The 57,671-nt window shown below is 39.5% G+C and carries 58 protein-coding genes and 10 pseudogenes (1 of these 68 running past the window's edge); 20 read left to right on the forward strand and 48 right to left on the reverse strand.

The genetic code is table 11. The features are described 5' to 3' along the window. From JCM10596_RS23705 to JCM10596_RS23710, 4 genes and pseudogenes are all read right to left on the reverse strand, one after another. Nucleotides 1–621: pseudogene (locus tag JCM10596_RS23705) on the reverse strand (ArsA family ATPase); the annotation flags it as partial. A gap of 9 nt (nt 622–630) precedes the next feature. Continuing rightward, nucleotides 631–858: a cory-CC-star protein gene (locus tag JCM10596_RS03975; protein ID WP_439644801.1), complete on the reverse strand. Its 228-nt coding sequence runs from the start codon at nt 856–858 to the stop codon at nt 631–633. Nucleotides 859–890: 32 nt separating this feature from the next. Further along, entirely contained in the window at nt 891–2,627 is a 1,737-nt protein-coding gene (locus tag JCM10596_RS03980; protein ID WP_025026029.1) for a carbon starvation CstA family protein, read from the reverse strand. Nucleotides 2,628–2,864: 237 nt separating this feature from the next. Continuing rightward, a pseudogene (locus JCM10596_RS23710) lies at nt 2,865–4,030 on the reverse strand (THUMP domain-containing class I SAM-dependent RNA methyltransferase). Nucleotides 4,031–4,164: 134 nt separating this feature from the next. Between JCM10596_RS23710 and JCM10596_RS03990 the strand changes: the two are divergent. Then, the gene (locus JCM10596_RS03990) at nt 4,165–4,830 is read left to right on the forward strand and encodes a TerC family protein (RefSeq protein WP_025026030.1); all 666 of its coding nucleotides are present in this window, start codon (nt 4,165–4,167) and stop codon (nt 4,828–4,830) included. Between the two features lie 62 nt (nt 4,831–4,892). On the opposite strand, the gene JCM10596_RS29995 is transcribed toward JCM10596_RS03990, so the two are convergent. From JCM10596_RS29995 to JCM10596_RS23715, 7 genes and pseudogenes are all read right to left on the reverse strand, one after another. After that, complete coding sequence (locus JCM10596_RS29995) at nt 4,893–5,546, reverse strand: methyl-accepting chemotaxis protein (RefSeq protein ID WP_025026031.1); 654 nt, start codon at nt 5,544–5,546, stop codon at nt 4,893–4,895. Beyond that, a complete protein-coding gene (locus JCM10596_RS04000) occupies nt 5,515–6,006 on the reverse strand; it encodes a methyl-accepting chemotaxis protein (protein WP_148302505.1) in 492 nt (163 codons plus the stop codon). The genes JCM10596_RS29995 and JCM10596_RS04000 overlap by 32 nt, the downstream gene beginning before the upstream one ends. An 83-nt stretch (nt 6,007–6,089) precedes the next feature. Then, nucleotides 6,090–6,380: a DUF2921 domain-containing protein gene (locus tag JCM10596_RS04005; protein ID WP_025026033.1), complete on the reverse strand. Its 291-nt coding sequence runs from the start codon at nt 6,378–6,380 to the stop codon at nt 6,090–6,092. A 221-nt stretch (nt 6,381–6,601) separates the two neighbouring features. Further along, complete coding sequence (locus tag JCM10596_RS04010) at nt 6,602–7,429, reverse strand: ABC transporter ATP-binding protein (RefSeq protein ID WP_025026034.1); 828 nt, start codon at nt 7,427–7,429, stop codon at nt 6,602–6,604. Between the two features lie 104 nt (nt 7,430–7,533). Then, a complete protein-coding gene (locus JCM10596_RS04015; protein WP_025026035.1) occupies nt 7,534–8,784 on the reverse strand; it encodes an ATP-binding protein in 1,251 nt (416 codons plus the stop codon). Between the two features lie 172 nt (nt 8,785–8,956). Next, nucleotides 8,957–9,403: a Dps family protein gene (locus tag JCM10596_RS04020; protein WP_025026036.1), complete on the reverse strand. Its 447-nt coding sequence runs from the start codon at nt 9,401–9,403 to the stop codon at nt 8,957–8,959. Nucleotides 9,404–9,584: 181 nt separating this feature from the next. Further along, nucleotides 9,585–11,038: pseudogene (locus JCM10596_RS23715) on the reverse strand (alanine/glycine:cation symporter family protein). A 206-nt stretch (nt 11,039–11,244) separates the two neighbouring features. On the opposite strand from JCM10596_RS23715, the pseudogene JCM10596_RS23720 reads away from it, so the two are divergent. The 7 genes and pseudogenes from JCM10596_RS23720 (at nt 11,245) to JCM10596_RS23730 (ending at nt 22,258) form a co-directional block, all read left to right on the forward strand. Then, nucleotides 11,245–14,714, forward strand: a pseudogene (locus JCM10596_RS23720) (BadF/BadG/BcrA/BcrD ATPase family protein). Nucleotides 14,715–14,763: 49 nt separating this feature from the next. Beyond that, complete coding sequence (locus tag JCM10596_RS04035; RefSeq protein ID WP_025026037.1) at nt 14,764–16,365, forward strand: 2-hydroxyglutaryl-CoA dehydratase; 1,602 nt, start codon at nt 14,764–14,766, stop codon at nt 16,363–16,365. 205 nt (nt 16,366–16,570) lie between these two features. Then, nucleotides 16,571–18,328, forward strand: a complete 1,758-nt coding sequence (locus JCM10596_RS04045; protein ID WP_025026038.1) for an ABC transporter substrate-binding protein — start codon at nt 16,571–16,573, stop codon at nt 18,326–18,328. Nucleotides 18,329–18,401: 73 nt separating this feature from the next. After that, a pseudogene (locus JCM10596_RS23725) lies at nt 18,402–19,363 on the forward strand (ABC transporter permease). 11 nt (nt 19,364–19,374) lie between these two features. Beyond that, the gene (gene opp4C, locus JCM10596_RS04055) at nt 19,375–20,298 is read left to right on the forward strand and encodes an oligopeptide ABC transporter permease (RefSeq protein ID WP_025026039.1); all 924 of its coding nucleotides are present in this window, start codon (nt 19,375–19,377) and stop codon (nt 20,296–20,298) included. A 12-nt stretch (nt 20,299–20,310) separates the two neighbouring features. Continuing rightward, the gene (locus JCM10596_RS04060; RefSeq protein ID WP_025026040.1) at nt 20,311–21,297 is read left to right on the forward strand and encodes an ABC transporter ATP-binding protein; all 987 of its coding nucleotides are present in this window, start codon (nt 20,311–20,313) and stop codon (nt 21,295–21,297) included. Further along, a pseudogene (locus JCM10596_RS23730) lies at nt 21,294–22,258 on the forward strand (ABC transporter ATP-binding protein). The gene JCM10596_RS04060 and the pseudogene JCM10596_RS23730 overlap by 4 nt, the downstream one beginning before the upstream one ends. 101 nt (nt 22,259–22,359) lie before the next feature. On the opposite strand, the gene JCM10596_RS04070 reads toward JCM10596_RS23730, so the two are convergent. The 4 genes from JCM10596_RS04070 to htpG all read right to left on the reverse strand — a co-directional run bounded on the left by JCM10596_RS04070 (nt 22,360) and on the right by htpG (nt 26,572). Further along, the gene (locus tag JCM10596_RS04070) at nt 22,360–22,926 is read right to left on the reverse strand and encodes a DUF4256 domain-containing protein (protein WP_025026041.1); all 567 of its coding nucleotides are present in this window, start codon (nt 22,924–22,926) and stop codon (nt 22,360–22,362) included. 42 nt (nt 22,927–22,968) lie between these two features. After that, complete coding sequence (locus tag JCM10596_RS04075; RefSeq protein WP_025026042.1) at nt 22,969–23,565, reverse strand: DUF4126 domain-containing protein; 597 nt, start codon at nt 23,563–23,565, stop codon at nt 22,969–22,971. A 67-nt stretch (nt 23,566–23,632) separates the two neighbouring features. Continuing rightward, nucleotides 23,633–24,538 (reverse strand): aminoglycoside phosphotransferase family protein, encoded by a 906-nt coding sequence (locus JCM10596_RS04080; protein ID WP_025026043.1) that lies wholly within the window; start codon nt 24,536–24,538, stop codon nt 23,633–23,635. Nucleotides 24,539–24,688: 150 nt separating this feature from the next. Next, the gene (gene htpG, locus JCM10596_RS04085) at nt 24,689–26,572 is read right to left on the reverse strand and encodes a molecular chaperone HtpG (RefSeq protein ID WP_025026044.1); all 1,884 of its coding nucleotides are present in this window, start codon (nt 26,570–26,572) and stop codon (nt 24,689–24,691) included. A 281-nt stretch (nt 26,573–26,853) separates the two neighbouring features. Here htpG and JCM10596_RS04090 point away from each other — a divergent pair, with 281 nt between their 5' ends. After that, the gene (locus JCM10596_RS04090; protein ID WP_025026045.1) at nt 26,854–27,063 is read left to right on the forward strand and encodes a DUF4083 family protein; all 210 of its coding nucleotides are present in this window, start codon (nt 26,854–26,856) and stop codon (nt 27,061–27,063) included. Between the two features lie 121 nt (nt 27,064–27,184). On the opposite strand, the gene JCM10596_RS04095 is transcribed toward JCM10596_RS04090, so the two are convergent. Continuing rightward, entirely contained in the window at nt 27,185–27,619 is a 435-nt protein-coding gene (locus JCM10596_RS04095) for a VOC family protein (protein WP_025026046.1), read from the reverse strand. A gap of 201 nt (nt 27,620–27,820) precedes the next feature. On the opposite strand from JCM10596_RS04095, the gene JCM10596_RS29420 reads away from it, so the two are divergent. Further along, a complete protein-coding gene (locus JCM10596_RS29420; protein WP_159102307.1) occupies nt 27,821–27,991 on the forward strand; it encodes a hypothetical protein in 171 nt (56 codons plus the stop codon). Nucleotides 27,992–28,353: 362 nt separating this feature from the next. On the opposite strand, the gene JCM10596_RS04105 is transcribed toward JCM10596_RS29420, so the two are convergent. From JCM10596_RS04105 to JCM10596_RS04160, 10 genes and pseudogenes are all read right to left on the reverse strand, one after another. Further along, nucleotides 28,354–29,007: an FMN-dependent NADH-azoreductase gene (locus tag JCM10596_RS04105; protein WP_025026047.1), complete on the reverse strand. Its 654-nt coding sequence runs from the start codon at nt 29,005–29,007 to the stop codon at nt 28,354–28,356. Between the two features lie 150 nt (nt 29,008–29,157). Next, nucleotides 29,158–30,242: pseudogene (locus tag JCM10596_RS31160) on the reverse strand (DUF3810 domain-containing protein). Between the two features lie 29 nt (nt 30,243–30,271). Then, entirely contained in the window at nt 30,272–30,847 is a 576-nt protein-coding gene (locus JCM10596_RS04115) for an NAD(P)H-dependent oxidoreductase (protein ID WP_025026048.1), read from the reverse strand. Nucleotides 30,848–30,971: 124 nt separating this feature from the next. Continuing rightward, nucleotides 30,972–31,319 (reverse strand): ArsR/SmtB family transcription factor, encoded by a 348-nt coding sequence (locus JCM10596_RS04125; RefSeq protein ID WP_025026049.1) that lies wholly within the window; start codon nt 31,317–31,319, stop codon nt 30,972–30,974. 133 nt (nt 31,320–31,452) lie between these two features. After that, nucleotides 31,453–31,965, reverse strand: coding sequence for a hypothetical protein (locus JCM10596_RS04130; RefSeq protein ID WP_025026050.1), 513 nt, complete (start codon nt 31,963–31,965; stop codon nt 31,453–31,455). Between the two features lie 180 nt (nt 31,966–32,145). Beyond that, nucleotides 32,146–32,997 carry a lipoate--protein ligase family protein gene (locus JCM10596_RS23740; RefSeq protein ID WP_025026051.1) on the reverse strand — a complete coding sequence of 284 codons (852 nt, stop codon included), beginning with the start codon at nt 32,995–32,997 and terminating at the stop codon, nt 32,146–32,148. Nucleotides 32,998–33,115: 118 nt separating this feature from the next. Beyond that, complete coding sequence (locus JCM10596_RS31165; protein ID WP_025026052.1) at nt 33,116–33,601, reverse strand: SMI1/KNR4 family protein; 486 nt, start codon at nt 33,599–33,601, stop codon at nt 33,116–33,118. A gap of 29 nt (nt 33,602–33,630) precedes the next feature. Then, the gene (locus tag JCM10596_RS04150) at nt 33,631–33,987 is read right to left on the reverse strand and encodes a DUF7716 domain-containing protein (protein WP_025026053.1); all 357 of its coding nucleotides are present in this window, start codon (nt 33,985–33,987) and stop codon (nt 33,631–33,633) included. An 11-nt stretch (nt 33,988–33,998) separates the two neighbouring features. Continuing rightward, on the reverse strand, nt 33,999–34,565 hold the full coding sequence (locus JCM10596_RS04155) for an imm11 family protein (RefSeq protein WP_025026054.1): 567 nt from the start codon (nt 34,563–34,565) through the stop codon (nt 33,999–34,001). Nucleotides 34,566–34,631: 66 nt separating this feature from the next. Continuing rightward, nucleotides 34,632–35,201 carry a DUF4303 domain-containing protein gene (locus JCM10596_RS04160; RefSeq protein ID WP_025026055.1) on the reverse strand — a complete coding sequence of 190 codons (570 nt, stop codon included), beginning with the start codon at nt 35,199–35,201 and terminating at the stop codon, nt 34,632–34,634. A gap of 232 nt (nt 35,202–35,433) precedes the next feature. Between JCM10596_RS04160 and JCM10596_RS23745 the strand changes: the two genes are divergently transcribed. Together JCM10596_RS23745 and JCM10596_RS30000 are read left to right on the forward strand one after the other, a co-directional pair. Beyond that, nucleotides 35,434–36,513, forward strand: coding sequence for an ATP-binding protein (locus JCM10596_RS23745; protein ID WP_234410395.1), 1,080 nt, complete (start codon nt 35,434–35,436; stop codon nt 36,511–36,513). Between the two features lie 2 nt (nt 36,514–36,515). Then, the gene (locus JCM10596_RS30000; protein WP_234410396.1) at nt 36,516–36,887 is read left to right on the forward strand and encodes a DUF4143 domain-containing protein; all 372 of its coding nucleotides are present in this window, start codon (nt 36,516–36,518) and stop codon (nt 36,885–36,887) included. 18 nt (nt 36,888–36,905) lie between these two features. Here the strand turns inward: JCM10596_RS30000 and JCM10596_RS04170 are convergent, their stop codons facing one another. From JCM10596_RS04170 to JCM10596_RS04230, 13 genes and pseudogenes are all read right to left on the reverse strand, one after another. Further along, nucleotides 36,906–37,109 (reverse strand): hypothetical protein, encoded by a 204-nt coding sequence (locus JCM10596_RS04170; protein ID WP_025026056.1) that lies wholly within the window; start codon nt 37,107–37,109, stop codon nt 36,906–36,908. A 128-nt stretch (nt 37,110–37,237) separates the two neighbouring features. Further along, nucleotides 37,238–38,032, reverse strand: a complete 795-nt coding sequence (locus JCM10596_RS04175; RefSeq protein WP_025026057.1) for a hypothetical protein — start codon at nt 38,030–38,032, stop codon at nt 37,238–37,240. 28 nt (nt 38,033–38,060) lie between these two features. Next, a pseudogene (locus tag JCM10596_RS31170) lies at nt 38,061–38,156 on the reverse strand (hypothetical protein); the annotation flags it as partial. A 56-nt stretch (nt 38,157–38,212) separates the two neighbouring features. Then, entirely contained in the window at nt 38,213–38,518 is a 306-nt protein-coding gene (locus JCM10596_RS23750; RefSeq protein WP_199900110.1) for a hypothetical protein, read from the reverse strand. 18 nt (nt 38,519–38,536) lie between these two features. After that, nucleotides 38,537–39,160: a DUF1963 domain-containing protein gene (locus tag JCM10596_RS04190; RefSeq protein ID WP_025026058.1), complete on the reverse strand. Its 624-nt coding sequence runs from the start codon at nt 39,158–39,160 to the stop codon at nt 38,537–38,539. Nucleotides 39,161–39,541: 381 nt separating this feature from the next. Continuing rightward, a complete protein-coding gene (locus tag JCM10596_RS04195) occupies nt 39,542–39,814 on the reverse strand; it encodes a hypothetical protein (RefSeq protein WP_025026059.1) in 273 nt (90 codons plus the stop codon). Nucleotides 39,815–39,828: 14 nt separating this feature from the next. Continuing rightward, nucleotides 39,829–40,419: a hypothetical protein gene (locus tag JCM10596_RS04200; RefSeq protein ID WP_025026060.1), complete on the reverse strand. Its 591-nt coding sequence runs from the start codon at nt 40,417–40,419 to the stop codon at nt 39,829–39,831. Nucleotides 40,420–40,730: 311 nt separating this feature from the next. Next, on the reverse strand, nt 40,731–41,186 hold the full coding sequence (locus tag JCM10596_RS23755; RefSeq protein ID WP_369345595.1) for a hypothetical protein: 456 nt from the start codon (nt 41,184–41,186) through the stop codon (nt 40,731–40,733). 3 nt (nt 41,187–41,189) lie between these two features. Next, entirely contained in the window at nt 41,190–41,822 is a 633-nt protein-coding gene (locus JCM10596_RS04210) for an SCO family protein (RefSeq protein WP_025026061.1), read from the reverse strand. 15 nt (nt 41,823–41,837) lie between these two features. After that, a complete protein-coding gene (locus JCM10596_RS04215) occupies nt 41,838–43,517 on the reverse strand; it encodes a cbb3-type cytochrome c oxidase subunit I (protein WP_025026062.1) in 1,680 nt (559 codons plus the stop codon). Nucleotides 43,518–43,530: 13 nt separating this feature from the next. Beyond that, nucleotides 43,531–43,998 carry a cytochrome c oxidase subunit II gene (locus JCM10596_RS04220; protein WP_025026063.1) on the reverse strand — a complete coding sequence of 156 codons (468 nt, stop codon included), beginning with the start codon at nt 43,996–43,998 and terminating at the stop codon, nt 43,531–43,533. Nucleotides 43,999–44,010: 12 nt separating this feature from the next. Next, nucleotides 44,011–44,172, reverse strand: a complete 162-nt coding sequence (locus JCM10596_RS29425; RefSeq protein ID WP_159102308.1) for a hypothetical protein — start codon at nt 44,170–44,172, stop codon at nt 44,011–44,013. A 175-nt stretch (nt 44,173–44,347) separates the two neighbouring features. Next, nucleotides 44,348–44,527, reverse strand: a complete 180-nt coding sequence (locus JCM10596_RS04230) for a hypothetical protein (RefSeq protein ID WP_025026064.1) — start codon at nt 44,525–44,527, stop codon at nt 44,348–44,350. Nucleotides 44,528–44,611: 84 nt separating this feature from the next. On the opposite strand from JCM10596_RS04230, the gene JCM10596_RS23760 reads away from it, so the two are divergent. After that, nucleotides 44,612–45,226 carry a hypothetical protein gene (locus JCM10596_RS23760; protein WP_025026065.1) on the forward strand — a complete coding sequence of 205 codons (615 nt, stop codon included), beginning with the start codon at nt 44,612–44,614 and terminating at the stop codon, nt 45,224–45,226. A gap of 123 nt (nt 45,227–45,349) precedes the next feature. On the opposite strand, the gene JCM10596_RS04240 is transcribed toward JCM10596_RS23760, so the two are convergent. Genes JCM10596_RS04240 through JCM10596_RS04250 form a run of 3 tightly spaced genes read right to left on the reverse strand, consistent with a single transcriptional unit; the run spans nt 45,350 to nt 46,936 of the window. Continuing rightward, a complete protein-coding gene (locus JCM10596_RS04240; protein WP_025026066.1) occupies nt 45,350–45,919 on the reverse strand; it encodes a DUF4825 domain-containing protein in 570 nt (189 codons plus the stop codon). A 1-nt stretch (nt 45,920) separates the two neighbouring features. Then, on the reverse strand, nt 45,921–46,589 hold the full coding sequence (locus tag JCM10596_RS04245; protein ID WP_025026067.1) for a permease prefix domain 1-containing protein: 669 nt from the start codon (nt 46,587–46,589) through the stop codon (nt 45,921–45,923). 2 nt (nt 46,590–46,591) lie between these two features. Further along, complete coding sequence (locus JCM10596_RS04250) at nt 46,592–46,936, reverse strand: PadR family transcriptional regulator (protein ID WP_025026068.1); 345 nt, start codon at nt 46,934–46,936, stop codon at nt 46,592–46,594. Nucleotides 46,937–47,172: 236 nt separating this feature from the next. Here JCM10596_RS04250 and blaOXA point away from each other — a divergent pair, with 236 nt between their 5' ends. The 3 genes from blaOXA (at nt 47,173) to JCM10596_RS23765 (ending at nt 48,823) form a co-directional block, all read left to right on the forward strand. Further along, entirely contained in the window at nt 47,173–48,042 is an 870-nt protein-coding gene (gene blaOXA, locus JCM10596_RS04255; protein ID WP_025026069.1) for a class D beta-lactamase, read from the forward strand. 80 nt (nt 48,043–48,122) lie between these two features. Continuing rightward, nucleotides 48,123–48,287, forward strand: coding sequence for a hypothetical protein (locus tag JCM10596_RS29430; protein WP_159102309.1), 165 nt, complete (start codon nt 48,123–48,125; stop codon nt 48,285–48,287). 5 nt (nt 48,288–48,292) lie between these two features. After that, entirely contained in the window at nt 48,293–48,823 is a 531-nt protein-coding gene (locus JCM10596_RS23765) for a winged helix-turn-helix domain-containing protein (protein WP_159102312.1), read from the forward strand. Nucleotides 48,824–48,910: 87 nt separating this feature from the next. Here JCM10596_RS23765 and JCM10596_RS04265 read toward each other — a convergent pair whose 3' ends face one another. The 6 genes and pseudogenes from JCM10596_RS04265 to JCM10596_RS04280 all read right to left on the reverse strand — a co-directional run bounded on the left by JCM10596_RS04265 (nt 48,911) and on the right by JCM10596_RS04280 (nt 54,740). Then, entirely contained in the window at nt 48,911–49,810 is a 900-nt protein-coding gene (locus JCM10596_RS04265; protein WP_025026070.1) for a macrolide 2'-phosphotransferase, read from the reverse strand. Nucleotides 49,811–50,183: 373 nt separating this feature from the next. Further along, nucleotides 50,184–51,056, reverse strand: a complete 873-nt coding sequence (locus JCM10596_RS04270) for a GNAT family N-acetyltransferase (RefSeq protein ID WP_051541165.1) — start codon at nt 51,054–51,056, stop codon at nt 50,184–50,186. An 89-nt stretch (nt 51,057–51,145) separates the two neighbouring features. Then, complete coding sequence (locus JCM10596_RS30750) at nt 51,146–52,231, reverse strand: AAA domain-containing protein (RefSeq protein ID WP_267879673.1); 1,086 nt, start codon at nt 52,229–52,231, stop codon at nt 51,146–51,148. 93 nt (nt 52,232–52,324) lie between these two features. Next, nucleotides 52,325–53,338 (reverse strand): annotated as a pseudogene (locus tag JCM10596_RS30755) (AAA domain-containing protein); the annotation flags it as partial. An 11-nt stretch (nt 53,339–53,349) separates the two neighbouring features. Beyond that, nucleotides 53,350–53,892 (reverse strand): hypothetical protein, encoded by a 543-nt coding sequence (locus tag JCM10596_RS27480; protein ID WP_051541167.1) that lies wholly within the window; start codon nt 53,890–53,892, stop codon nt 53,350–53,352. Nucleotides 53,893–53,921: 29 nt separating this feature from the next. Beyond that, a complete protein-coding gene (locus JCM10596_RS04280; RefSeq protein WP_025026072.1) occupies nt 53,922–54,740 on the reverse strand; it encodes a MerR family transcriptional regulator in 819 nt (272 codons plus the stop codon). Between the two features lie 105 nt (nt 54,741–54,845). On the opposite strand from JCM10596_RS04280, the gene JCM10596_RS23775 reads away from it, so the two are divergent. The 4 genes and pseudogenes from JCM10596_RS23775 to JCM10596_RS04295 all read left to right on the forward strand — a co-directional run. After that, the gene (locus tag JCM10596_RS23775; protein WP_234410398.1) at nt 54,846–55,820 is read left to right on the forward strand and encodes an MATE family efflux transporter; all 975 of its coding nucleotides are present in this window, start codon (nt 54,846–54,848) and stop codon (nt 55,818–55,820) included. Continuing rightward, nucleotides 55,817–56,173 carry an MATE family efflux transporter gene (locus JCM10596_RS30005; RefSeq protein ID WP_234410399.1) on the forward strand — a complete coding sequence of 119 codons (357 nt, stop codon included), beginning with the start codon at nt 55,817–55,819 and terminating at the stop codon, nt 56,171–56,173. The genes JCM10596_RS23775 and JCM10596_RS30005 overlap by 4 nt, the downstream gene beginning before the upstream one ends. Before the next feature lie 125 nt (nt 56,174–56,298). Further along, nucleotides 56,299–57,443, forward strand: a pseudogene (locus JCM10596_RS23780) (iron-containing alcohol dehydrogenase). Between the two features lie 11 nt (nt 57,444–57,454). After that, nucleotides 57,455–57,671, forward strand: partial view of a GAF domain-containing sensor histidine kinase gene (locus JCM10596_RS04295; protein ID WP_369345596.1) — the 5' end (the start) only. Its footprint extends 1,436 nt past the window's final position; the window shows 217 of its 1,653 coding nt (coding positions 1–217); it begins with the start codon at nt 57,455–57,457; its stop codon lies beyond the right edge, outside the window.

The following is a 57,671-nucleotide window of genomic DNA, read 5'->3' on the forward strand; positions in this document are numbered from 1 at the left end:
CAAGAGCAAACTTATTTTTCCTACGCATCAGAATCTGGTAGATAGAATCTTGTTGATAATCTTCCTCCTCTCCCACCCACATCCGATGCAGCTCATTCGCCTTCTCTCTTCTCTGTAACATGCCCTCTATCCAGACGCCCATTAATTCTGGAAGGGACAATAACCGCAGCGTGTGACCCGTAGGAGCCGTGTCAAAAATAATCAGATCATAGTTGTTCAATCCTTGCTCTATAATATCAACCATTCGATCGAACATCGCAGCTTCATCCGCCCCTGGAGAAGCATGGGCAATATCAATTTGCTTTTCAATCTCTTGCATCATTTGTGGTCGAGTGATTCCTCTGAGGTTTTCCTTCACTCGCTGAATATAGAGTCTTGATTCATAAGCGGGATCAATCTCCTGTGCGTACAAATAAGGAGTCAGCTTCTTTTCCTCCCGTCCGATCTGCTGATTAAATAAATGCCCTGTGTTATGAGCAGGATCAGTAGATACAAGAAGCGTTTTTTACCCAGAGAGGAAGCAAAGAGAGCCGTAGCTGACGCCGTTGTGCTTTTTCCTACTCCACCTTTTCCTCCAAAGAACAAGAGTCGTTTTTGTAGTAATTCCTTGATCTCTCTCACCTCTTTTTCTTAACAACAGCGTATTCCTTCAATAGGGGATTGCTCCATGCCCATTCTCACATGCCACTCATGGAAACGTTCATAAATCACTGGGTATAATTCTAGAGTGTAATAAGAAACGGGATTAGGGATGCCTAGCATTTCACAGTAGCATAGCAATAAAAATAAATCTTCTTCATCCCGATGTGCTTTTTGAATCCCCCTGCGATACGTTACATAAAACAGTTCCTCATACATTTCCCAAAAGCTTTTCCACTTATCTGCTATGTTCATCCGCTTATATCCTCATTGATTGGCGGGTCCTTACGGTAAAATGCCGCGAACGCTTCTAATAGAATCCATAGCGCAAACCCTAAAATCATCGCCCCCAGAACAAAGAGAATCATTTTGTCCTCGACTCCCATCCATTGGAAGAAGATCTGCTGGGTCATTGCCCATATCGTCATAAATAGAATGAAGATCATCGGGATTAGCGTAGGAAGATAGTTTCGCCCTAATCTTTTTAGCCACACGGAGATAATGAGAAGCGTAATCCCCGCCAACAGTTGATTCGATGTACCAAACAAAGGCCATAGATGATAGCCTCCTCCTCCAAATCCTTGCGCTGTCCCAGGCATAAGCACCAATAAGGTACTTGTTCCGATTGCCAGCATGGTCGCTCCATGAGTACCTGTAATCGCCTTGAGCTTGTATTCCTTGCCGAGCTCAGCAATGATATAACGCATTAAACGTATCGATGTATCCAGACTTGTTGCAGCAAAGCTGATAACAATCACCGCTACAATGGTTCTTCCTATATCGCTCGGAATCCATAAACCAGTAGCTAACTGCGCTGCACCATTGACAAATGTCCCTAAGCCTGAACTACTGGCAGCAGCAAAGCTATGATATGTATCTAAAAAAGCACCTGTAGTGGCAAAAGCAGTAATCACCGCAATAATAGAGATTAAAGCAAGAGTCCCTTCCCCTACAGCCCCCAAATAGCCGACAAAACGAGCATCAGTTTCTCTGTCTAGCTGTTTGGAGGTCGTCCCTGAAGAAACAAGTCCATGAAAGCCTGAGATGGCTCCACAGGCTATAGTGATAAATAAAAGAGGAAACCAAGAAACATCCGTCGCTGCCATGTTAAAGGCAGGTGCCGTTACCTCTGGACGTAAAAAGAATAGTCCAGCATAAAGCACAAGGAGTCCAAGAATAAGCTGATGTGAATTGATATAATCTCGAGGCTGTAGGAGCTTCCACACTGGCAAAATAGATGCCACATAGCCATAGGCAAATAAAACAGCAATCCAAATAAGAAAGGCACTTTCCTTAGAGGTTAAACCAAATAAACCAGCTGCCTCAGCTCCGCCAAAATAGCGAACAAGATCGATTTGAAGCAGCTCTACTTTAGCCGTAATGACAGCCAATCCGTACATGACCACCAAGGCAACAATGGAGGGAAGGAGAATACTTCGGCTTTTCTTATACACGATATATCCAATCCATAGAGCAAGAGGTATTTCAATCATGACAGGGATCACACTGGCTGGGAAATTAATAAATAGATTGGCAATGACCCATGCAAACACGGCATTCACCATTAAGACGAGAATCAGAATGATAAAAAGAAATAAATTTTTCGCTCTCTTGCCAATGATTCGGCTTGCTAGCGTCCCCATTGAATTTCCTTTATGTCGATTGGAAATCACAATAGCACCGAAATCGTGAACTCCTGCGGCAAAAACCGTTCCAAGTAACACCCAGATGATCGCTGGTAACCATCCCCAATACACTGCAATAGCAGGACCTAATATGGGAGCAGCACCTGCGACGGAAGTAAAATGATGCCCCCATAAAATTTCTTTTCGTGTAGGGACAAAATCGACTCCATCATTAAACTGATGCGCAGGCGTTTTGAAGGTCGGGTCTAGTCGGTAAATTCTTTCTGCGATAAACGAAGAATAATAACGATAACCTAAAGCAAAAACAATCATTCCTGTAAGTGCTAATAGAACAGCGGTCAAATAAATTCCTCCTCTACGCCATTGTTAACGCTTTCGTTTCAGATGACAAATCCTACATGATCCTCCTTTCAACTAGATTAATTTACACATTTTACTATAATCTATCTTACTGAAAAAATAAATAGATTATTCTATATTTTCAATGAATAAAAAAGGTATGAACTAAAAAAGGCGTGTTACAGGAGTCTTCTCCTGCTAACACACCTTGGCTCACTATGTATTCTGGGTTTTAGCTTTTCATTCACTCGATTCTTCCGTGCCAACCTGTTGAGGTTTTGGAGGTCGTGGACCAAAATATTGATAGAAGTCGCAACGAATATTTCCACTAAATAATTTTCTTTTCTTCGTTGCCTTCTTGCCAAATAAGGTTTCAAACTCTTCATGCGCTGTAAAAATATAGTAAGACCATGTTGGAAGAGATTGAAAAATACGCCCCATTTTTCGGTACAATGCCTCAATCTCTTTCTTTTCTCCTAATCTTTCTCCATACGGAGGGTTACAGATGAGAGTTCCGTATTCTTCTTTCGAATCCAATTGGGCAATATCTCGGTGACGGAAGGTGATTTCATGACCAACTCCAGCTTCCTGAGCATTATGCTTAGATAATTCGCTCGCTTCCTTATCAATATCTGAGCCAATAATGGATAGCTTCTGATCGTATTTCGCCTTATCCTCTGCTTCCTCTAATGCCATCTCCCAAGCTTTTTTCGGGATCACTCCCCACTCCTCAGCGGCAAAGGAACGATTAAATCCAGGCGCTATATTTTGACCAATCAGGCAGCTTCAATTGGGATCGTTCCAGAACCACAGAACGGATCGATGAAGGGACGTTCTGGCTTCCATTTGCTGAGGAGAATTAATCCCGCTGCCATGGTTTCTTTCATTGGGGCTTCATTATGCAGACGGCGATATCCACGCTTATGCAATCCGGAACCACTGGTATCAATCGTCAACGTAGCTACATCGTTTAATAGAGCCACTTCAATTGTATATTGCGGACCATCTTCTGAGAACCATTGTACATGATAAGCGCTCTTAAGCTTCTCCACCACAGCTTTCTTCACGATCGCCTGACAATCGGAGATACTGAATAGCTTCGATTTCACCGATCTGCCAAGCACCGGAAATTGAGCGTTTTTCGGTAAAATATCCTGCCAGGGTAACGCCTTGGTTTGTTCAAATAAGGAGTCAAAGGTCAATGCCTTAAACTCACCAATTTTCCACTTGACTCGATCAGCCGCTCTTAGCCATAAATTGGATCTAGGAATCCCTGACCAATCTGTTGTATATGTTATTTTTCCGTTTTCAACCTTAATATCATCATAGCCTAGCTGTAGAACCTCTTCTTTTACTACGGATTCTAACCCAAAGGTAGATGTGGCAATTAACTCAATCTTCGACATGATTTGTCCCCTTACTTCTTCCTAAAATTTATCCCTTTCATTATATACAATTCACCCCTGATGATGCAAAAGGATGACTAAATGGGACAGGTCTTGCATATAGATTACTATCGTGAGAGAGGAGGCAACACTTCATGGAATGGTGGATCTTTGCTTTTATTAAAATTATAATTATTAATATCATTCTCAGTGGGGATAATGCAATTATTATTGCCATGGCAAGCAAAAACTTACCCGAGCATCAGAGGAAGCTGGCTATTTTTTGGGGAGCTTCTGGGGCTATACTACTAAGAATCCTCCTTACCCTTGTGGCTATCTATCTATTAAAAATCCCCTTCCTAATGACGGTCGGCGCCATTCTGCTACTCTGGATTGCTGTTAAACTAATGATTGCTGAAGAGGATCATTCAAGCATTGAGGCCCATCACCATCTTGGCAATGCAGTTATGACCATTATTATTGCTGATTTTGTCATGAGCCTAGATAATGTCATTGCGATTACAGCCGTAGCAAATGGAGATTTTTTTCTGATCAGTATTGGACTTCTCCTTAGTATTCCACTCATTATATGGGGAAGCACACTTATTCTAAGGTTGATCAATAAATTCCCCTCGCTTATCTACATTGGTGCAGCCATTCTAGGATTCACAGCAGGTGAAATGCTGCTCCATGACCCTAAATTGTCAACGATCTTATCCATTCTTAACAATGCCATTCACTATCTCCCATACATGGCTGCCCTGTTTGTCGTTGCGATTGGCTGGGGAGTCAATCAACTAAAAAGAGAAAACTCATTCTAGACAACTCGGAATGGTTTTCTCTCTGGAAAAATGGATGATACCTTTTCTTCTAACTATTTTCGTTAGGCACGATCACGATGATACAAGTCCACAATTTTTCTAACACTTTGATCGGTTCCTTGAATATTAGACACTAGTTGATCATATTGACTCGACTGTGTTTCTACAGTAGCAGTCAGTTCTTCAATCGTGCCTGTCATTTCCTCGATAACAGAAACAAAGCTATTTACTTCTTCCTCAATGTTCTTAGCAGATAGACGGATAAACTCGATTCTTTCATTTGCAGCCGAAACTTCATCTGACAGAATGTGCATGTTTTCATCGATTCGAGTGAACACTTCCTTGGTATCCTTGGTCATTCCTACACTGCGATCCATTTGCAGTACATTCTCTGTCATTTTTTCTTTCGTTGCATACGTCTTTTCATTTACAGCCTTCAGCTTTCCTTCTATTTTGTTCGCTGTGCTTGATGTTAAGTCAGCTAGCTTTCGAATCTCCTCAGCTACAACAGCAAATCCTCTTCCTGACTCTCCTGCTCTTGCCGCTTCAATTCCTGCATTTAAAGCTAATAGATTCGTTTGCGAGGCAATCTCTTGAATTGATTGGTTAAAGCTAGAGATCTCACTCACTTGATTTGTCAGATCATGAATTTCATCTGACATAGTAGCCATACTTTGTTGGAACTCATCCATGATTTTCAATAGTTGAATTACCATGTTCCACCTGCTGTGTCACCTGGCTTGCTTCTTCCGTTTTCTTTTCTAATAATTGCATAGAATCATCCATTAGCATCACTTTTTCTCCTGTTTCCTCAACGGATCTGCTGATGCTTGTAATCGATTCTGATTGATTCTCCATTCCAGTTGCAATTCCTTGAAATGCACGACTCATCTGATCTAAGGATTCCTTATTTTCTTCACTGCTCTCCCTAATATTATTCATATTATCTGAGATCATTTGAGTCTGTTCAATAAGGTTATCCTTCCTCTGCTTTTCTTGAGCCAGGAATTCGTGAGTTTGTTTTGAATTTTTTTCAAAAGCATCTAACAGATTGGACGCTATTTTTTGTTGGGCAAATAAGATAATACAAATTAGAACAAATACTAGAATACTTAATCCATACGTACTAGGTTCAATTTCTAGAACAGGACCATATTGAACAAAGAAAAAAGTCATAAGAGACGCACTTGTAAGGGTACCTGTTACTAAAATCGTTCTATTCATATAGAGCGCAGAAGTGACAAGCAGATAATACGTCATTAATACGGTAGCAAAAGTAGCGCTGCCATCATAAAACCAAGGATCAAGATCGTTAATCCGACAAAGGCTACATAAGGAACAATATTCGTTCCCTTGCGTAGATAATGAAGGACTCCAATTGTCCCCGTTGTGAGCGTTCCCATAATAACTGTTAGCAAGACGTTAATCAAAGGTCGCCCAAGTACAAGCTGAATAAGAAACGCAACAATGACTGAAAATACAAAGACTTTGAAAATGAGAGCATTTTGTTGATGTTTTACCTCATCCTTAACACTTACTGATGTCGTCATAATATTCCTCCTATGTAGAATCCATGACCCATGATGAAGACATAGATGACGAATTCTAGTTGCCTGTCAGATACATTATATTGAAAAATAAACCGTTATTCACCATTCAATTATTACCAATTATTCTTTTCTCTTGAAACTAATATTTAGAGTCAACAAACACAAAAAAACCACCCTGACCATACATGGTCCGGTGGTTTGATTTAATATGATAAAGGTATTTATACACCTACTACTTGAGCTTGTCGAACACTTTGACCAACCCTTTTCCCTTTTCCATATGGCACACAAAGAGGTGTTCCAAATAAAGGATCAGAGATAACATCACAAGGTAGGCCAAACACATTTTTCATTAAAGAAGGCGTAATTGTGTCCTCTGGTCGTCCTTCAGCCACAATCTTCCCACTCTTAATAGATACGATATAATCGGCATAACGGCAGGCTAGATTGATGTCGTGCAGAACCATGACAATGGTTCTCTGCTCCTCCTGATTCAAATCATATAATAAATCAAGAATCTCTATTTGGTGAGCTAGATCAAGATATGTTGTTGGTTCATCTAGAAGAATGGTATCTGAGCCCTGAGCCAACGTCAACGCAATCCAAGCTCGTTGCCTTTGACCGCCTGAGAGTGAATCGACTGGTCTCTCCATCAACTCCGTCATCTTGGTAAGTCGAAGCGCCTTCATAACCATCTCTTCATCTTTTTCTGACCATTGATTCAGCCAATTTTGATAAGGATATCTGCCCTGCTTCACCAATTGCAGGACGGTTAATCCTTCAGGGGCAACGGGACCTTGTGGAAGGATCGCTAATCTCTTCGCTAATTCTTTTGTTGGCCACTTAGATATCAATTGACCTTCGATATCAATTTGACCTTTTTCAGGTTTCAATAATCGTGCCAACGAGCGGAGTAAAGTCGATTTTCCAGATCCATTACTTCCAATAAAGACGGTTATTTTACCCTTCGGTATCGTCAGACTAAGTTCCTCTATTATAGGTTTTTCTCCGTAGGAGATGACTAAATCCTTCGTCTTTATCGCTTGCATTGCCTTCCCTCCATTAAACTACAAGATGAAGATAATGATATTCATTATCATTTGATCCCTTCTAGTTTATCACCTATGGGCTCCAGCGTCAAATACGAATTGCATTATTCTGTATATAATGGCAGAGTAATTCTTACCTCTGTCCCCTTCTCCGGTTCACTTCGATACCCTACCTTTCCTTTCATCGCTTCAATAATTCGAATCGATACAGCCGTCCCTAACCCCGTTCCTTTATCTCGCGTTGTATAAAAAAACGTTCCTATCTTCTTAAGCTGTTCCTTCGTCATTCCCTTACCCGTATCTTCAATCACTATTTCTACACATTTTCGGTTGGCTCTTGATGTGATCCTAACTTGTCCCCCCTCATCTGTCGCCTCTATTCCATTCTTGATGATATTGATTAAGGCTTGTTGTAAATGATTTCGATCTACTTGTATTTTCACATTTTCTTCAAGCTCCTTCTCCAAACGAACGCCGTACCTTGTCGCAATGGGTTCAAGTAGGAGGTGAATATCAGTAAGCAATTCCTTCGAGTCAAGTACCTCTGGCTTTGTAATCTGGGGTTTGGCAAAGTGTAAATAATCATTAATAATCGTTTCTGCTCGTGCCAGTTCACTTAAAGCAAGAGAGTAATAATAATCATTTTGTTCTTTTGGATTTTGTTGAAGAAGCTGTAGAAAGCCTTTAACCACTGTTAAGGGATTACGCACTTCATGAGCAATAGAAGCAGCCAGTTCTCCTAACGTATTCAATTTTTCAGCCTGTTGAATCTCTTGTTTCATCACCTGTCGTTCAATAGAAACCTCCTCAAGCATCGCAGCCAGACCAATACTGACAAAATGAATCGTCAGAAAGAGAGAAATATAGACCACAGAATCACTTTGTATATCAATTGTATTTCCCATAGATAAGTAAACAAACAAAATAGAAAAGGAAATAAAAGATGGCCATATCCCTACAAGAATCGCCACACTAATCCTTTTTAATGGAGGATAGGTGAGAAAACGCTTGGCAAAGAGAAAAGGAACTATAGATGCTAAGATACAACTAAAATATCCAAAATAGAGCGCATCCCCTCCCATATAGACTCGAGTCGCTAGGATGGTGATACAAACGATTACTCCAGCAATGGGCCCCCCATACAAAAAGGCTAACACCAAAGGAACATATCGCAAGTCCCAGTACAAGCCGAAACTGTAATAGGAAAAAACCATACTGAGAAATGCAGCTACTCCTTGGATTAAACCAATCACAACGGGGGAATACCCCATTTTCGATCGGTCATAGAAAAAACTATAGATAAATACGGGAATAAGGATAATTAAAACATGTAAGAGCAGCTTTTCAGCAAACATGGGAATCTTTCCTTCCGAGAATCATACTACTTCGAAATTACTAGAAAAATGAGAGATTTGCAATATAATAATCTTCTTTTTCCAAAGTTTCCTTCTTGTTTCATACAAAAACATTCTTTTTTCCCCTCAAAAAAAGATCCTGCGCACGGCAGAATCCCTTATTATCTTTCCTTTATTTTCTTAGAAATGCTTGTAGCATCCAAAGATGTTTTTCTAAATTGGTTTGAATATGAGTGAGCATATCAGCTGTAGGTCCATCATTGGCTTGTTCAGCTACCTCAACCCCTGCTTTAATTTCATTGATAAGGATAGTAAAATTATTCGCTATTTCTTGAACCATCTGCCCAGCATTTTCATTCCCTTTTGCCTCTGTGATAGAGGACTGCTGTAAAAAATCTCTCATGGTCGCAACAGGGTTCCCTTGGATCGCCAATATTCTTTCGGCAAGCTCATCAATGTAGGTAGCAAACTCTGTATAGAACTCTTCGAATTTAGTGTGGAGTTCAAAAAAACCTTCTCCTTTGACATACCAATGGTAATTGTGAAGCTTTACATACAAAATACTAAAATTGGAGATCTGCTTATTTAATACTTCTGTCACGCTTTGCTTTGTTGACATTTGGGACATAACGAACACCCTCCTTCAAAATACTAGACTACTCGTTACTTTCCCCAAAGCATAGAAAATTAAACACCTTGTCCCTATTTGTCACATTACGTTCACTTTTATAAATAATGCATACTCCTTTCTTATTCAGTAAAAAAACCCCTCCTATAGGGAAGGGGTCTTGAGTTTTACACTATTTGTGATCTTCAGGCTTATATTCATTAACCCAATAATCTGCATTTTTGATTCCTAACTTCTCAGGATTAAATACAGGATCGAGTCCTTGTTTCTTTTGCTCCTCATAGTCTTTCAACGTTTTTAAAGCTGGTTTCGCTAAGATTAAGATGGCAATCAGGTTCAGCCAAACCATCAGACCAAGCCCCACATCTCCTAATGCCCAAGCCAAGTCAGCTTCACGAATTGCACCGAAGAAGACAGCTAGCAATAAGACAATCTTTAACAAAAACATCGATATATTTCGATAAGAACCACGAGCTAAGTAAGCAATATTCGTTTCAGCAATGTAATAGTAAGCCATAATCGTAGTAAAAGCAAAGAAGAATAAGGCAACAGCGACAAAGGCAGCTCCAAATCCAGGTATGACAGATTCAATTGCCGCTTGCGTATAACCAGCTCCTGCTGGCACCTCAGATAGATAATTAACAATAAATCCACCTTCAACATTAGGATCAACCGTATTATACATATTTGTGAATAAAATCATGAACGCTGTAGCTGAACATACAAGGAGTGTATCAATATAAACAGAAAATGATTGCACTAAGCCTTGTTTAGCAGGGTGAGATACATTGGCTGCTGCCGCCGCATGGGTCCTGTCCCCTGACCTGCTTCATTTGAATAGATGCCTCGTTTAACTCCCCAAGCGATCGCTAAACCAATAATACCACCGAAAGCGGCATCGACACCAAAAGCACTAGAAACAATTAAAGAAATAACAGCGGGTAATTCCTTAATATTAACCATAATAATAATAAGAGATAATAGGATGTAAGCAAGAGCCATGAATGGAACCACAAATTGAGCTACATTAGCAATACGCTTAACTCCTCCAAAGATAATAACACCTATAATGGCAATAAGTATGCTTGCTGTAATATAAGCATTTAAGTTGAAAGCGTTTTCTACTGCTACCGCGATTGAATTTGCTTGAATCCCCGGCATCAGTAAACTCATAGAAAGTAGAGCAGAGAAAGCAAAGATAACGGCATACCATTTCCAACCGATCCCTTTTTCAATATAATAGGCAGGTCCCCCACGGTATAAGCCATCTTGTTTTTCCTTATAAATTTGCGCTAGCGTTGATTCGATAAACGCACTAGATGCTCCAATAAAAGCAATCATCCACATCCAGAAAACGGCTCCAGGTCCACCAAAAGCAATCGCAGTCGCTGTTCCTGCAATATTACCTGTACCTACACGACCAGAAAGTGCAATCGATAAGGCTTGGAAAGAAGACACACCCGCTTCAGAGCTTTTCCCCTTAAACATCAGTAACACCATTTCTTTAATATGTCTGACCTGTAAAAAGCGTGTCAGGATGGAGAAAAGCAATCCCACTCCTAGACAAAAATAAATCATAGGTGTACTCCACAAGACGTCATTTAACCAACCAACTACTTCATTCAAATTTCTTACCCCCTCAATTATCTATATATGTCCAAGTGCTACATTCAAATTATATATGATGAATCAGGATTTGAAAATGTTAAAAAACTTTCACATCTATAAAAATTCATTTTTTATACTAAATATTTATTTTTTTTATGAATAAATATTGAATTTTTTTACAAATAATAATACTGTTATCAATTTCGGATGAAGGGTAGGAAGATATGAATAAGATGTCCTTAGAAGCAGATCAACTGATTATTGGAGTAGATGTAGGATCAACAACAGTCAAAGCCACTGTGATTCATCCCCAGACCAAAGAAATTCTCTGGGCAGACTATCAACGCCATCATACGAAGCAAGCTGAGAAAGTGCTTGATTTCCTTGTCACGATTGGCAATGAATTTGCCCATATCCCTCAAGAAAACATTCGTATTTTCATGACAGGCTCAGGAAGTGGTCCCCTCTGTGAGCATGTAGGAGCGAAATTTGTTCAAGAAGTAAATGCAGTGACAATGGCTGTAGAGTATCTCCACCCTGATGTAGGAAGCGTGATTGAATTAGGAGGACAGGATGCCAAGATCATCATTTTTAAGGAGAACGAAGAAACAGGAGACAAACAAGCCCTGACTTCGATGAATGACAAATGCGCTTCTGGGACAGGAGCCACCATTGACAAATGTATTATCAAGGTTGGTATGCCGATGGATGAGGCTGGTAAGCTGCATTTCAATGATGAAAGCTTCATCATGTTGCAGCAAAATGCGGTGTATTTGCTGAAACAGATATCGTTAATCTGGTCAAAAGTGGAATTCCCTCTGAGGAAATCATGTGTTCTCTCGCTGATGCTATCGTCATGCAGAACCTTTCCGTATTGACCCGCGGAAACACCCTTCGCCATCGGGTTCTTCTGCTTGGTGGGCCCAATACATACCTCCCCTTTTTACAGGAATGCTGGCGCCTGCGAATCCCTCAAACATGGGAGGATCGTGGATATAACTACCCAAAAGATATGGCGATTGAAGACTTAATCTTTGTTCCAGAAAATGCTCAATACTTCGCTGCTTATGGTGCCGTGATGTATGGCATGCATGAGCCTGCAGGAGTAGGACAATATACGGGACTGGAGAGCTTGAAAGAATTTATTCTACATGGAAGAAAATCCAAGCTAGGAGAAAAAGCCGGTCCCCCCTTAAATAAAAATAGTGAGGAATTAGAGGAATTTCGCCGTCAATATAGCATCCCGAAATTTACATCTGCTACTTTTTCTAAGGGGCAGGTCATTAGAGGCGTAGTAGGTCTTGATGGAGGATCTACCTCATCCAAAGCAGTCCTAGTATCTGAAGAAGGAGAGATCCTCTTAAAGGAGTACCAGCTTTCGAAGGGAAACCCCATCGAAGATACCAAGGAAATGTTGCAAAGGCTTTATGAAAAAGTAGCGAATCAAGGGGCAAGCTTAGAAATCATTGGCTTTGGAGCCACTGGTTATGCAGCAGATGTGTTAGAAAAGACCTTGAAAGCAGATGTTAATATTGTCGAAACAGTGGCTCATATGATGAGTGCCGTTCATCATTTTGGTGATGTTGATGTGATCTGCGATATCGGGGGACAAGATATCAAAGTCCTGTTCATGAAAAATGGAGATATTCGCAATTTCCGTTTATCTAATCAGTGTTCCGCAGGAAATGGCATGCTCCTCCAAGCCATGGCGGATCAATTTGGTATTCCTATTCAAGAATATGCAGATACCGCTTTTTCAGCCGAATTATCTCCAAGCTTCTCCTACGGCTGTGCCGTGTTTCTAGATGCAGACCGAGTCAACTTTCAGAAAGAAGGCTACTCCAAGGAAGAATTGCTTGCCGGTTTAGCTTTGGTTCTGCCTAAGAATGTGTGGCAATACGTGGTGCAGATTCCGCGGATGGCAGAGCTAGGAAGAAAATTCGTCCTGCAAGGAGGAACACAATATAATCTGGCGGCTGTAAAAGCCCAAGTGGATTATATTAAGCAGCGTGTTCCTGATGCAGAGGTTTTTGTCCATCCTCATCCAGGGGAAGCGGGAGCACTAGGAGCGGCTATGGAAACATTACGAGTGGTAAAGCGCCGCGGGTATTCTACCTTCCTAGGTCTGGATGCAGCGATCCACCTCAAATATCTCACTCGTAACGATGAATCCACAAGGTGTACCTTCTGTCCTAATCATTGCAGCCGTACCTTCATCGATTCCGAAACTCCAGACGGACAGATTGCACGTTATATCTCAGGATTTAGCTGTGAAAAGGGAACTGTGGAGGATTTGGATGCTGTGAAGAAATTAATGCAAGAGAGGCAAAAGCTGAAGAAGCACTACCCCAATCTAGTGGACTATGAAGCGAAGAGGATGTATCAGCATTTCTATGATCCCGAGCCGGTCCCCGAAGAAGGAGCTCCTGTGCAGGATACCAAACTAGAAAAAAGCTGGTTTGGGCTAGGCGGTTTACGCCGCACGAGCTATCAGCGAGGCTTTACTCGTTCATCAGAAGAAAGCAGAGAGCATCGGGCTCAGTTGCGCATTGGTATCCCGCGTGTACTCAATATTTGGTCCACGGCTCCTTTTTGGCGAACCTATTTTGAAACGTTGGGGATCGATAAGAGCCATATTGTCTTTAGTGATTTTACAAGTGAGGAAATGTGGCAGGAGGGTGGAAAATATGGTTCGATTGACCCTTGCTATCCATCTAAGGTCGCTCAAGCCCATGTTCATAATCTGTTGTTCAAGCATCATGAACGTAAGCCATTGAATTACATTTTCTTCCCTTGTATTACTCATATCCCTACTCACTTACAAAATGTGATGGACTCCACAAGCTGCCCTATTGTAGCCGGAGCTCCAAATGTCATCAAAGCCTCTTTCACCAAGGAAATTAATTTCTTTGAAACAAGAGGAATCTCTTATCTTGATCCAGCCGTTAGCTTCACAGAGCAAAACCTGATGCGCAAGCAACTATTCGAAGCCTTCGGTGACATTCTTCAAGTAACAGAGGACGAGAATGATTTTGCCGTGGATCAGGCTTGGATCGCCCTGAATCAATTCGATCAAGAGATGCAGGATCGTGGGAAAGAAATACTAGAGCAAATCGAACAAGAAAACCGGCTGGCTATTCTGATGATTGGTCGCCCTTATCACTCTGATCCAGGGCTCAACCACAGCGTCCTTGAAGAATTTCAGGTGTTAGGCTATCCCATTCTCTCCATGCGCTCTATCCCTAAGGATGAAGCATGGTTGCGCCGTTTCTTCCAGGAAGACTTAGAGAGCGGACGAGTAGACCATGCCTTAGAAGTTACCGATGTTTGGCCAGAGAATTTCAGCTCCAACAGTGTCCAAAAGGTCTGGGCAGCTAAATTCGCCGCTCGTCATCCTAATGTAGCCGTACTGGACCTCTCCAGCTTCAAATGTGGTCATGATGCCCCAACCTATGGCTTGATTGACTCCATCATTTCAACGGCTGGAACTCCTTACTCTGCCTTACATGATATCGATGCGAACAAACCAGGTGGTTCCATCAAGATTCGAGTCAAGACGTATGCACATAGCCTAGGGTTGCATGAAGAACGCCTAGAAGACCTAGCACAGAAGAAAGAAGAGCTGGAGAAGCTTATCGCCCAAAAACGGGATGAACTGATCAAGCGTTCCAATACAAAGGATCAAGTCATCTAGAACTGACGTATCATCATACTACTCATTTGAAAGGAGAACATCACATACGATGAACAAATTGCTTGATCAAGATAAATCGATTATCGCTTTTGAAGAAGCATTACGTGAATACCAGAATGAACAGGAGGCTGCTTTAGGGTTAGATCAGCCGACACGAAGCCAATGGTTTGACCCTGTGCCCCGACAATTTTTAATGAAAGATAAGGCATCCACCACGATTCTTTTTGGCGGCTTAACCATGGCGCACGACTACCTTGTTGAAGGAGCCTTGAGTGGGTTGGGCTATAAGGTACAGCATCTAGATTGTCCAGATAACGCTTCCCTGCGTTATGGCAAAGAATTTGGAAATCGTGGACAATGTAACCCGACCTACTTCACGGTAGGAAATTTGATTAAGTACCTCAGTTATCTACGTGATGAGAAGGGCATGTCAAAGGACGAGATTGTTCGAAGCTTCCTCTTTGTCACCAGCGGGTCTTGCGGTCCCTGCCGCTTCGGAACCTATGTAACGGAATATCGTAAAGCACTGCGAGATGCTGGATTTGATGGCTTTCGTGTTCTCCTTTTCCAACAGCAAAGCGGTCTCAAACAAGTAACAGGGGATGAGTCAGCACTGAAGCTCAACTCCACCTTCTTCTTTAGCTTCTTAAAAGCTGTTTTCATTGGCGATATTCTTAATGCGATCGGATACCGCATTCGCCCCTATGAGGTCATTCCTGGCTCAACGAATGAAGCTCTAGAGCGTTGCAAAAAGATCTTATACGATGCCTTTCTGCACCGTCGCTGGCTTATTCCTGCCCTGCGTAAGTGTCGCAAAGAGCTTCGTGCGGTGCAGGTAGACCGAATGCAGGTCAAGCCCAAAGTCAGTATTATTGGTGAGTTCTGGGCAATGACCACCGAAGGAGACGGAAATTATCAGCTACAGCGTTTTCTAGAGCAAGAAGGAGCAGAAGTAGAGGTACAATCCGTCACAGCATGGCTGCTTTTCCTGATTTGGGAGGTGCGCTATGACACACAAAAACGCATCAATCTTCGGGAAAGTGATGGAGGGAAACATGGACTTAAAGGGAAAAATCCTATCAAAACACTATGGGCGCTTGCCGTAGCCGATAAAGCCATTCGCGTCTTATTCCAATCCTACGCCTATGCCCTTGGGCTGTATCGTTACCATTTACCGAACATGGATGAAATCGCTCAGATTGCTCATGAGCACTATAATAATCATGTCCGTGGCGGCGAAGGTCACATGGAGGTCGGCAAGCTGATTCTGAATGTCAAGAAACGCAAAGTGAATATGACCGTTTCTGTAAAGCCCTTTGGCTGCATGCCTTCTTCAGGGGTGTCAGATGGAGTCCAATCTCTGATCACAGAGCGTTATCCTGAGGCTATTTTCCTCCCCATCGAAACGACTGGTGATGGAGCGATCAACGTACAAAGTCGTGTTCAGATGATGCTTTTCAAAGCAAAACAAGCGGCACAGAAGGAATTTGACGAAGCACTCTCTCACAAGAAAACAACGGCAGAGAAAATTCGTGATACCTTCCGCGTATCCAATTGGACAAATCCTCTTCGAACCACAAGACATGTTGTAGGCTGTACAGCCGCCAATGCGGTGTATGGGATGAAAAGCTGGTTTTCGTTGAAAAAATAAAATAGCCGAGTAAAATATCAGTTAAGCTGAAAAGAGGGAAGCTCCTGTAAGTTAGGAAGCTTCCCTCTTTTTAGTTTTCCCTTTAAAAATAGTACAACTAGTTCTAAAAACGAAAAAAATACAATAAAAATAAATGGAAGCATGGAAGCATTTACCTTACTAACGAAAGGTAAACCATTCAAATAAGATCTAAGGGGGATGTACAGTGAAAAAGAAAATATCACTGGTGTTATTGGGCTTATTGCTGATCGTATCTTTATTCTTAACAGCTTGTACGAAATCACCATCTGACACCACAGAGCCTGACACAACGGATACAGAGCAAGCTTCCGAGGAGGAAGCAGAGGATTTATCTACACAGGTTGCTGGAGAGGATGGCTGGATAAGAGCCACAGACAAATCCAAAATACCCGCCTCTTCCAAAAAACGTACTGATACAATCATTGTTGGTATGGGAGAAACCCAAGGAATTTTTAACCCCATCTTCTACAGTACTACGTATGATCGCTATGTGAATGACGTGTTATTTAGTAAATTAGTAGAAGTTGATTTAGATGGAGGATACATTCCAGCCATCGCTAAAAGCTGGGATATCTCTGAAGATGGCTTAACGTATACCTTCCATTTACGCGATGATGTCCACTTCTCTGATGGCACACCGCTGACGGCGAAGGATGTTGAATTTACCTATCATGTTTATCTCGACCCTACCTATGACGGGCAATCAGACCTATCCAAGGCAGTCATTAAAGGAACGGATGCCTATAAGAATGGGGATGCCGAGCGCATTGAAGGAATTACCATTGTGGATGACCACACTATTCAAATAGATGTGGAAGAATCCAGATCACCTACATTAGGCTTAATCGGAGCTTTAGGTATCGTTCCCAAGCATTACTATGGAGAAAACTATAGTAAAGGAAATCTTAGTCATATGCAATCCCTTCATCAGAAGCCCCTAGGCAGTGGAGCCTATGTCTTTGAACGCTATATTCCTGGTCAGGAGGTACGCCTTGTTGCCAACGAGGCTTACTGGAAAGGCGCACCAAATATCAAGAACCTCATCTTCAAATCCACCACCAATGAAACAGATATTCAGATGATTCAAACAGGCGAAACGGATTTTGAAGAAGGCATTTCTGTCAATCGGGATAACGTTGACCTCTTGAAAACATTCGGTTTTGTCGATATGAATCTTCTACCCAACAATGGCTACGGTTATATTGCCTTTAATCATAACCTTCCTAAATTTCAAGATAAGCGAGTCAGGCAGGCACTCACCTATGGCTTAAATCGCGAGGATATTGTGTATGCTGTTTTCCAGGAATATGCAGATGTTCTGAACATTCCTCAATCGCGTGTTTCTTGGGCTTATCCCGCCGAAGAAGATATCAATCAATATGAATTTGACCTTGAAAAAGCAAACGCTCTTCTAGATGAAGCTGGCTGGGAAGTAGGATCAGACGGCTACCGCTATAAGGATGGAGAGAAATTCGTCATTTATTTTGCTGCCACCTCTCCCAATGTGGTCAACGATGCCATTATCCCTTATGCCACAGAAAGCTATAAAGAGCTAGGAATTGAATTCATTCCAGAGCAATTAGAGTTTAACGCGGTCGTTCAAAAGAAACAGTCTGGCGATTTTGACATGTTATTCTTGGCTTGGGGGCTGACCAATGAACCAGATCCAACCAATCTATTTCATACGACTGGCTCCCAGAATGATTTAGGCTACTCTAATCCAGAAGCAGATCGCTTAATGGAAGCCGGACTAAAAGAGCTGGACAGAGAGAAACTAAAGCAAATCTATCATGAATTATATCAAGTGCTTAATGATGATCTTCCGTATATCTTCATGTACCAGAGATACAACATGAATACGATCAACTCCCGAATTCAAGGCTTTGATTTTTCTCCATATCGCTATTTTTCAGAAAGTATTTACATGGCTGAGATGGAGTAATTTTTAGACTATATGGGGCGCGACTCACGCCAATCCAGCGGCTGAGTTGCTCCCTCATTAGAGGAGGGAAGATATGAAGCAATTTGTAATTCGAAGACTGATTCAAAGCATCCCTACCTTATTAGGTGCCTCAATCCTCATCTTTCTTATTTTTGCCTTGGCTCCTGGAGATTACATTACAGCCCAAGGCAATCCGAATTTAACAGAAGAAAGAGCCGCCGAGCTCAGAGCCATCTACGGACTGGATAAGCCCCTCCCAGAACGCTATATTATATGGATGGGCAACTTCTTAAAAGGAGAGTTGGGAGACTCCCTCCTCTTTAAACAACCTGTCAAGGATGTGCTCAAGACTTTTATCTGGAACTCTTTTATTATCGCTTTAGCTGTTCTTGTTTTGCAGTGGACGATTGCCTCTGTTGTAGGTATTTTTGCCGCCATCAAACAATATTCCATCTATGATTCTCTCGTGACACTTCTGGTTTTTCTAGCCATGTCCCTTCCTTCTTTTTTCATTGGACTTCTTTTTCTTAAGCTTTTTGCCGTAGATTATCAGATCTTTCCCTTAGGCGGAAAAATCACCACAGGCAGTAATTATACTGGACTAGCCTATGTCTGGGATGTCATGAAGCATATGGCTCTTCCTGTGATTGTCTTAACTCTATTAAGTATAGGTGGACTTACACGCTATTTTCGTACCAATATGCTAGAGGTGATCAAGCAGGATTATGTTCGTACTGCCAGAGCGAAGGCTTAAAGGAACGTGTGGTTATTTTCAAGCACGCCTTACGCAACGCTTTATTGCCCTTGATCACATTGTTTGCTCTTGAATTGCCTGCTTTATTTTCAGGAGCCATTATCACCGAAAAAATTTTTAACTGGCCTGGCATGGGAAAAGTGGCTTTAGACGGGATTTTCCAGAGAGACTACCCCTTGCTTCTTGGCTTCCTGATGCTTCTTGCTCTACTGACCGTCATAGCAAATATTCTTGCCGATGTACTTTATGGAGCTGCCGATCCTCGGGTTAGGCAGAAGTAGGAGGGATATGAATGACTCAAAACACCGTCAACCTCAGCAATAGAACCAACCTGGAAATCGAAAAATCAAGTTCCATTTGGGCTGATGGATTTCGTCGACTTCTAAAGAACAAACTGGCACTTGCAGGATTGATTGTCCTTCTGATCATGTTTATCTTTTCCTTTATTGGACCCTTCTTTTCAGAATATACAGAAGCAAAATTAAGTGTCAAAAATGCCAACAAGCCCCCAAGTTCTGAACACTGGCTCGGTACAGACAGCCTAGGGCGTGATGTCCTGCTTAGACTGATGTTAGCTGGGAGAATCTCTCTTACTGTAGGAATTGTGGGAGCTGCGATTATTCTCCTGATTGGCGGAACTTTGGGAGCGATTGCTGGTTTCTATGGAAAAGCAGCAGACACAAGCATCATGAGATTCGCCGATATTATGTATGCCGTCCCTACGCTTCCTGTTCTGATCATCCTGGGAGCGATCCTATCAGATTTGAAGTTTCCGCCAGATAAACGGATTTTTCTAGTGATCTTTCTCCTTGGCTTCATAAGCTGGATGACCTTAGCACGACTAGTCCGCAGTCAAATTCTCAGCCTGAAAGAACAGGAGTTTATGCTGGCAAATGAGGTGCTTGGCCTGACCGATCGCAAAAAAATCTTTAAACACTTACTTCCAAATACATTGCCCATCATTATTGTCGCCTCCACTCTAGGCGTAGCAGGCACCATTCTATTAGAATCTGCTTTAAGCTTCTTAGGACTTGGGGTTGTCCCCCCTACTCCATCGTGGGGCTATATGATATCAGCAGCCAATAATATGATCGATTTTCAACTGCGTCCTTGGTTGTGGGTTCCCCCGGGAATCTGTATCTTGCTAACTGTCGTCGCTATTAATCTGGTCGGAGATGGATTAAGAGATGCCTTCGATCCAAAGCAAAAAAGGTAGGAGGGAAAAACAATGGCTAAGAATCTAGTAGAATTTCGTCATCTTAAAACCTATTTCTATACAGAAGCGGGAGTCGTCCAAGCTGTCAACGATGTTAGTTTTTCCATTCGCGAAGGGGAAACCATTGGGATTGTTGGAGAGTCGGGGTGTGGAAAAAGCATTACAGCCATGTCCTTAATGCGCTTGATTCCCTCTCCCCCTGGTAAGATTGAAGCAGGCGAAATTCTTTTTGAAGGAAAAAACTTACTCAGCCTTCGTGAGGAAGAGATCAGGATCATGCGCAGTAAAGAGTTTGCCATGATTTTTCAAGAGCCCATGTCCTCTCTCAATCCCGTCCTGACGATTGGCGATCAAATCATGGAGCCTTTACTTGAGCATCTCTATATGTCTAAAAAAGAAGCGCGATTGAAAGCCATTGATCTCATAAAACAAGTGGGGATTCCACGAGCAGAAGAAATCATGCATAGCTATCCGCATGAGCTCAGTGGAGGAATGCGTCAGAGGGTGATGATTGCCATCGCTCTAAGCTGCGATCCAAAGCTGCTCATTGCTGATGAGCCTACAACAGCCCTAGACGTGACCATTCAAGCCCAAATTCTAGAACTATTAAAGGAAATTAAAGAAAAAAGAAACATGTCCTTGATGCTAATTACTCATGATTTAGGGGTCATTGCTGAAATGGCAGACTATGTTGTTGTGATGTATGCCGGAAAAGTAATTGAAGAAGCCCCTGTGCGAGAACTATTTCGAAACCCTCGACACCCTTATACCAAAGGCTTATTAGAAGCCAAACCAATTATTGGAAAGAGAAAGGATCGGTTATACACCATCCCTGGTCAAGTGCCTAATCCGATCGGTCTAGGGGATTATTGTCACTTTAGCGAACGCTGTGAATTTTGCATGGATATTTGTCGTGAAGAACAACCCGTACTCAAAACATATGAAAGCGGTAACAAAGTAGCTTGCTGGCTAGAGGAAAAGGGAGGGGCTGGATCATGAGTGATGTGCTACTAGAGGTGAACAATCTAAAAAAATACTTCCCGATTCGTAGTGGAGTCTTTCAGCAGACGGTTGGACACGTGAAAGCAGTAGATGGAATTAGCTTTAAGCTGAAAAGAGGAGAAACCATCGGACTTGTCGGTGAATCTGGCTGTGGAAAAAGCACAGTCGGTCGTTCCATCGTTCGGCTGCATGATATCACGGAAGGAACGATTCGCTTTAAAGGCACCGATGTTCATGCTCTTCCACGAAATAAATTGCGGAAATTACGCCCTAAGATGCAGTTAGTCTTTCAAGACCCTATAGCTCACTCAATCCACGGATTCGAATTGGAGAAGCCATCGGGGAAGCGGTCATGGATCACGGTATCTGTAGAAAGAGTGAAGTTCGGGAAAGAGTTCGTGAGGTCTTAAATATTTGCGGGTTAGCCTCCTACCATATTGATCGTTACCCCCACGAGTTTTCAGGGGGACAAAGACAGCGAATTGGCATTGCTCGCGCCTTGATCTTAAATCCTGATTTTATCGTCTTAGATGAGCCTGTATCTGCTCTTGATGTATCGATCCAAGCTCAGATCATTAATTTATTATCTGACCTGCAAGAAATCCAAGACCTTACGTATCTATTTATCTCTCATGACCTTAGTGTTGTGGAGCATATTTGTACCAAAGTAGCGGTAATGTACTTAGGCTCTATGGCAGAAATGGCCTCTAGAGATGAGCTATTTAAAAACCCTCTTCATCCCTATACTCAAGCTCTACTCTCGGCGATCCCTATTCCTGATCCGACGCTAAGACGTGAACGGATTGTCCTTCAGGGAGATATCCCCAGTCCAGCCAATCCTCCATTCGGCTGTAAATTTCATACTCGATGTCCCCAAGCCATCGACAAGTGTAAAGAGGTCGTCCCCGACTTTCGCCATGTCGGAGGAGATCATTATGTGGCTTGTCATATCGTCTAATAACGAAGAATGCTGAACAGAACTCCTTTTTCCTGCTTTTTTGTTGCAGAAAAGCCTGTTTCAACACTTTTTTTCGTATCGAAACAGGCTTTTCACATCTTTTAGACTCTTAGCGAGCCACGGAACCCTCTAGCAGCATAATAGGATTCTGCTCCATTGTGGTATACAAAAACTGTATCGTAGCGACGATCACAAAAGAGAGCACCGCCGAGCTTTCTAATCTTTTCAGGAGTTTTCACCCAGCTTGATGTTTTTAGGTCAAAATGCCCCAGTTTTTGCAACTCGCGGTATTGTTCTTCCGTTAAAAGCTCAATGCCCATGTCAGTAGCCATATCCATAACGCTATTTTCTGGTTTATGCTTCTTCCTTGACTCCAGTGCTTCACGGTCGTAACAAACACTTCTACGACCTTTAGGGCTTTCCTCTGAACAATCACAGAAGATGTATTCGTCCTTCTCCTGATCATGACCAATAACATCTGGCTCTCCACCAGTGCTTTCCATTTCGTTAAGCGACCACAGTTTTTCTGGATTAGCTTCCAGCTTGGATTGGACTTGAGCCCATTCAAGATCTTGATGGCGGTTCATGTTTTTATCAAAACGGGCTTTCAATGCTCTGAGTAATTCTTCACGTTGTTCTAGTGACAACTCCTTTTTTCTCTTCGTCATATTCGTTACTCCTTTCATTATTAGCAATAAAAGCCTAATCCTCTATATATCAGCTGTCTTTTTTCTTGTGAAAAAAGGGTTTATCTTCAATGACTTTAACTTTTTAAGTACGATAACAATAAAAAATAGAACAAAAAGTAAAATAAACGGAATGAGAATCGGTGCAAATATAGCTAAAATGGAGACAATGACAGATTTAATATTTTCCAAAGTAGCTACTATAAAATTACCTGCCCCTCCAGTCGTTGCTGTAGATGTTGCTCTGGAGCCAGATGATAGTAATTGAGATGATAAGCCAGCAGGTACACCTGCAATAATTGCTAGACCCCAGGTTAAAAGAGGGCTTGTTTCACCAATTGATGACGCAGTTAAAATAATTCCGGCAATTGAAACAAAAAATGGCGCAACAGTATCTAATAAATTATCAATGAATGGTATGTAAAATGCGGCGATTTCAACTATGGTAGCCACTAAAAACGTAATGAGGGCAGGATATGTACCAATCCAAAGAAAACTATCACTCAATGTGAAATAACCTGATAGTGATGCTATACTTGTTACTAATAAAGGGACAAATACTCTAAATCCAGCAGCTATGCTTAGACCGATGCCGACCAAAAGTCCTATAAGTATTTCCATTTCATTCTCCTTTCTAACCATATAGTAAGCCCATTATATCAAAAATTTGTTTGCATTTTTACGCAATCTATTGATACCACTTAGGTTTTAAGCTATTGAAGTAATCATGATCTTCTAAAAACATGTACACTTTATCTAACATCTGATTTAGATTGTTTGGAATCGTTTTTAGAGTCCATATGACAGTGGAAAAAACGCACATTGCTAGGTAAAGTGAGTACAGCCTCCAAAAACCTTCATTAGGTTCTGTATGATTAAAATACCCTCTAATTTGTCCTAATGAAAAAGGAATGCTTATTTCTCGGCTAAAAATGCCGATCTTTAGGAATTCATGAATAGGATCTCCCCAATCGTACCTGTTAAAATCTATAACTCCAGCGAATTTTTTATTATTGACAATGATGTTGCCAAGGGTGAAATCATCATGTTGAAATAAGTTCGGGCGCTGTTTCATGAGGTGGATATTCTCATCAATAAAATTCATTATTTTCTGATCCTGTTTAATCTTTACATCACATGCAAGGTAAGCGTCTATATATCTCTTATGCTTTTCAACTTTCCTTGAATACCACGAAGAGATATGAGTTGGAGCAGCAAGTTGGTGCATTTTTCTTAATTCCTTCCCCGCCTCAATCCCAATATTAAATTGTTCTTGGTCTGAGCATTTTGGGATTGCAGCCTCAGCATCCTCCCCCTCTATGTATGATGTGATCATATATCCCCGATTTCCTATCACACCAATAGAAATCGGGTGTGAACAAGTAACGTTGTACCCCCGCATCCTTTCCAAAATAGAGTATTCTGTTTTCTTAACTTCCCATTCTTCTACATTAAACATCCGAAGAAGCATTTTTTTATTATCGTCCTGCATCTGTATGAGGTATTTTTCATCAGAAGAAAACCCTTTTTTAATTTGAATACTATCTTTACAATTACTTATTAAAGGAATCTGTTTTATTAGTATTTCACTCATATCATCATCCCTCTGTTAATAAATTTTGAAAAACAATTCCAGAATCTTGATCTTGCTGGGATCATTATAGCGGTTTAGCACCGAAAAGTAAAAAACCACCCACTTTTTAAAGTAGGTGGTAATAAAGTATGTTTCAGAATCTCTGTTGTGTTATACCATTATTTTGCACATATCATTGGTAAATTCTACTGGATCTTGGAGAGGCAAACCTTCAATGAGAAGGGCTTGATTATACATTAACTTTGTATATAGATCTAATTTTTCCTTATCGTTTTCAAATGCTTCTTTTAAAGATTCAAATATTTCATGATTCGTGTTTATTTCTAATATTTTATCCGCTTTTACATTTTGGCTATCTGGCATGGATTTTAATATTTTTTCCATCTCAATAGATAGCTCTCCATCTGATGCTAGGCATACAGGATGTGTTTTTAAACGTTTTGAAGGTCTAACATCCTTCACACTTCCTGATAAAATATTTTTCATATATTCAAAGAGCTCCTTATGCTCCTTCTCTTCGGATTCTGTATTGTTTTGCTCTTCTTCCCCTTCAAGCCCTAAATCTCCGCTGGACACCGATCTAAATTCCTTTTCATTGTAGTTCATGAGCATTTTAATGGCGAACTCGTCAATATCATCTGTAAAATAAAGAATTTCGAACCCTTTTTCAGCCACAAGCTCTGTCTGCGGCAGCTTCTCAATTCTTTCATGCGATTCACCTGACGCATAGTAAATATATTTTTGTTCCTCTGGCATTCTAGACACATATTCCTCTAAGGTTACCAGCTTCTTCTCCTTCGAAGAGTAGAACATTAATAAATCCTTTAACTCTTCTTTGTTGCTGCCATAGTTATTGTAGACACCATACTTGATCTGATTACCAAAGGATTGATAAAATTTTTCGTATTTTTCACGCTCATCCTTTAGTAGACTTTGCAGCTGATTCTTAATTTTGCTCTTAATGTTTTTCGCAATCAGCTTCAATTGGCGATCATGCTGAAGCATCTCTCTGGATATATTCAGAGATAGATCTTCAGAGTCAACCATCCCTTTGACAAAGCTGAAGTAATCAGGAAGCAGATCAGCGCATTTATCCATAATTAAGACACCATTAGAGTAGAGCTCTAGTCCTTTTTCATATTCCTTCGTATAGAAGTCAAAAGGAGTGTTTTCAGGGATAAATAGGATAGCGTTATATCTTAGCGTACCATCGACACTAATGTGAATATGCTTTAAAGGCTGATCAAATCCATAGCGTTTTTCCCTATAGAAGTTTTCGTAATCCTCTGCTGTCAGCTCTTTTTTGTTCTTTCTCCAAATAGGAACCATGCTATTAATCGTCTGCTCTTCTACATAATCTTCTAATTCATTATCCTCGCTGCCTTCTTTCGGTCTTTTCCCGCTAATGTCCATTTTGATCGGGTAACGAATGAAGTCAGAGTATTTTTTGATAATCGTGCGTAAACGATATTCTTCTAAAAACTCATCATAGCTCTCATCTTCTGTATTCTCTTTAATTTTTAAGATGATATCTGTTCCCACGGAGTCCTTCTCGCATGAGTCAATACGGTAGCCGTCTGCTCCCTTAGACTCCCACTTGAACGCCTCTTCACTGTCTAAGGCTTTACTGATCACAGTGACCACGTCTGCCACCATAAAGGCAGAATAGAAGCCAACTCCGAACTGACCAATAATGTTGTGTCCATCCTTCAATTCATTTTCATTTTTGAAGGCAAGAGAGCCGCTTTTTGCAATAACCCCAAGATTCTTGTCTAGCTCTTCCTTCGTCATTCCAATCCCTGTATCTGAGATTTTTAATAGTCTGTTCTGCTTGTCCACACTTACTTTTATGTAATAACGATCCTTATCGAAGCTCAAGGAATCATCTGTTAACGCTCTGTAGTAAATCTTATCAATGGCATCACTCGCATTTGAAACCAGCTCTCTTAAAAAAATCTCTTTCTGAGTATAAATAGAGTTAATCATCATTTCTAATAGTCTTTTAGATTCTGATTTGAATTGTTTCTTAGCCACTATCCTCTCTCCCTTCAGGTTATGAAGCTCATGAATTTACAATTTGACAGATAACGCTTTTTTATTAGCACTCTTAAAAGATGAGTGCTAACCCTTCTTTTTATTTAACATATCCTCTTATTATTGTCAATAATTTGCCAGAAAAAAGAGCACATCACCTTGTTTTCAATCCGTTTTACAAAATACACCATGCGTTGTATGCTCTAATTAACGTTATTCAAATGACTACTTACTATTTCCTAATTAAGGATTATCAAAAAAAATGAAAAGGAGCACAAATCATGTCAACTCAATCCGCCATTGAATGGGGAACCTTATTATTTTCACTCTTTATTTTCGGGTTCATTTTTCTTATCCTTTTTTCCTTGTTCTTCTTAATTAGAAGATTATTTGCTCAAAAAGAACATACGCGACAAGTAGAAGCCCAGTTGGAAAAATTGAATAAGAAGATGGATCAAGTGCTGGATAAGCAAGATCATATCCAGAAATAGAGTGATAAATAGTGCAAAAAAGAAGGCTAAACCATCATGGTTTATAGCCTTCTTTCCCGTATGACATTACTTTTCAATGATTCAACTTTTTAACTTCAACGTTCTGGTGAGTGATTATTTTTTATTGATGATGATCTGGGTTAAGCGTAGAAACATGCCACGTAATGCCAAATTTATCAGTGATCGTCCCATAGGATGGGCTCCAAAATGTTTCTTGAAGGGGCATTTCTACTTTACCCCCATCTTCTAGCTTTCCGAATATTTCTTTTGATTTTTCTACATCACTAACGGCAATGGCAATGGTTACTTGTGTCCCAAGCTGATGCGGTTGACCAGGGAAGGTATCTGAGATCATTAGGTCTGTATTTCCGATTTTTAAATGAGCGTGCATAACACGATCCTTTGCCTCAGCAGGAAGACTAAATTCTGGATTCTCAGGCATTTCTCCAAAGGTCTGAACTCCTACTACCTGAGCCTCCAAAGCCTGTTCATAAAACTTGACTGCTTCTTGTCCATTACCATTCAAAACTACATAAGGATTAATTCCTAAAATCATGTTAAGCACCACCTTTATTATATTTGAAATAAATTTTTCCTATTTTTAGTATAACCGATATTTTAAGATTCTCACCATTTTTTTGACACCTCTTTCACAAAATTAAAGAGGAGGATTTCTGTAAGAAAATAATAAAATCAACAAGATATTGACAGTTTATAACTTTTTGTGTTTTTATTAACTTGAGTGAGGAGTTTTTAAATGCAGAAACAATACATGATCATTGAAGATTTAGAACAATTAAAAGTAATTAATGATCTGGCAGCAAGATTTATGTTTAATACATTGGTGAAAGCTGGATGTAAAGTAAGTGCAGTTGGTCTTGCAGCAGAAGCTGCTATATATGGTTGGCAAAGTAGAGGTGAATGGTAAATCTTGACTACCTTACTATTGATTAAAATTATTTTAATCATCACGGTCTTAGCACTTTTTCTGTTAACCTTTAAGAGTGGGGGTCCAAATAACGACGAGACTTTCAAATACAGTAAATATATGATTTATTTACTTGTTTTTGAAGTTGCCTTATTGGTGATATTTAGTTTTTAAGCAAGGTAGGAGCGATTGCTTCTACCTTTTCTTATTGTAACTAAACTGGTATAAATATTTAATAGAGGAACGTTAATTAGCTTCTTACTTATGTCTCTCTAAAAATGAAACAAGTTCTTGAAGAGGGTCAGTAGAATCTATTCATAGAAGGCAATGAGTACACAAAATTCTTACCTTCTTGTTATTCTCTATGCAAGCTGCTTTACTGCTTCCTTAGAACGAACCACAGCCTCTTCAAAAATATCCTGTGCTTTCTCAGGTGTCATCGCCATACCTTCAGCTATGATTGAAGTGACCTCCAATCCCAAAAAACCTAATATGCTCTGTAGATACTTACTACTAAAATCCATAGGACCTCCAGAAAAACTTCCTCCCCCTGCTTGAATATGAACTGCTTTTCTACCTTGTAGAAGCCCAACAGCCCCATTCTCCGTAAATGCAAATGTTTTTCTAGCAATACATATGGTATCAATATACGCTTTCAATTTAGGAGGAATACTAAAATTCCACATAGGAGAAACAAAAATATAACGATCCATAGAAATAAACTGATCTGTTAATTGATTGATTCGTTCGATCTTTTCTTTCTCGATCACAGTCAATCCATCCCCCTGCTTATCGCCCGCAGAAGTTTCCTCCATTGAATATTGAGCGCTTTTTCTCCATGCAGATAATACATCACCGTCAATCAGAGGAATATCTGCTTGATAAAGATCCAAATGAATGATCTCATCTGCTGGATTCACTTCCCGATATGCTTTCAAAAACTCTTTGCCAAGCTTCAAACTATAGGAGAGCTCCTCGGCATTTGGATTCGCTGTAATATATAATACTTTTTTCATACTCTGTCACCCTTTCAGTGAAATGATTGAAATAATAAGGACTCTTCACATCCCTTATACCTTCACCTTAACATGGAATAGTGACAGATCTTGGCACCCTTTTAGATATTCACCCCCTACTAGAAGCCAACAATAAAAAAGAAGCCTTTTTTAGAAGGCTTCCTGATAGTAAGCGTAGAGCAGGTCTGCGACTCTTCCATAGCTCTGTATCCCATCGCTTTGCGCATTCATTTGCAGGTAAATATGGTTCATCCTATCCGTCGTCTGACTTGCCCAGCCCTGATATTGCCTTAGGTACTCTTCCCATGCTCCCATGTCTCTTGCAACTCCGGGGCTGCACTTCTTCTTCAACTCCTGATAGGTTTCTTGATCATGCTCTTCGAAAATATACATGAAGGTTTGAAGGATTACCATCACACCAGAATATTGAAAATCGTAATCAGGATGCATTGTCGCAGCTAGATAGCCGACAAAATTGGCTTCATCTTCCCTAGCAAAGCCCCTCTGATGAGCCATTTCATGCGTGGCAGTAAAAGGGAGCATATACTCAGGTCTTAATATATTGACATTTGCTTCCCCTGTAAAAGGAAAGTAGATTCCACCTATCCCTTGATAGGACATTACCTTAGAAAGCTTCACTCCCTTAGGTCTGCCGTACTCTCCTCCCAGCTCTGGTAAGTACTCGAGGCAATTTGGTATCCCTTGTCTGCTCGAACAAAAATATCTTCAATTCCATTCGGTGATTTCGTGATTCCTTGAGCATCTTCATCTACGTGCTCCCTCAATTCATTTGCTCGATCAACGAGAAAGTGAGAAAGCGTGGCAAGCTCTTCAATCGTTACCGCCTTTGCCTCCAATTGAGCGATGGTTGAAACAGAGGTCCGATGGTAGTTTAAGCCCCACATCGTCATAAATGAAAAACAAAGCAAGCTCACAAACACCACAACAAAAGATAGTTGTTTCATCACAATTTGTTTTCGCTGTTGCGGACGTCGTAGCATTTGTACGATTACCATTCCTAGATTTCCAGCAATAAATAATAGAAGGAAAACGACGATCCATTCAAACAGGGAAAATGGGACAACCCCTGTCATTCGACTCAGCTTTGGTGCGAACCAACTAAACAATGATTTCGTATAAAGCTCTTCTACTAAACTCGGTGATAAAGAGGCAAGATATGATAGGACAAAGGTTAGAGGCAATAAAACAGCTAGATACGTTCTTTTAAATGTCATTTTTCCCAACAAGATAACACCTGACTTTCTTATGATTCAAAATGTTTGGCTATCTTAGACAGGAACTTTTTTCGTTTTTGATCCGTTCCACTCGTTGTATATTCACTATTCATCCATTTGATATTTTTGAAACCAATCCCCTTCAACGTTCCCCGGGTAAAAGTACGGATTGGGTTTCCTACTACCCATTTTAAATACCATGTAGGAGCTTGTGAGGTCGTGATTATCGTCGTTTTCTTGACATTGTCTAGTAATCCTTTTAACCCAAACTTATCTTCTGTGTAAGAATAGTTTTTGAGCATCACTTTATCAATAAAGCCTTTCAAGATAGCAGGTAGATTATACCACCAAATAGGGAAAATGAATACCACTTCATCAGAGTTTTTAAGCATTTTCTGATACTTCTCTACCCTTTCATCACGGTAGCCTCCTTTGGAATAAAGGGCAAGCTCACCCTCGGTTAATACAGGATTAAAACCATCCTTATTGAGATCAATCACTTGGTATTCTTTCTTCTTTTTCTCCAACGCCGAGATAACGGTATCCATAATCGCTTTGTTAAAGCTCCCATGCCATGGATGAGCAAATATAATTGTTGTTTTCATTCTTTTCAACCCTTTCATGATATCTTTTTTTTCATTCCTATTTTCTGAATTACTTCTCTTCTTCCTAAAACATCAATAAGTGCAAATATGTGCATGTATGCATATAAAAACTAAAAAAAATTGTTTATCTCTCCTCCTCCACCATCCTTCTAAGGTTTCTAGCTGTTTCCTCGAATTTTTCAATAATGCTCCAGCATTCTACCTCATAGATCATATACCTAGATTCTTTCTTCTTTTTTAGAATGCCTTGTTTGCACATGATGTCTAAATGTCTAGAAATCACGGAACGATCCTGCGTAAAATTATCTGCAATTTCCCCTACATTCTTCGCACCATGTATGGCTAGATACTTGATTAATTCAATTCGTACTGGATCAAATATGGCTTTATAGTATTCGATATCAAATACTTCTCCTAGCTCTTTCTCACAGTCAGTCACGTATCTGTTTACTTGTTGTCCTTTTTTATCCATTGTCATCACCTTGACCTAAGTATATATGCACACACATGCATGTGTCAATTAGTTATTTTAGATTATACCGTTTTTTCTATATTTTACTGTTGGTCTATTTTTATGTAGCATTAGTCATTATTTTAGTTCACATTTAATTAGTTTTGTAATCATTTAAAAACCAATTTTCTCCATCCTTAATAAATTCAAAATAAACCTCTACTGACATTTCATTTTGTATAATCAAAAAAGATAAGGTGAACGTATTATCCTCTAATAAATAAAAGTTAAGATGTAGATTTTGTAATTTAACCTCATCAGCAGAAATAGGCTGTTCGTGCTGTAAACTACCATGATTAAACATCATACTATTAGTTTCTTTATTTATAGATACTGCTGAGGAAGAAATCTCTTCAAGGTAATCATAATTTTTGGTTTGCATTGCATGAAAAACATTCATAGCAAGGTTAAAAGTGTCCTTTAAAGCCTCTCTAGATTTCACATCATTCGATTCTAATTCAATCGATTTTGGCTGTAAATCTTCATCCTCTCCAATGAACTCTGAAACAACCTCTTGGTAAGTAGTTTGCCTTGATTGCTCAAATACAAAGTACCCAATGAGTATCGAGATAACCAAAATAACGGCGGCTATTCTTAACTTGCTCAAGCTAAACACCTCTTTCACGTTTCCTAAATGTACCATAATTATATTGTACTTTGATTACTAAATTCCAGAAAAATATAAGTACTAATAACCTTCAAGCTATCAAGACATACCTTCATATAAGATAAAAAAAGTCGCCAACCTTAATTGAGCGACTTTGAAAAAGCTTCTATTCTATTGTGATTATAATTGAATCTGTTGAGGAGATTCATAGCGGTCTCTTTTTTCATAACGCAGCATCAAATCGTGCATTGTTTTTTTAATAGCGTCATGATGAATAGAGTCATATTGATTTTCCTCCACCCATAATCCATTCTCCTTAAGATACCCTTTCAGATACGTGACAAAGGCTTCAGCCGATGAAAGATCAGTCAGCTCTGAAAGACTTGCCATGGTAGCCGGTTGGACGTTAGGATAGTGTAATTCTGTAGCACCACCTGAAGCTTTATGGTAGAAGTCTTTCACCAGCTTGCCTCTTTCCTCGCCGCTGCCTTCTACTGTTATAAAGGCATGAATAATAAACGCCTTCGTTTGACGTCTTTGGGCAATACCACAAAACTTTTTCCCTGCTATACTCAGGTCGAAATCTCCAGGGCAATAAGAACCGCTAACTTCCCCCTTATTCACCATAGAAGGGGCTATTTGCCTTAAGCTTTCTCGAATAGCAAGATACATTAACTCAAAATCCTGATGAAAATCTAATTTTCCCTGAGGGTTGGGTATAATAAAAGATAGATTTACCACCCCTGGGTCTAATGGGACTGCCGCTCCTCCAGAGTTACGTACAGTCACATTGTATCCTTGTTTCTCTAAATCCTGCATGGCTTCCAGTGCGTAGGGGAGTTTTCGATCGCGCAAACCTACAACAAACGCCCTCTGATGTCGCCAAATATGGACAATAGGTTGCATGCTCCCCTCACCCACTCCTCGGCAAACATATTCCTCAAAGGCAAAAGGGAAAAGAATATCGCTGGTAAGAGGAACTGAAGTTGTATCTATTATCTTCATTTTTTCTGCAATCTCAAAGTAAGTCATGGATGGGAATTACTCCTTCATTTTTTTCTTCGTAATAAGGGTGTTGATCTTATTATAGCTTGTCTTTATTTTAGATTCATCGTCAATTTCTATAAAAAAGTTTTTAAGGCATACAAAGTCACTCATAAGCATCATCTTCGGACACCAAAGCGTTCAAGAAAGCCTCGAACGAGTCAGTCAAGTATAACTTAGCCTTTGCTTGGTTCTCTTGCTGTGTGAGACCATGGTCCCAAACGTCATTGACATGGTAAGAAACACTGCCGTCATCGAGATTGAGGCAGAAGTAGTTTCCCCCTGGGTCGATAGCGAAGGGAAACAGTGTCGGTGGAAGGATCCCTCGGCTTGTTGCAAACTTATAGACACTCTGAATCGAGTCTGTGTTGGAAACCGCCCCTCTACTCTCGATAGAAAGAAATTCGTGAATCCAAAGAGGCTCCCAATCTCCTTGCATCGAGAACCAGTCGAGAGTGGGCATACCTCCGTTCCACTTTGCATAGTGAATCTTGAATCCGGTTGGAAGGGATGATCCGATTGTACGTTCTAGTTCCTTAAAGTCTTGGTCTGTGGGAGCCGATGAGCATCCCGTGAACTCATTTATTTTCACATCTCTTCCCCTTTGAGCGGATTCTATGTCTACCGCAGATTTTTTATAATAAATGCGTCATTTTCAAAATAAAAGTTCAGTGCTTTTATGTAGTCGTCTATAGACGCCTCTTTATTCTGATTTTCTATGCTTGCTATTACATCTTCAAATTGTTGTCCATAAAAAAACAACTCTAATGAATTTTCTACAACAAAGCCTGGATAAACTTCCGTATCATCGTCTTTAATTTTGGGATAGTGATCCAAATAACATACTAATTCTACTGTGGCGAAGGTTGTGTAGTTTTTGGTATATAGGCAAACGTCGTTGAAGTTTCCTTTATTTTCAATTGCGATTTCTATAATTTCGGGTAATGTGTACTTTTTTCTAAGTTCAGGTTCTTCCAACTTGTTCCCCCCTAAAAACAGCGTTTTTCTTTTACAAATTTGATACCTTTTACCCCCTCTCTCTCAAGCTCAACCTTAAGATCATGAGAAACAATTACTTTGTCCTTATTCTCCTCCGCCCGAAATATTTTGTAGTGCGGCTCCTTTTCCAGTATAACAACCGATGTGAATTTTTTCGGACCATCCGGCATGTATTTCAAAAGCGGCACATACGTACTTGCCTTCATATCAATAGCCGTATCGCATTTTTTATAAATGATAATATTAAATCCTTTAACTTCCATATCCCCACACAAGATCGTTACCGGAATAGTCTGAATCTGATTAGCCAAATTTCTTCTTATAAATATATCGGCAAGTTTGTTACTTATGAGATCAGGACCGCTGCTGAATAAATAGTCGTAGGAGCTCAGCCTTTCCAAGCTGACTTTCTTGTTTGCACGCAAATAAATCTCCTGGAAAGATGAAACATCCACTTCAGAGCCACTCTTAAAAATCAAATGGTCTGGAAATTTTTCGTGGTCATATTCCAGCCAATAGTTGTTAGGGTACTCCTCGCTAATTTCTAGTAGATACATTAAGCCATCTCCTCTTTTAATTTGCCGTATCGCCCTTCACAAGAGCCTCAGACACCCCAGAGGCAATCAGGAGGAGCTTCTTGACGAAGAATTAGCCCCTTCGGCTTGGCTCTCATAGCGCCTAACAAAGTCTTCATAAACAGAAGCGTGGTTCAGGATTTTGGCCGATTCGTTTTCTACACCCTCAGCAAGGTCGTCATCTGTCAATGTGATGAACAGGACGAGTTTTTCCCTTGCCTCACCCTTCCCGAAGAAACCTTCATCATCAAGTTTCTTCAGCGCCTCGATCATCGATTGAAATACGTGCTTTCTAAACTGATCCTCGTCATTCCGATTAGGAGAATTTCTGAGTTCAGCGGATATTTGAGAAAATTCGTCGGCATGCCAAGCCTCATATGACCACTCCGAAGTAGTCCACTTGTAGTATGCCAAGGAAGCAGCACTTTTGTCTTCCTCTTCTGCAAATCTCCGCTCCAAACCTTGCACTGAGTTAGCGGCTGGCATGACCGTCATCGCGCTGCTGTCTGTATACAAGGCATAAGCATAGAAATCTTCGCTGGCGCGGGAATTTCTAAGGGCCCAAAACGCTCTTTTGGTCGAGTCATATATTTTTCTTGTTATTTCAATCCATTCCATCTAATCACCTCAACGGATTTAGTGGCTTCAAAACTTAGATTTTTCAAAACTTAATACACCACCACAAACCTTTATTCTATCTCAACAGAATCCGCAAAAAAATTACAAATAGATTTTATTACTCTTTTATAAATGTTTAATTTAATCTTTTTAGGTAAAAATATAAAATATACTTTTGATTTTTTATATATAAATGTAAAATATAATTATATTTTAATTAGAGGTGAATACATTGTCATTTATATCTCAAGAAAAGATACTAAAGGTGCTTATAGGTTTTAACCCTTGGTGGAGCAGTGGACAGGTTCCTCGGGATTTTATTAAACCTGTCAAAAGATTAGCCCTTTACGAAGCGAAGAAATACTTCTATCACACTGAAATCAGACGTGAAGTCATACTTTCAGGACCAAGACGCGTTGGTAAGACTACCATTATGTACCAGATGATTGATGATATTCTCAAGCATTCATCTGCTAAGCAAATCTTATATATTTCATTTGATCACCCTATGTTGAAGTTATGTGAGATTGGTGATATTCTTGAAATTTTTGAAAACAACATCTCGCAAGGGACGGAACAACTGTATCTATTTTTCGATGAGATACAGTATGCCTCTAATTGGGATACTTGGTTGAAGACATTATATGACCAACACCCTTCTTATAGAATTATGGCTACAGGTTCAGCGAGTCCTGTACTTGCTTCAAAAGTGAGCGAAAGTGGTGTGGGTAGATGGACACAAATTAAAATCCCAACACTATCCTTTTATGAGTATATTGAAATGATAGGCGTAAACCAGCCTATTCTTCCAAGTAATTTTAATCCTACCCAACTAAGTCACTTATCTCGCAGTGAACTATCTAATATTATGATTGCTGTACAACCATTGCAAAAACATTTCCACCAATATCTATTAATTGGTGGTTTTCCAGAAGTTGCAAAAACTCGTGATATTCCTTTTGCCCAGAAAATAATTAGAGAAGATGTAGTAGATAAAGTAATCAAACGAGATATTGTCTCACTTTTTAATATACGAAATGTATCTGAATTTGAAAAAATTTTCTTATACCTATGTATGACTAGTGGCAATATTATTGTTGCCGAAACAATTGCCAAAGAAATTGGAGTATCTAGACCAACGATTAGTAATTACTTAGAACTACTTGAACATGCAAACTTAATTTACATGAGTAAACCTTTTGAACTTAAAGGAAAAAAAATACTAAAGTCGAAACCTAAAATTTATTTAGCCGATCCTGCCATCCGAAATGCTGTTCTTATGTTAGGTGAAGAAGTTCTTACTGACCTTTAGAGATGGGAACAATTATAGAAACAACTGTTTATAAACATATCCATACTTTTTTCTACGACCAGCATCCTACTATCGGATATTTCAGAGATTCAAAAACTCAAAAAGAAATCGACATTATCATATCTTTTCCATTTGGACGAACGATTATTGAGGTGAAATATAGACAAAAATCTACAATCGCTGAAAATGAAGCGATTGTAGAATGGGCAGATGATGCTTTGACTAAAGGCGCTATTATTATCACTAAAAATGATGATGATTATGGAATGACCAAGCATGATACAAAAACCAAAATCATCAGAATCCCTGCTTTTGCCTTCCTGTATTTGTTAGGGCATGCTGAAAAAGAAGGGTATAGTGAGTTATTGAAGTAGGGAAACATGCCAATGAAGTTAGTTTGATTCAAAAATTGTCTTATGCACAAAAGCCTTAGAAGTCGCCATTTCTAAGGCTTGAAACCTGTGATATATTGATTCTATTGCCTTCATATCCAGTTCGCCCACAACCTCTTTCTTATATAGAATCAACCCAAACAGGTTCTGCGTACCAAGCAGCACTCGGTGACGTAGAGAATGCGAACCGCTGCTGAATGCCACGCTCAGTTACTACTCCAAGAAATCGTCAAACTCGAGATTAATGTATCGCCGTCTCTAAATAAACAACCCTTCGGAGCCATACGAAGCGGTGATGTTGTGAATCACTTAACCCTTAGATTTTCCTCGGTTTACAAAAACGCTCCGAAATAAAATTCTAGCGCTTCCCGAGAATAGCCGTCATCCCCCTGCCACTCCGCTACGGAGTTAAAATCATGACCCACACCTCTATGCTTACGAGGCGTATCACGCTGCGCTAGCAATCCAGTATATCCCCATATTTCCATCATCACGTCCCTCTCATGCTTGCTTGAAGGAATCACATCCTTCCAACGCTTCTCCAACATCCGGGCACTTTCATTGTCCTCACAATTCTGAATCGCTTCGAGCATTTTGGAAAGCAGGGCAACATCCTCGGAGGTACACTCGAGAGCTTCTTCTTTACTGAATAATTCGAGGTCCAGCCAGCAATAAAGAAGATCGTTCAAGCGGACGCCTCCCCATTTGATCCGCTCGAAATTCAACACATTCAAATCCTGATTGACATATTCCCTCTCCGACATTAACTTATGGAAATTGCAGTCCCCACAGTTGCTGTAATTTGTCCGCACCGACTTCTGCTGTCCATATGTATGCAAAAGCAATCCAGATGTCAAGGCCCAGCTTGAAAGAGCGCTCCGCAAATAGACTTTTTTCGTCGAAAGACTATGCAGAAACGCAGTGGCTACCCGTTCTATGGTAATTGTTTGATGCAATTCGTGCAGCCTTTTGACGATCTCGTTATGGGTAATCGTTATCGGTTCGAACATCAGCCCCTTGCTTTTAGCATAGTTAAAATCCTCGCCTGCATAGATATACGGTCTGTCCTTCCAACCACCTGAAGCCCAGAAGGTGTTCAGTAGTATTTTTTTCGCTTTTTTATCCAACATATCACTCCCTTGTCCATCTCAAGCGTTAATCCTCATCTTCAATATGCAATTCTTCGAGCTCGTGATCTAACAAATACTCAACGATCTTCAGATGATTTCCGCTTGCTGCGGCAAGCAAGGGATTATCTCTTGACTATCATTTAATAGACTATTAATCTTCATTATTTCTGGCTTTTCTTATTTCATCCAGCGCCCCCAGTAAGAAAGAGGTATCCTCTGGATTAATTCCCCTATCAAGCTTTCGCAGCCAAGCGGGTATGGCTTCCTTGAATAGCTCGATCCTTCAGGGGATAAATCAGACTCCTTGACGATAAAGTCAAGTTTAAGAACTCCATGTTCATCTAAAGGATCATCAGTAATTAGCCCCTGCTCCTTCAAAAAAACCAGCAGTGATGTCGAGCTCTCTTTAATGCTCTTTTTGTAATCAAGGTTTTTACTTCTACTATAAAGCAGCGAAACGCTATATTTCGTTAGGTCTACCATATCTATTCCTCTCTGGATTTAAGCCGTCTGTACGAAGAAGATACCCGGAGCCTCTCCAGCCGACTTACCCTTTCTAAGAAAGAGATAACCGATTGCATCCGTTAGATACAGCGCATCTTGATACGGCTCCGGGAAATCGGATGAGTACACCTGGCAGAAAAAATTGTATTCAGCGCTTAATTTGTCTGCGGCTACTATTCCATTAGGGACGGATTGCGAGATAAAAGAAGCAGTGGAGAACTCTGTTTCCGTTATCTCATCATCTACAAGCTCCATATTCAGCCTTGGCATACTGGCCACCGGGCTCTTTATTTCCTTCGTATTAATCTCACTATGGATGACAGTCGTATATCCGGAAGTGATGAGTTTGAATTCAGCGGGAGTTCCGCTATAGGTTATGTAGTCTAAAAAATAGTTTTGCCTGCTGTAAGTTGAGAAGACGTGGATTACGCCATCCGAAGGAAAGTCTCTGGATATTTCTTTTTGAAAAGCTGTACAATTTATACTAAAAAGCAGAGTTAAATAGTCGCCATCTGGATTTTGTGGCCAGCGATCTACTTTGGCAGTATTGCCGCCAAAATAGATCACTGGATTGAAGACAGATTGATTTGTTGATGGTACTATTCTTTTGGTAGCGATCATTTTTAGTCCCCTCCGCAACCGAAGCTGCCGTATTTTTTTTGGAATCTATTAAGCTGTTTAACCCAAGTTGCCGGATCGGGTCGTACTGATAGTTCTCAACGATAGTTTTTCCTCCAATCTCTGATTTTTCTATAGTAACAATAATTTCGAGATTTTGGGGAAGTACTCCTTTTTTCCTTTCTAAAACCTTGAACTCATGGGCTCTAATTTTTGACCTCCCATCTGGAGCATGCTATTCTATTACGATCATTTTGTCAAAAAGAATGATGAAATTGATTCACTTATAAAAAATAGAAATGAAGTATAGATAGGTTGATCCCACAATTGTTATTGTGCTACGATAATAAAGTTAAATAAACCGTAACATTAGATGTATTTAAATTATTTCTTTTTCTTAAATTCGACAAGGTCAACATGAATAAACCGTAACACTTGGTGTACAGAAACACCCCCTCTATCATGTTGATAAGGGGGTGACTTCATCACTTTATACTCTTCATCTATTTTTTTCAATATAAACGCTCCTCCCACAATGATCCACTCAATAAGCTGCTTCATTCGTGGTAGATAGCGCTTTTTAACTGTAGAATCCTTCATTTTGGGTGAAGAAGCAGGCTGGACAACATCTATAAAATAATCCTCTCCTTTTGGCAAAGGTAATAGTTTGTCTATTTTTTTTCATTGTGCTTAGTTTTCACTTCTTGTTTTAGCTTTCTATAATGTTCATTGTGATCCGATTTTTCTTTCTCTTTTTTGTCCTTCGAATCTAAATTGTATTTGCCTTGATACCCACCATATATATAATAAGAACCTATTTTTTCATCAAACCATAAAAACAAGAGATAATGATTTCCCTTTTCTAAAGGAGTATAGTCTGCGTAAGTATATCTTACTGGTTTCCCATCATTGTCTACAAGAAAAAATGGTTCTGCTACTTCTATTTTTTCCCCTTTTTTCATTTCATTGTTCTTATCTTCTTTCACTATGTGCTTTACTATAACTTTTGTTAATGTATAACCGTTATCAGTAGCTGTGAGGACATTTTTCGAATCATCTGTAGCTGTGACCTCAATGACTAAGTGAGCAATTTCTTCTAACTCTTCATAAGTATCATAAGTAATGAGATTACCTAATATCTCATAGTCTTCAATGGCTAAAGTCTTATTTCTAAACTGGTTTGTGATGAAAAAAGCTGCAAGAATGATAACTCCCAACAATAAAAAGACTAAATACTTCCTTCCTTTTAATAAGCTCAACATGGTTGACCTCTCTTCTTTTTCTCCTCTTTAAATTTTTCCAACACTTCATTAGTATAATAGGAAGATATTAATAAATAAACCTATGTACACCATATTCCCTGAAACAAAAAAACCTTACATCCTATCATGCAAGGCTCTTTTGCTTGTATAGACTTTGAATATCCTTCAATTCCCTTTCAACTTCCTTCCACCCTAACCCGTCCACTATTACTACTCATAATCCGCCGGATCAACAAACGCTTTATACACTAGATAAATCAACAGACAAAGCGCCATCGTGATAAAACCCCAACCAAGAGTGATTTGTTCGATTAACAAATAATTATTGCACAATGCTCAGGCCATTTCAGATAGAGCCAGCCCATTCCGAAAAACATCACGGTAAAGCTCGTAATGACTGCATTCTTGGAGAATGAGCTAAGCTTGCCCCAGCTATCTCGCAGAGGAATTCCAGCTAAGAAAGGTAAGCTAATAAATTTAAATACTTCTACACTCCACATGGTTAAGGCTTCGTCCATCGTCCGTGGAATCATCCAATAGACCATAATCAGGACAAAGAGGAGAATACCCGGCAGCCCATTACGATTCCATGTTCTAAAAAAGGAAGGAAAGCGCACCTGAAAGTAATGAGCCATCAGGAAACCGGAAATGACAAGCAAAGGCATTTGCATGTGCATATGGATAACCATGATCGATTCTAATAGGTGTCTTACTGGCGAAAGAGCTAAAAAGACGAGTAATAGAAAGCCATAGATCAATTGACTCATAGGTTATCTCCCCGCTTCCTGCTCTAAGATACGTAACACTTGTTCAGCAGCTTCATCTACTTTGGTATAATCCATCACATCAATCAGTACTCCTTCTGGGTTCACTACATAGAAGGCTGAATTATGCGAGAAATTCCCCGCTCCATCTGGAATCACGATGACACCAAACTGTGTTAATAATGACTCTAGTTCCTCTGGGTCAGGTATGGTTGCCATTCGCCATGTTTCTCCATCGGCATCAAAGTAATCTTTGTACTTATCGAGTTGCTCAGGACCATCTCTTTCAGGATCGAAGCTAATACTTAGAAAAACGATATCTTCTCCCACATACTCCTCTGGGATGCGTTCATATACTTTGCCCATATTGATTTCTAGTTGAGGACATACTGTTCCACAATAGGCGTAAAAGAACGTGATGAAAACATATTGGTCTTTGAACTCTGCTGGAGTATACGTTCGCCCATTGCTATCTAGAAAGGTGACCTCAGGAAAGACGGGTTGCTCCTTCGTCAGCTGGATCATTCTTGCCGTTTCAGCCGTATAGGCTCGAAACCCATCCGTCCCAAGATAGAATAAGACGAATCCAAAAAGGAGGACAATAATACAAGCCAATGCTGTCTGGCGGTCCTTGATCATGCGATCACTTCCCTATTACCAAGTTTTGAATGGCGGCGATCCTGGTGGTGCGTTAACAATCATATCAACTAATGGTACGACATACGCCATGGCTACTAACAAGAGCATAATCACAATAGTTACACCCCAGCGCTCCGTCCAATATGGTGTAGGTGCAGCATCATCTTCTTGTTCAGCAATTGGAAACTCTGTTTCTCCTTTTGGTGCGAAGAACATGAGGTAAATCACTGCATACACTTGGATCAGAACACCGATCATTAAGAGCGTCCCGCCGACTGCTAAGAACATTAGATAAGGGTCCCAGCTTAAGGCGGTGGCATTGTCGAAATAGGTAGTGTAAGATGTTCTACGTGGAGAACCTAATAGCCCTACCCAATGCATGGCTCCTGCCATAAAGATCATGCCCACTGCCCAGATAATGGATTGAATGACCCCTAGCTTATTGATTTGAGGAGTTAGGACACGCTTGGATATAAACGGTACCAGCCAATAACTAATACCGAAGAAGGTAAGGACAGCCGATGTTCCAAGCGTGAGATGGAAGTGACCGACCACCCACATGGTATTGTGGACCACTTGGTTTAATTGGTTGGTGCTCTGAGCAATACCACCAGCTCCCCCAGGGATAAAGGCAATCATAGCAATCATTGGAGCTAAGAAGCGCACATCGCCCCATGGCATTTTTTTAATCCAGCCAAAGATTCCTCTGCCACCTTTTCTTCGTGCGGTTTTTTCAAATACATAGAACATAGCATAGGCTGTCATGAGTGAAGGAAATCCTACTGCTAAGCTCATAAAGACATGCATAAACTTAATTTCCTCTGTAATTCCTGGGTCAATAATCTGATGATGGAAACCACCAGGTATATTTAAGACAACCAGTAGAATAATAACGACACGAGTTAACACATCGCTAAAGCGTCTTCCTCCAATTACTTTCGGAACAACGACATACCAGGCAGACAGGGCGGTTAAATACCAAATATTCACCAGCGTATGTCCAAATGCCCAGAAGAGAGTACGAGCAACCATAACATTAATGGTTTCTACCCAGCCAAATGCCCAAGGAATAATGGTAAGGACTTCAATTGCTACTGGAATACTACCAAAGAACAAAAGAACGAAAACCCCTGTAGCAAAAAAAGCAAGGATAGGGACATGCTTCCCTTTGTTCTTCTTTCTCCAATTCGCCACTTGTATAAATGCGCCAAAAGCACACATCCAAACCCCTAGGACGATGAAGACCAACCCGATGTAAAACATAGGTGAAGCCGCCATCGGAGGGTAGAAAGTAAACATAACCGATGCTTCATTTTTTAAGATCGGAATAACCGCTAAGACAAAACCAAAGAGCTTCATTCCTAAACCGATCCAAGCCATCCTTCTCACTTTTAACAAAAGACCATCTAACTGATGCGAAAGGGTCGCATAGAAATAACCGATGGTAAAAAAGGCGGTAAAGACCAAAAGAAGTAATAACCCGTGAGCGGTTAACACCTGATAATAATTAAACCAAACAGGTAATTCAAAAAGCCCCGCACGGTTTAGACCTTGTAACAAACCAAGAAATCCACCTATCAATAATGCTGCAAAAGCGACAAAGAGATATAATTGCGATAATCTTGCATCATCTGGATGAATCCCTAGAACTTTATGAATTTTTTCTTCAAACACTTTTTTTATTGCTGCTTCCATCTCGGCACCTCCTTTATTTCACTACAATGGTTGTCGCCATGTATTGATGACCAATCCCGCAATACTCGTTACATAAAACTAAATATTCACCTGCTGTATCAAATTTTTGCGTTATTTTTTGAATACTACCCGGCATAACCATGGCATTTAGATTCGTTCCTGCCACTTGGAAACCATGTGTAACATCCTTAGAAGTCATAATAAAGTGGACTGTAGCACCCGCTGGTATTTCGATATTGCTCGGATTAAAGCTGAAAATTTCTAGGGTCATGACAACCTCATATTCATTTTCTCCGATTTGTGTTATCCCTGGGTTATCGAATGGAGCTGTTTCATCCACTTTCTGAGGATCTATCGTTTCCATATGACTGGGTGGACCCATTCCCAAGACAAAGGTTTGGTAGCCCGTAAAGAGCATAAAGCCAATAATCATTCCGAAGCTTAAAACCAGCCAGATTTTTTCATCAAGATGCATTTTCATCTCTTTCACCTCCTAGACTCTTGCGAAATAGAATCCAAATAGTAATATATACGTGAGAAAAATAACACCACCAACGACGCCTAAAGAGAACCATGTTCCTATAAAAGGAGCTTTCTCTTCCTCGTGTGCTTTTTCACTTTTTGCCCTAACGTTCATACGATTTTTATCTAGCATTTACCTTCACCCTCCCTCTTTGATAATGCCTCCTTACATTCATTATATTTGATAATGATTATCAAATAGGTGACTGGAATCACAGCAACAAAAAAAGAGCAAGTCAGAAGAGAGCCTTAGAAAATGCCTTGCACTTTCTGCTCCCTCTGCTTGCTCCTTTTTCTCTAGTAATAAATCAGTCTTTTTTCTTTCTATTTTTGTACTTGATAAAAACAAATGCCACCAAACAATAAATAAAGATAAACAGGGTATAGTAATCTGGCCAAACCGCTTCTTTAAAAGCAAAATGGAATATAGCCGAGCTTCCTATTAACAATAAGAGTGTATAGAAAAATGGTGAAGAAAATTTATACATTTAAAAACCTCCTATTTACAAATAATATACTATATGGTAAATTGATAAAGATGGTTTATACTAAATTACCAAAGGAGGATTATTATGTCAAGTGATAAGTCTACTGTTTTTAAACTTCTTGTGTCTTGCCTTACTATTGTATTGTTTTTCGCATTTGTACTTCCTACAAACGTTGCTACAGCTCTCAATCAACAAGAAAATGATGAACTTATGAGTGTTCTTACTGACAATGAGATAAGTTTATATGCTCATGAACTAGACTATGAAATGCTAGAGGATATCTTTAAAGCTATTGAAAATATACCAGATGACCTTATTGAAGCAGAAGATACAAAGGCGATAACTGAATGGATTAATAATAATACAACAGATGCTTTGGAAGTTAGTGACGAGGGTGTTATCGTAACATTCGGTGTGGTTGGCTGTGCATCTGCTGTAGGTGTAGCTATTCTAACAAATGTAATTCCTATTGCAAAATTAGCAAAAGTAAAGGATGCTCTTAAAGCGGCTGGCGGTGCTACTACATTTGTTAGAGCGTTACTAACTAACTATGATTTATATAGAAGTGCTGGTTATGCAAAAAAAACTGCCATCCAACGTGCTATTAATAAAGCGGCAAGTGAAGCTGGACCAGAGATTAGAAGAGCACTTCTAGACTTTTTTAATGTTGGCAGTGTATACTCCGCTTGTTTTGAATAGAAGGTGTTTATAAGATTTATTGTTGTAAAAAGGAGCATGATCAGCAGATTAGTAGGAAATGATATATTATTCTGAACCTCTTCTTCTTGCTCCTTTTACTCAAATAATATAAAATTCGCCAATTTACTTGTTAATCTCTCTGTGCAAAACAGCCTCTGTAGCCTGACGCACATACTCTATATCTTCAAGCTTCCTCTTACTTTCCTTCAACCAAGCCTCTATATCGATGATCTCCTTCAGCGTCAAGCCAACCCATTGCTCAATCCCCTCCCGTGAAACCTTCACCACAACGTCAGGAAATCGAAAATGAATTTCTTCGAGGTTTTCTATTAAACTAAAGGCAACAATCGCATTATATAATAGGGTTTGATCTAGCTTTAGTGAATCGATCTCTGTCACGTTTTCCTTGTAGTTCACCTCAAGGGTGTAGACATCGGGATACAGTTGATACGTTCGTTCTAGGTTGTTTAAGGGTAAGGTATAAAACAGGTTTATGATATTAGAAGCATTGCCCATATACTTATTTTTGTATTTAAGTACACTTGTTACATCATGAGTCAATAGATCTTTCTGTTCCTCAAGATACTGCTGCTCTTTCTCTGCGAGGGTAGGTAAAACAAAAAGATGAAGAACGGCAAACAAACTGACTCCAATAGAAAGCAATATAATGATAAATGCGTTTCTTGTTCTCATCCTACTCACTCACCTCATACTTTTCCAGAAGGGTTATGGATTTACTAAACAATAACGGTATAATCATTGAAACAAAAGGCAAGGCATAATCAATTCCGATCACCGCAAATTGATAGGGTCCTGTCAGCGAGATAGGTCTCGCAAACCAAATATTGCTGGCAAAATGAATAGCAGTCGTACTCAATATACAAGCACCTATAAATAACCACCATATCTGCCAAGCCATTTTTTTATAACGCAGTGCCGATGGAATATGATAAATCACTACTTTATTTAGAAAGGATTCATGTTTTTTCGTATTCATATATAAGAAGAGGGCTCCTAAAACAACAACTAGAAAAAGAAAGCTATAGTTAAGCAGGGTTCCCAGCCCTACTATTTTGGGTGGAAGTGTGACGATCCAAGCCACAATAGCATAGAGCAGAGCGACCTGAAGCAATTCTGTTTTAAAGCGATTTGTCCATATTTTCTTGTTCCCTTCAATAAGCTCCTCCACATCGCCCATATTATTTATTGCCACTCCAACTGCGTCATCATAGCTCATACCGCTTGCCGTCAAGTCAGCTACTTTGGCTTCAAGATTGCTTACGATTTCTTCTTTTAATTCTCGAATTTGGTTATTTTCTTTGTATCCCTTAAACATGTGCTCCACATGTTTTCTCAGTTTCATGCTTATTCTTCCTTCCTCTCGATAAGCTGATCAATTAACACCTTGGCTGTTCTCCAAGCGTCCAGATTTTTCCGATATGTTTCCATGCCCTCCGGTGTTACCTTATAATATTTCCGCCTTCCTCCCTGACTCTCATCTCCCCAATAGGATTCGATCAGTTCCTGGGACTCCAACCTCTTTAGACTAGAGTAAAGGGATGTTTCCTTCAATTCGTAGTTGCCATTGCTGTACTTGGAAATGGCCTTTATAATTTCATACCCATAGTTATCTCCTTCAGAGAGAACACGAAGAATGATTGTATCTATATTCCCTCTTATTAAGTCGCGACTAATACCACTCTCACCCAATGAATATCACCTCAATTATAACGTAACACATATTACTACGTGTGTCAAAGTAATATGCGTTACGTTATAGTCTGCTTTTTACCATAAGCATAACAAGGTAAGCTGCCCTGAGATGAAAAAACAGACTCTTCCTGATGAATACCCTATCTGTTAGCAAACTGTCAGGGTCTTGTTATTTTTTTACTTCCTCATATCCACTATAATGAACGATGTATCAACCATTTTAGGGAGAGTGAATCAGAGTGAAAAAAAGAGGATGGATAATCATTGGAGTGTTGATCTTTTCATTATTGTCAGGCTGTTCGACCTCCTCTGTAGAGGGAGAGAAAATGGATCAACCAAAAGAGGGAGAGCTCCCTCCAGTACAAGAAACATCTTTTGATGTAGCCACCATGAATGTAGAACCCTATTTCTCTAATCAAGAAGGCACCTTTGTTTTACGGGATTTAGAAAACAATCAGACCTTGGTGTACAACGAAGAAAGAGCTAACACCAGGCAAGGGCCCGAATCTACTTTTAAAATTGTCAATGCTTTAATTGGGTTAGAGGTGGAAGCTGTAAGAGATGAGCATGAAGTAAAACGCTGGGACGGCACAAAGAGATTTCTTGATGTCTGGAATGCGGATCATACCTTAGCATCAGGAATGAAATACTCCGTCGTCTGGTATTATCAAGCGCTGGCACGGGATATCGGAGAAGAACGTATGCAAGAATGGTTAGATAAGATAAACTATGGGAATAAGGATATTTCTGCTGGCATCGATACTTTCTGGCTAAATAGCTCGCTTGGTATTTCTCCTGTAGAACAGGTAGATTTTTTGAGCAAATTAGCCCAAGAGAGCCTTCCTTTTCAGCCGCAGCATATGAAGACAGTGAAGCGAATGATCATTCAGGATGAACAAGAGAATTATACTCTCTATGGAAAAACAGGAACAAGACCTGAACCCCCTGTCGGCTGGTTTGTTGGGTTCGTTAAAACCACAGACAATACCTATGTTTTTGCTGCGAATGTCGATGGGGAAGGGATGACCTCTGCTCAAAAGGCAAAAGAAATCACGTTAAACATCCTTAAGGATCATAAAATTATAGGTTCTAGTGAAAAGTAATTTTGTTGAAAAGTAGTTCTATTTAAAAGTAATTCTACTCTAAATCGATTCATTTTCATTTTTGGAGGAGTGCATGATCAATGATCTCTCATGATGTCTATCTGACCATAAAGCATGGGGAAACAGAAACGAGGAATACACTGATTCCCCTGACTCACCGTCAAATTCTGCTAGGGAGGAAGTGGGATGATATCCTACCTCAAGTACGCTTTATCAGCCCTACATCTCTCGAAAGCATGCCATGATCGAAATGGATAACGAAAACTTCTTTATCGTTGATCTAATGAGTAAACATGGTACACAGGTCAATCATTCCTATATTGAGAAAAATAGACCCTGTGTTCTTCATGATGGAGACACCATTACTCTAGCAAAAGGAACAGCCATCCTTTCCTTTCATAATACGACAGAAGGTAATCATGGACAGACTCTTGAAATGCCCTCTATCCACGATGAAAAAATCAATGAATCAAAGGGTTTAACCGTCCATTTTGAACGAAGAGAAATCTCGATTGATGGTGTTCAGATTTATTTAACAAGCAAAGATACCGAATTGTTTTGGTTGTTGTATCAGAAGGCAAATTCTGCTGTGAGCTATGACGAGATCAAGTTGAAAATCTGGCCTGAACGCGTTTCTCATGATTCAGGAAGACCGGATGTAGGACGAGAGGAGGTTAATACCCTCGTCTATCGTCTGCGTAGAAAACTGGGCACATATGGTCGCTTGATCATTTCTGTTCCTCGATTTGGTTATATGCTTGATCTAGATTCTTTACAATGAAAGGCTCCCTTACCTTAAGCTTACCTTGCCTTGCTGTGCTACAAATGACATAAAAAAAGATCCCAGTTACGGGATCCTTTTTTTCGTTTAGCTAATCTCTAGCGCTTCTTTAGCCATTTGTTCAAATTCATCAAGCTCAGATTGTAGGGCAAATTCGGCGATAGCAACAGGATAGGCTGCCGTCAATTCGATAATATGCTCCTTCATTCTAGACCAAACATAACCTCCTGCTTCTTGATACGCTCGAATCAAACAATCCAACCCTTCTTCTCCAAAGATCCTATAATACCCCACAAAATCATTGGACATATCCGTTACCTTTGCCTCGGTCCAATCAATCAGTCCTGTAACGTTGGCATTCTTATCAATTAAAATATGTCCAGCATGTACGTCGCCATGAATCAGTCCCGTTTCCTTAGGCCACATCTCTACGTCCTGCAACCAGCTCTGCCAACGAGCCCAGAGAGATTCTCCTACTCCATATGTGCGCCTGACTGCCTCCATACGTTCTTTCATCGATTCCCTAGCTTCTTCTGGGGAATGGATCACTAATCCTGCTTCCATTGCCTTCTGCTTCTCCATTCGATGCAGAGAAGCCAGGGCAGCGCCCAGCGTCTGATGAAAACACATTGGTACATTCTTCTCATCTAGCTCCCAGATATAGCTATAGGTTGCCATATCAATAGTTGCCGCTGGTACACCCTGTAATCGTTTGTAAGCGATAAGCTCCTCAGTGTAGACAGACCAATGTGGAACCTCGAAGCTAACCTTCTGATGAATAAGGTCTAATACACTCTTCTCTATTTTCGTTTTTGGAGATACATCCTTACGCCTTGGAAAGCGCAGCACCCATTCATCTCCAGCCTGATCTGTAGCAAATACAACCTGAAAATCAAGCCCTGATTCATTACATACACATGTCTTCTCCTCTAACAGCAACCCGTGTCTTTCTGCTATTTCAAGTACTTCTTTTATTGTTCTACTCATGCACTCGCACATCCTTATTGTATATTTGATATTCCAAAACGGATGGCTTACCTGTGTTTTGAGATAAGGAGCCTAATGATCTCTATTCTTTTTTTGCACACAAAAAGAGGGTAGATTTGTCCCTCCCTCTTATTGCATCCTTCTATATATGCATAGGTTTCCTAAAAATAGGCAGACGAATCCCGATACCTCTACACACAGGTAGAGCCTTTAAGCACTATTCATTTAGCGGCAAAAAGCTTCAAATCGGAATCTACGATAAATCATACCCATTTTCAAGCAACCCTCCATTCATTTACAATTCTCTTCTATCATAGCATCGTTCTAATTAGCTGACAACAATCATTCCTTCATAATCATTGGGCTTTGCCCTTCACACGATTGAAGAGGGAGTCTTCTGTCGGAAAATATAAAAACACAGCTTTTCATCAGAGGGGTGACGGATCAGATCGACCACCTTCCATTGCTGATTGAAATAATGAAGACAGACTTCCCTCACTTTCAAGCGCCATTCTAGAGCCAGCTGGATATCATTTTTTTTGATTTCTTGAAAGTTACTAGGGACGGGCAAGAGAAGCAAATTGGTGGAGGTGGCTTGCTCCTCTTGTTTGAGCTCCACTTCCTTTGGTGCAAAATAGCCCTCTTCTTCTAAATAAACGGTTTGAATACGCTGGGGAGCTTCAGTGACGATGCTTTGCTCAATAGCAAGCTTGTCCATGGAAGAATCAGGTGACTCATGATGTTCTGTCCTCCATTCAACTAGAAATCGATCTGAGGGAATCCCTGCATTCAGAGCATCTGGCATCTCCCCGTAGGCATTCACAAGGTAAGTCGAGCAGACAGCGCCTAATTTGTGCATATTTAAATACCCGTTGACCGTTTCTAACGGGTCATAGGTCCATTTGATAAGTTTGTACCCTTGTTTTCTTGCTTCTTCTCGTTGGACCCATTTTAGCCTCTCACCTATTCCATATTTTCTATAGCTAGGATGAATCCCTAAGGTATGAGAGCATAAGTAGACCTTTTCCCCATCAAAACCAGGAAAGCTATACTGAAAGCCTATTAACTTCTCCTCTAAATAAGCGCCTAAGACAAGCCCCCCGTTTTTAATCGTAGCAATGGTATGATTGACTGACACGGAATCTTCCATACTCCAAATACTCGCTTCCAGTTCTCTAACTTGTGTTAGTTCTTCGATGGTATGCAACCTCCGAACCTTAACCTCTCTTATAAGTTCCTCCTTCAAATCTCTCCTCCACCTTTTTCATTTTCATCAATTACACGCTCTATACCAATGCAATTGGGATAATTAAACATTTGTTTAGATTCTCATCATTATAAGACTTCGTCTAACCTACTCCTAATTTTTCTTTCTTCGTTACTCCCTGTTGTTGGAAGTCTTAATAAGGGGAGCTGGTACTTTCTTAAAATGTTATTTTTTAGCTCATCTTTTTTTAATTGTTCAGGATTATTCTCATGAAAAGCAAATCCATCTACTTCAATGATTAATACAGGTTGTTTATTTAATTTGCGGTATACGACAAAATCGACTGACGCATTATGATTGACAAAAGCCTGCTCAACTGAATCCAGGTTGTCTGTACTTTTTATTAAATTTTTTAAATAAACCTGATAAGTACACGTAATACTACTATATTTACTTTCATTAAGAATATCGTTTAAGAGAGTCCAAATAATATCCTCTGATTGTTGTTTTGATATATTGAGAAGACGGTTTTTATACGACATCAACTTCTCCGAATACTCCTTATACAGCAAATCAAATACAGAAACAATTTCACTATCTATGATATTTTCGTCAAGTGTACTGTACTCAATGTACCGAATCAAATCAATAACTTCTTTCCCAAATTGACTAAATAAATGGTTATCTGTTACTAAAACAAATTGATTTTGAGCCCTTGAAACCGCCACATTAATCATACAAGGATCATCAACAAAGGAGATCCCCTTTTTTCCTTGAAAAGTAGTATCTAGAACAGTAGACATGATCATGACTGATTTTTCTCGCCCTTGATATTTGTGGATGGTATCGCATTCGATTTCATCATCTAACAAGTTAAGTGCTTTTTTTACTTGTTTTTTATACGGAGTAGTAAATCCGATATCAGTCTTGCTTTGAAAGCAAAGCTGATGGTTTTGCATAACTTCCTCTACTATTACATCTAACTCCCTTTGATTGAATTTACCTCTTTCTTCTCCATGTGTAACCTTTCTCATATGATTTCCTTTAGCTGTACGATAAAGAATTAAAGGAATATCCCCTTCTTTTTCCTCTCTGAATGGAATTAATGCACCATCGTAATATTTTTGATTACAAAATTCAATAATTTTGGGATGGCATCTATAGTGTTCTCTTAATGTTTCTTTAGAAATGCTATTTTCGTAAAGCGAAATCATAGAGGATAAAATATTATGTTTAAAATAGTCAAAAGAATCCTCAATATCGATTTGGTTAATTCGATCCTTAATTTTCAAATCAACTATTTGAGGTAATTGCTTGGTATCACCTACAATGATTGCATTTTTAGAACATGATAAAGATAGGGCTGCGGTTAATAAATCCACTTGCGATGCTTCATCAATAATTAAATAATCAAACAAAAAATTCTCAGCTACACAATTTCGTAGTGAGTGGGTAGTGCTCAGGACAATAGGGAAGTGATCAATAAATGTTTTATAATTATTTTTATACGTATTTTCGTCTATGTTTCCCTTACCGTTATACTTTTTATACAATTTATGTTTGAAAATAACAGTTGAAAGTTCTTCATGCTTTTTCAATAAATCTTGAAAAGAATGGTTCGCTAACTCATTTGTAAGTTCTTGCTTTTTCTCTTCTAGAGTTCTAATTTTCATATCATAATATTGTTTCTGTAGATTTAATATAAGTCCCATTTCACTTTCTTTTAATTTCTTAAACTCAGTAAATCCATATTTTATTAGCACCTTTGCTTTATAGAAAATACTATCTAATTTTTCTTTTTCTTTAGCAATATGATTGTCTACTAAAAATGAAATGATTTTTTCTGGAGTTTGACGATAAAATGGTAACCTTTTTATTTCTTCTAATTTATGATGACTCGAATAACGTTCATAATGCTCTCTTTCAAGAGCAAAAGCAGATAACTCTTGTTTTACCACAGCTAGTTGATTGTTTACCTCTAATAAATGATTTATACGTTCATTTAATTCAGTTATTTTTTCATACAGCCGCCTTTCCTCAAGTTGACTTTCCCAACCTGCTACATTAATTTGTGGTAATTTTTCGAAGAATTTTTTGATATTTTCTTTATTCCCTAAGGAAGCTACAATAAAATGATACTTTTCTTTTTCTAACTTATCTTTTATATTCTGTACTGCTGCATTATTTCCAGAAACGATTGCCACTGTCTTTCCTTGCATCATCGTTAGGTTAGCAATGATATTCAAAATAGTTTGTGTTTTACCTGTTCCCGGTGGTCCTTCAATAATAGAAATATTACTTTTCAGAGCGTTTTCTAATGCTTTTTTTTGACTTAAATAAACTTAAATGGGAAGATAATATTGCTAGTGCTGGGAGATAATATTTTTACAGGTTCTTTATTCAAATAACTATACAAAACACTCTCAGGATGCAAGAATGTTAACTTATCAAACTCTTTTTTTAAAAAAGCTTCTGATTTATCATCTGTTTTTGTATACTGCGAAATATCTGTCCAATATCTCAACACTCTCTCCACTAATCCTGTTTTATCCGAGCTTTCTTTATTGGTAAACTTAATACTTTCAGCATCAAAAACTTGGCTCTCACCATTTTGATAAAAAATCTTTATTTTTTTCCCAAAATTAAAAACTTGTGTTACTTGAAAAATAGGTATTTCATTTAGATATATGGATTTCTTTTCAATGTCAATAATGTCTGGATTCTTTTCTATTATTACGTTTTGAATATGATAGCGATGAGGTTTAAATTTTCCCTTGAAAAGGATTTCTACATTTGAAGTATGGATTTTATAAGATGCCACAGAAGATGTTTTATCTTCTCCCTTTAATAGTATTAGATATTTGTTTTGATCCATTTTCCCAATCCTTTGATTTTCATATTAGTTTACACAACTAAAACAGACAGTTCAAAAAGATAGTCCTCTTCATTCGAAGACAAATCATCTAACAGCAAATCTACGTAAATGCCTCCCTTTACTGTCAGGGCATGTTCTTTGATATAGCCTGCCATTCTATCCAGAGCGATGTCTAGGTTGTCATAATTGCCCCGATGATAGGCAATCAAATAATGACCTGCTTCTCTTGTGACAACAGGAATAGGCTGATCTAGCTCTGTTACTTGAGTATAGAAGGAATCGTAATCGTCATACTCTCCTCTAAGTACGTTCTGATAATCAATCATTCCTCCGATACTATATGGACTATAGATGCCATGTTCCTCACATAACTTCATATGTTCACCAACGGAAATGATTAAGTTTTTCAAGTTCTCCGTTGATTTCACCTTACTGACAACCAAATACCTCTCTTCGCTAAATTTGATTCCCATTTTATTTACATCAACCTGAGTCGCCGTCTGTGTCAGTACAATCTTATGCTGGATCAGTTTTCTCATTCGTTGTAACGTTTCTATTTTTTCTGTGAGTTCTTTTTCTTTGCCCTCAAGTAGCTGGACAAACTCAACAGGGCTTCGTCGATCCAAATAGGCTTTGATTTGCTCTAAAGGCATATCCAGATCTTTCAAAAGCCCTATCACATGGAAAACATCAATCTGGGCAATAGAATAATAGCGATAGCCGTTTTCTTCCTTTACAGCAGGAGAAAAAATACCAATTTGATCATAATGAAACAAGGTGTGCTTGGAAACACCACATAACTGGGCAAATTCTCCTGTTGTAAAATGGGTTTCTCTCATTTTACTCATAACAAAACACTCCTTGTGAAAAACACTGCTTGAGTATCGGGTTACCCTATACTTTATTATTTACTCTATGCTATTCTTTTTACTATTTCAAGCGAGGTGTTTTTTGTGAATCATTCATTAGGGAGAGAATTTAATTTCCGTTCTCTTCTTTCATTCGCATTTCCTACTATGATCATGATGATCTTTACTTCGATGTATACGATTGTAGATGGGCTCATTGTTTCTAGATTTATTGGTACAGATGCTCTCTCAGCCATCAACATTGTCTTTCCTGCCATCATTATCACTATAGCTATAGGGGTCATGTTAGGCACAGGGGGAAGTGCTATTATTGCTAGAAAGCTGGGAGAGAACAAGATCCAAGAAGCCAAAGAAGCTTTTACCCTGATTGTTCTTGTTGGTGTAGTGATTTCGATCATCATCGGAATGATCTTCATCCTATTCTTAGAGCCTATTTGCCAGCTCTTAGGCGCTAGTGACCTGTTACTGGAGCACTGTAAGCAGTACCTGTATACATTGTCCTTTTTTATTCCTGCCCTTATGCTGCAAATGCTATTTGAGATCTTTTTTATTACAGCAGGCAAACCTAAGCTGGGGTTAATTCTTATTGTCTTTGCTGGGATAACCAACGGAGTATTAGATTATGTTTTTATTGTCAGTATGAATATGGGAATCACCGGAGCAGCGCTAGCCACAGCGATTGGCTGTCTTATTCCAAGTATAGGTGGGTTGATCTATTTCTTTAATCATAAAAATAGTCTTCATTTTGTCCGACCTTCCCTAAAGAAAAACGTGATTTGGGCAAGCTGTCTGAATGGCTCATCTGAGATGGTAACTAACCTTTCTGCGGGAATCATTACTTGGATTTTCAATCTTCTGATGATGAAACATTTAGGAGAAAATGGGGTAGCAGCTATGACCATCGTTTTGTATACGCAATTCTTGATGACGGCTCTATTTATGGGGTTTTCAATGGGCGTGGCTCCAGTTTTTAGCTATAACTATGGTCGGCAACATCATGTACAGCTAAAACGCCTATTTCAAATCTGTATACGATTCATTGGGGGAGCTCGATTTTGATCTACTCCCTAGCATTCTTGGGTAGAAACTCTTTGATTGCCATCTTTTCTCCAGCTGGTACGCCTGTATTTGATCTTGCTAGAGAAGGGTTCTTGTTGTTTTCCATTAGCTTTTTATTTGCTGGTTTTAATATGTTTACCTCTGCCCTTTTCACTGCTTTTTCGAATGGTAAAATCTCTGCGGTCATCTCTTTTGCCAGAACATTCCTGTTTATTTTAGTGGCTCTCTTGCTGCTGCCGCTTCTTTTGGAAGTGAAAGGAATTTGGCTGGCTGTTCCTTTTGCAGAACTTGTTTCTCTCTTTTTTGCATTCTTCTTTATCCAAAGGTATAAAAGAACGTATCATTATCTATAAGTTCATATAGGCTAGACCATCCAATCCTCCTGCATAAGCCCTAGTTGGTTCAGCAGGAGGATTGGATTTATCTGTCGAATTAACTAATAAAAGTTTATCAGAAATTTATCATTTGAGGTGTTGGAATGATTAATAAATTTGTCATGCCCGAAGTGATTTTTGGTAACGGTTCCATACGTCAAGTTGGTGAATGCTGTCTGCGTTTAGGGGCAAAAAAGCTGTTTATTGTCTGCGACCCCGATATTTTAAATGAAGTTTGGTTAGAGATGGTTATAAATAATTGCCTAGAATCCGGCTTAGAATATGTTGTCTTTACTGACTTAACCATTAATCCTAAAGATACAGAGGTTGAAAATGGCCGAAAGATGTATATACAGCATCAGTGTGATGCTGTTATTGGACTCGGTGGCGGCAGTGCTATCGATGTAGCAAAAGCGGTTGCTTTGTTATCGACAAATGAAGGAACCATTCATTTATATGAAGGCATTGATAAAATTACTGCCGCTTTGCCCCCGCAAATCATGATTCCAACAACGGCTGGATCAGGTTCAGAGGTTTCGCAGTTTTCAATTATTATTGATTCGATTAGAAAAAAGAAGATGACCATCGTTTCTAAGTCTTTAATTCCGGACATTGCCATCATAGATCCGCAAACGCTTTCGACGAAAAGCCCTCAATTAACCGCTGCATCAGGATTGGATGTCTTAACCCATGCGATCGAAGCATATGTAAGTGTTGCAGCTACTCCATTAACAGATGTCCATGCTCAAAATGCCATTTCTTTAGTTGCACACTATTTAAGACCCTCCGTTGCCTCTAGACTAAATGTAGAGGCTAAAGCAAAAATGGCCATCGCCAGCTTGCAGGTGGATTGGCTTTTTCCAATGCGATACTAGGTGCTGTACATGCCATGTCTCATGCTGTTGGCGGGAGATTTCCCTTTTATCATGGCGAAGTGAATGCCGTTTTACTTCCCTATATTATGGAATTTAACTTAATTGCCTGTCCAGAAAGATTTTCGTTTATAACAGAACTACTAGGTGAAGACATTACTGGTCTATCTTCTATAGAGGCAGGAAGAAAAGGAATACATTATGTTCGGCAACTCTCTTTGGATATAGGTGTTCCGCAAAGATTATCAGAAATGGGGAATGTTGAACCATATATTTCAGAAATGAGTAAAATAGCGCTGGAGGATGCCTGTATGATTACAAACCCCCGTGATATTACTTTAAATGATGTGGAAGCATTATTTAAGTTAGCATTGTAGGTGACAGGATGATGAATAAAGCGGAAATGATTGATCTCCTTACTGGAGTGAAATCTTCAAAAAAAAGCTATTATACAGAATTAAAAGAAACCGTATTAGAATTACAAAAGAAAAACATGCAGCTAGAAATCATTAATGAAGTAACAAAAGGCTTTAATGTAGATACATCAATGGATGTCATGTTGCACAACATCTTAGAAAAATTAAATCAAATTTTCACACTTGAAC

It is taken from the genome of Caldalkalibacillus mannanilyticus JCM 10596 (genome assembly GCF_000615945.1).
GTDB lineage: Bacteria > Bacillota > Bacilli > Caldalkalibacillales > JCM-10596 > Bacillus_AT > Bacillus_AT mannanilyticus.

Coding starts and splice junctions, on each gene's coding strand:
- JCM10596_RS04075 (WP_025026042.1), bottom strand. CDS start 23,565: ATGGAAATACTTATAGGACTTTTGGTCGGCATCGGTCTAAGCATAGCT.
- JCM10596_RS04265 (WP_025026070.1), bottom strand. CDS start 49,810: ATGAGTAGAACAATAAAAGAAGTACTTGAAATAGCAGAAAGACACGGG.
- JCM10596_RS04000 (WP_148302505.1), bottom strand. CDS start 6,006: ATGACTTTTTTCTTTGTTCAATATGGTCCTGTTCTAGAAATTGAACCT.
- JCM10596_RS04280 (WP_025026072.1), bottom strand. CDS start 54,740: ATGAGTAAAATGAGAGAAACCCATTTTACAACAGGAGAATTTGCCCAG.
- opp4C (WP_025026039.1), top strand. CDS start 19,375: ATGACTCAAAACACCGTCAACCTCAGCAATAGAACCAACCTGGAAATC.
- JCM10596_RS03975 (WP_439644801.1), bottom strand. CDS start 858: ATGTATGAGGAACTGTTTTATGTAACGTATCGCAGGGGGATTCAAAAA.
- JCM10596_RS04160 (WP_025026055.1), bottom strand. CDS start 35,201: ATGGAATGGATTGAAATAACAAGAAAAATATATGACTCGACCAAAAGA.
- JCM10596_RS04155 (WP_025026054.1), bottom strand. CDS start 34,565: ATGTATCTACTAGAAATTAGCGAGGAGTACCCTAACAACTATTGGCTG.
- JCM10596_RS30000 (WP_234410396.1), top strand. CDS start 36,516: ATGGGAACAATTATAGAAACAACTGTTTATAAACATATCCATACTTTT.
- JCM10596_RS29430 (WP_159102309.1), top strand. CDS start 48,123: ATGATCTCTCATGATGTCTATCTGACCATAAAGCATGGGGAAACAGAA.
- JCM10596_RS04240 (WP_025026066.1), bottom strand. CDS start 45,919: ATGAGAACAAGAAACGCATTTATCATTATATTGCTTTCTATTGGAGTC.
- JCM10596_RS23765 (WP_159102312.1), top strand. CDS start 48,293: ATGGATAACGAAAACTTCTTTATCGTTGATCTAATGAGTAAACATGGT.
- JCM10596_RS04095 (WP_025026046.1), bottom strand. CDS start 27,619: ATGATTTTAGGAATTAATCCTTATGTAGTTTTGAATGGTAATGGACAA.
- JCM10596_RS04005 (WP_025026033.1), bottom strand. CDS start 6,380: ATGACGACATCAGTAAGTGTTAAGGATGAGGTAAAACATCAACAAAAT.
- JCM10596_RS04090 (WP_025026045.1), top strand. CDS start 26,854: ATGTCAACTCAATCCGCCATTGAATGGGGAACCTTATTATTTTCACTC.
- JCM10596_RS23750 (WP_199900110.1), bottom strand. CDS start 38,518: ATGGTAGACCTAACGAAATATAGCGTTTCGCTGCTTTATAGTAGAAGT.
- JCM10596_RS04245 (WP_025026067.1), bottom strand. CDS start 46,589: ATGAAACTGAGAAAACATGTGGAGCACATGTTTAAGGGATACAAAGAA.
- JCM10596_RS23760 (WP_025026065.1), top strand. CDS start 44,612: ATGTCAAGTGATAAGTCTACTGTTTTTAAACTTCTTGTGTCTTGCCTT.
- JCM10596_RS04200 (WP_025026060.1), bottom strand. CDS start 40,419: ATGTTGAGCTTATTAAAAGGAAGGAAGTATTTAGTCTTTTTATTGTTG.
- JCM10596_RS04210 (WP_025026061.1), bottom strand. CDS start 41,822: ATGATCAAGGACCGCCAGACAGCATTGGCTTGTATTATTGTCCTCCTT.
- JCM10596_RS04115 (WP_025026048.1), bottom strand. CDS start 30,847: ATGAAAACAACAATTATATTTGCTCATCCATGGCATGGGAGCTTTAAC.
- JCM10596_RS04230 (WP_025026064.1), bottom strand. CDS start 44,527: ATGTATAAATTTTCTTCACCATTTTTCTATACACTCTTATTGTTAATA.
- JCM10596_RS03990 (WP_025026030.1), top strand. CDS start 4,165: ATGGAATGGTGGATCTTTGCTTTTATTAAAATTATAATTATTAATATC.
- JCM10596_RS23755 (WP_369345595.1), bottom strand. CDS start 41,186: ATGAGTCAATTGATCTATGGCTTTCTATTACTCGTCTTTTTAGCTCTT.
- JCM10596_RS04010 (WP_025026034.1), bottom strand. CDS start 7,429: ATGCAAGCGATAAAGACGAAGGATTTAGTCATCTCCTACGGAGAAAAA.
- JCM10596_RS04020 (WP_025026036.1), bottom strand. CDS start 9,403: ATGTCAACAAAGCAAAGCGTGACAGAAGTATTAAATAAGCAGATCTCC.
- JCM10596_RS04105 (WP_025026047.1), bottom strand. CDS start 29,007: ATGAAAAAAGTATTATATATTACAGCGAATCCAAATGCCGAGGAGCTC.
- JCM10596_RS04215 (WP_025026062.1), bottom strand. CDS start 43,517: ATGGAAGCAGCAATAAAAAAAGTGTTTGAAGAAAAAATTCATAAAGTT.
- JCM10596_RS04035 (WP_025026037.1), top strand. CDS start 14,764: ATGAACAAATTGCTTGATCAAGATAAATCGATTATCGCTTTTGAAGAA.
- JCM10596_RS27480 (WP_051541167.1), bottom strand. CDS start 53,892: ATGGATCAAAACAAATATCTAATACTATTAAAGGGAGAAGATAAAACA.
- JCM10596_RS04070 (WP_025026041.1), bottom strand. CDS start 22,926: ATGACGAAGAGAAAAAAGGAGTTGTCACTAGAACAACGTGAAGAATTA.
- JCM10596_RS29995 (WP_025026031.1), bottom strand. CDS start 5,546: ATGGTAATTCAACTATTGAAAATCATGGATGAGTTCCAACAAAGTATG.
- JCM10596_RS04060 (WP_025026040.1), top strand. CDS start 20,311: ATGGCTAAGAATCTAGTAGAATTTCGTCATCTTAAAACCTATTTCTAT.
- JCM10596_RS04220 (WP_025026063.1), bottom strand. CDS start 43,998: ATGAAAATGCATCTTGATGAAAAAATCTGGCTGGTTTTAAGCTTCGGA.
- JCM10596_RS04015 (WP_025026035.1), bottom strand. CDS start 8,784: ATGTTTGCTGAAAAGCTGCTCTTACATGTTTTAATTATCCTTATTCCC.
- JCM10596_RS29425 (WP_159102308.1), bottom strand. CDS start 44,172: ATGCTAGATAAAAATCGTATGAACGTTAGGGCAAAAAGTGAAAAAGCA.
- JCM10596_RS04125 (WP_025026049.1), bottom strand. CDS start 31,319: ATGGATAAAAAAGGACAACAAGTAAACAGATACGTGACTGACTGTGAG.
- JCM10596_RS04080 (WP_025026043.1), bottom strand. CDS start 24,538: ATGAGTGAAATACTAATAAAACAGATTCCTTTAATAAGTAATTGTAAA.
- JCM10596_RS04190 (WP_025026058.1), bottom strand. CDS start 39,160: ATGATCGCTACCAAAAGAATAGTACCATCAACAAATCAATCTGTCTTC.
- JCM10596_RS23740 (WP_025026051.1), bottom strand. CDS start 32,997: ATGACTTACTTTGAGATTGCAGAAAAAATGAAGATAATAGATACAACT.
- JCM10596_RS29420 (WP_159102307.1), top strand. CDS start 27,821: ATGCAGAAACAATACATGATCATTGAAGATTTAGAACAATTAAAAGTA.
- JCM10596_RS30750 (WP_267879673.1), bottom strand. CDS start 52,231: ATGATTTCGCTTTACGAAAATAGCATTTCTAAAGAAACATTAAGAGAA.